This is a genomic window from Paradesulfitobacterium ferrireducens, from assembly GCF_017310645.1.
Classification (GTDB): Bacteria; Bacillota; Desulfitobacteriia; order Desulfitobacteriales; family Desulfitobacteriaceae; genus Paradesulfitobacterium; species Paradesulfitobacterium ferrireducens.
Genome location: NZ_JAFLRH010000030.1, coordinates 1 through 55,872 on the forward strand (window position 1 = coordinate 1; position 55,872 = coordinate 55,872).

Here is a 55,872-nt window from a genome sequence, read left to right on the forward strand (position 1 = left end):
TTTCCAAGTAACATCAATCGCCAAGCTTTAGACATGGTACGGTGGGCAGGCTTTGATCCATCCATTTACCTAAAATCCGCTGGCAGCATCCAGTAGCTGCTGTAAGAGATTACCATGCCTTAAAATAAAATCAGTGAATCTGAACTCGCGGAACAAGGGTTATATACGATCCAAAAAAGTCTTTCATCATGCCAAGTGTTTCTTTAAAACTCAATTTTTCTACACCCCTTCAGTCCATTTTAGCGGTTAGTGCTGCACCTAAAGCTGCTGTCAACTCCGGTTCGGGCGGCACCACTACTTGAGCTGACAATTGTTTTTCCAAAAGGTGAACGAGGGGTTGGTAGTAGGCTCCTCCCCCTGAAAAAATCAGCATTGTTTTTTTGAAGATTGGCTGGTCATTTTCCAGAATAACCAGTTTTGTGTTCACCGATCCCAGGTCTAAACCGGCCACTTTCATTTCAGCATCTCCAAAAAGGCATCAATCCGGGTCTTCAGTTGCCCCTGGTCTTCTTCGGAAAAGTCGCTTTCCAGTTTAAGGTGCGGAATATTTCGTTTATCCAGTTCTTTTGCCACTGTATAACTCTCCGCCCCATACGGCTGGCAGAATTGGAGAGTGAAATCGATCACTCCATCGGCTTTTAGATTATCAACCATGGAAATGATATCCTCAATCCGACCGCTATTTGGCGTAAAGCAGGCACAGTTTACGTTAAGGGGCCGCTTGGCGATATTCTTTAACATTTCCCCTGCTTCTTCAGCGGGTTCAGTCTTATCCTTATAATACCGTTCTCCAATACAAGTTTCTTCGCCAACCACAACTCCGCCCGCTTGTTCGATCAGGGCGTGAATCTTCCAGTATGGAATAGGCTGCGGGGTTCCTGTAATTAAAATACGGGGAGCATCCGCCGGAACTACCCCTTCCTTGCGGGCCACTCTTTCTTCCAGTTCATCACAAAGAAGATTGACCTGCTGAGCAAACCGTACCGGATCATCAAAGAAGGCCAATTGGTTAATCAGTCAAAGCCAGATTTGGCTCCCACACTAAGACATTATAGCAACAGTCAGAATTTAGTGGAAATACATTTTATCGTTATCGAAGATTGATTTCCATCGATAAAATAGATACACTTAGGTAAGGACGATTACGATGGGAAGGCGTGGAGAGCTTGTTGCTGCATCAGCTTGAGGTATTCATTCAACCCCCAAACCCTTGGCCGTTTCTTCCCCGCTGTTCAGGGCATTGTGAGAGAACTTAAAGACATCATCGGGCCTATTATTGTCTTACCGCTGCCGCAATTTCTCGGCTACCCAGTTCATCCAATCTGCTATATCTTCCACCGAGGGCCTTAGCCAGTTCCACCGGCAGTCCCAGCCGGATAAAGCCCTGCTCGCTGTCGATCACCCAGGCCGGAATCCCCGCCAGGCCGATGCGCTCAGCGATGGCTAAGGCTTCCTCTGCCGGGTCGGTTCCGTGCAGGGACACATTCGCCCGACCGTCGGAAACGAGCACGAGCAGAGGAGCCAGATCCGCATCCTGGGCCCTGGCCGCCTGCAAGAACTCATAGCCCAGGGCAAGTCCGTGCGCCAAGGGCGTTTTGCCACCGGTGGGCAGCACTTGCAGCTTCTTGCGCGCCCGTTCCACACTGCGGGTGATGCCAAGGACGATTTCGGCTGAATTCCCGCGAAAAGCGATCACGGCAACCTTATCCCTTTTCTGGTACGCATCCTCCAATAAGGAAAAAATCGCTCCTTTCACGACCTTGATCCGTCTCTCCACTCCCATCGAACCGCTAAGGTGCTGCCTCCTTGGCCGCGGCGGTAAACTGGTGCACAAACATCTCTACTTCCGCCCATTCCAACACTCCCTCTTCGAACGGTCTGCGGCGCATGCGGTGGGGCAGGGCCAGCTTCGCCGCGGTCAAAACATCCTGCACAGTCACACTCGCCCTTCCCTCATAAGCCGCCAAAGTCACCGCCGTCTTGACCAAGCTCAGGTCAGCCCGGTGTCCATCCACCTCCAAATGAATCGCCAGACGGGCCACAAGCTCCAAAATCTGCTCATCCCAGCGGACATAAGGCAGAAATTCTTGGGCTGCCCGAATCCTACGTCTCAACTTTTCCTGCTCCGGAGCGTAACGCGCTTGAAAAGCTTCCGGATCCTGTTCAAACTCCAAGCGTCTGCGCACCACTTCCATCCGCAGAGCCGGATCCCGTTCTCCGACCACATCGACCACGAGGCCAAATCGATCCAAAAGCTGGGGCCGCAGATCCCCTTCCTCCGGATTCATCGTCCCCACGAGCACGAACCGGGCCGGATGGCTGAAAGAAACGCCTTCCCGCTCCACCGTATTGACCCCCATAGCGGCCGCATCCAACAGCAGATCGACCAAATGATCCTCCAGCAGGTTGACTTCATCCACGTACAGAATATTGCGATTGGCCTGCGCCAAAATCCCCGCTTCAAACTTTTTTGTCCCTGTTTTCAGCGCCTGTTCGATATCCAAAGTTCCGACCACCCGGTCTTCGGCGGCGCTTACGGGCAGCTCGACCACCCGCATCTTCCCTGACTCTGTGACTAAAGTCTCTCCCGCAGCCAGCCTTTCCCGGCAGGCTGTACAAAGATGCGCCGTATCCGTGGGATCGCAGGCATAAAGACACCCCTTAACCTGATTTCTTGTTGGTAGTAGATCGGCCAAGGCCCGCACCGCCGTCGACTTAGCCGTGCCCTTTTCTCCCCGGATCAAAACCCCGCCCAGAGCCGGATTGATCCCATTAAGAATGAGTGCCTGCTTCATTCCCTCTTGGCCGACCAGCGCGGTAAAGGGATAAGCTCTCCCTTCCGTTTCCATATTGTTCAATGGTTCATCCTCCCTTGGTTCTTATTTCACCCGATGGCCTCCGCCTTGGTACACGTTCTGACACCGACCACAAACAGAACCACAAAATAAAGCGCCAAGACCACCACGTTCAGCCCCAGCATCCCCAGATGCCCTCCGCTGTTGCGCAAACCTTGGCTGGTATGCGTCAACGGCAGGAGCCCAATGAAGGCTTTGATCAGCCAGGGCATTTTTTCCAGGGGGAAAAACGTACCACATAAAAAAGCCATCGGTGTAATCACAAAGTTAGTGAATTTGGCCATGTCGGCATGGGAATCGATCAACACCCCGGCCGTAAAACCCAAGGCTGCAAACACCAGGCAGTTGAGGATCAGGATCAAGAAAAACAAGGCATTGAGTTTCAGCCCAGTCGGAAAGAAAAGGGCGATCAGCAAGATGAGCACCCCGGAATAGAGCCCCCGCAGGGCACCGGCACTGATCTTGCCGGCCGCATACACCGTCATCTTGACTGGAGCCACCATAAACTCCTCAAAGGTCTTATCATAAATGCGGGAAAGGTTGACGGCATTGCCGACCGTACTGAAGCTAACCATCATGGTCGTCAGGGCTACGATCCCGGGAATGACAAACTGCAGATAGTTATGCCCGCCGACCGTCATTCCTCCCCCCAGACCCCAGCCAAAGGCAATCAAGTAGAGAACCGGAGAAATCATCGCCCCTAACGTAATGCTGCGAAACTTCCGCTTGAATAAGACAAATTCCTGCCAGAGAATCGCCAGATAACTCCTCATTCAGACACCCTCCTGTTCGTGAGCTGGATAAAGACATCCTCCAGATTGGCCGGACGGATGTTGACACTCCCCTCCAGAGAGGCTGCCCGACTTAAGGCCTCCTCCCGCGTGGCAAAAAACTCGCTCGTCGTAACCCCTTGGGTGAAATGCTCCAGCACGATCGTGCCGCTTTTGGCGATCAGGTTTCGCGGCGTGTCCAACTCAATCAGGCGGCCTTCGTGCATCAGTCCCACCCGGTCACAGAGGATTTCGGCCTCTTCGATATAGTGAGTCGTCAACAGAACGGTCAGCCCTTCGGCTTTCAAGGTTTTCAGAAGATCCCACATCTTGCGGCGCACAGCGGGATCCAGCCCCACCGTCGGTTCGTCCAACAGGAGCACCGCAGGCCGGTGCATGAGCGCGCGGGCAATCATGAGTTTGCGCTTCATGCCGCCGGAGAAGGTTCTGACCAGATCATGGGCCCGCTCCTCCAGTTCCGTAAAAATGAGCAATTCCTGAATCCTTCCCCGCCGCTCCTCTTTGCCCAGCCCAAAAAGACGCCCATGCAGTTCCAGGTTCTCCCAGGCCGACATCTCTCCGTCCAGGTTGTTATGCTGGGGAACAACTCCAATGGTGCGTTTTATTTCCGTCAAATTGCGGTCCATCCGCTTCCCGGCAATGCTAACCGAGCCAGAGGTTGGAGGAGTCAGAGTGCTCAGCATGCGCACGGTCGTCGATTTACCCGCCCCGTTCGGTCCCAACAACCCAAAGAACTCTCCTTGAGCGATCGCCAAGTTGAGACCCTTCACGGCTCTCACTTTACCATAGGTTTTTTCCAGATCCTCAATAATCAACATCAATGCTTAAGCCCCTTCCATGTCTCCTTCGCTCTCCAGGTAGATGCTTCGGAGTGCCTGGAGCGCCTCCGGCTCGGCCTCCCACATCCCCCGCTGGGCGGCCTCCAACAAACGTTCGCTGATCTGGTGCAGAGCCCAGGGATTGACCTCCCGGATCCACTCTCTCCGCTCCTCATTGAATAAGTAAAAAGCGGCCATCTGATCATACATCCAGTTTTGGAGCACCTGGGCTGTGGCATCCCAGCCAAAGGCGATATCGACCATGGCTGCGATCTCCTGCGCCCCTTTATACCCATGCTGCTGCAGCCCGGCAAACCACTTGGGATTAAAAATCCGCGCCCGCATAATCCGGGCCGTCTCTTCCCGGATATCCCTCACTTTAGGGCGCTCCGGATCTCTTGCATCCCCCGAATACGAGCGGGGAGCCTTCCCGGAATGCGTCGTAATGCCGGCAATCAAGCCGCCATGGTAAATATAATAGCAATCGTCCTCCAACATATCAATTTCCTGAGAGGACTCGTTCTTGATCGTCGCTTCCGCCTCAGCCAGCCTGCGGGCAAAGACTTCCGTCACCTGACGTCCGTGCAGCTTCCGTCCATAAGCATATCCGCTCCACCGCGTATAGACATTCCCCAAATCCTCCTGACTCTGCCAATTGCGGCTGTTGATCAGCACATCCACACCGCCGCCATACGTTCCCGGCGGACAGCCGAAAACACGCATCCAGAGAGCTTGCATCAGATGAATAAAGCGCTCCCCCTCCGAAACCTGGCCAAACACGTGCAAACCATCCTTGATCAGGGAACTCTTGATCTCCTCCAGCCAGACATGCAAGCGTTTGACAAAGGCCGGAAAATCCCTTTCCGCTCCCTGAAGATCCTCATCTAAATGCTGGCTCTGCACCAACTCCCACAAACGCTCTTCCAGATAGGGAAGCTTGGCTGGATCTTGCTGCTCGGCCTGTTCGTAGTTCTGGATCAGTTCATCAAGTACCGCCAGTTCCTCGTAAACCCAGCTGCGGGTTAGAGACGGGATCAAGTGATCTAGGAGCACGCCGTAAGAACGCCGCTTGACCTGGATTCCCTCGCCTTAATCTCTTCATTCATATAGGGTACCGGCAGAATCCCGACGTCGTTGCCAAAATTGTCAATCCCTGGCCATTCCCCGCAGGATCACCCGCTGAAAAAAGGGTTCTGCCGCCTCGCGCAAGGCCTGCAGGGCAACTTCATCGAAAGCCGGCATCGTTCGATAAACCGGATCCAAATTACCCGACCCGGAACGAAAAGGCTGCAGGACATAGGTTCGTTCGACCGGCTCCGGATGGTGAATAAGCCGTTCCTGGACCGCTTCTGACAAGATGCCGTTATCGATAGCCCGGATCCAGCGACCGATAGCCGCAATCTCCTTTGGCCCGTGCAGACCGGGCACTACCGTAGTCCGCAACTCATGGGGCCGACCTGCGAGCAGTGCCACGCTGTGAGCAATCTTTTCCACATCCGCCCAGATTCCAGCCGTCTTGGCATAAACGGTGGGAGCGTTCTTAATGTCCAGAGCGACATAATCCAGCTCCCCCAGGCAATCCGCCAGAACTTCCGGATGGGAACCGTTGGTATCCAATTTCACTCGATACCCCATAGCCTTGATCTCACGGATCAACCGACCGAGCCGGGAAGGATTAAGGGTCGGCTCGCCACCTGTGATGGTGACGACATCCACCAGACCCCTGCGCCGATGCAACGCAGTCAGAACCTCTTTAAAGGAGATCGCTGCTCCTCGAGGATCCAGCACCAGGGAACCATTATGGCAAAAGGGGCAGCGAAAATTACATCCACCGAGAAAAAGCGTGCTGCATAGCTTACCAGGGTAATCCACCGCCGAGGTCAACTGCACTCCCGCTAAGGTGTCTTCAGATTCAACGGGCAGCATAGACAAATTCCTGCCTCTCCTGGAATTCTGCGCACTTACCCTTGTTCCAGTTCTGAACCGGCCGGAAATACCCCACGATCCGGCTCCACACCTCTGTCATCCCACCGCAGATAGGACAATGATAATGCTCCCCGCTAATATATCCGTGAACCTCACAAACGGAAAAAGTCGGGGTCACCGTAAAATAAGGAACACGATAACGGGCAAAGACTTTCTGCAATAAGTTCCACCACCGGGTTGTCCCAAGCAAAATTCTGGGTAATGTTGTACGTCGGAATGGGAAAAGAAAAGGATCGGCCCGCTGCATCCCCTTCCATCATGACCTCGCAAAAAGCGAGGTTGATCATGTCCATCTCTTTCTGATAATCCTTATACTGCTCTTCTCCGTACTCCCCGGCCACAAGAACGTATTCTTCGGCAATGGGCGATGCGTCAGCCACGACATCCAGCGTAATATTGGTAAAGGGGGTTTGGAATCCCACTCGAGTGGGAACGTTCAAGTTAAAAATGACATGATACTTTGTTCGCCATCGATGACTACGTTTGGCATGCCTGACTCTTTTTCCTGCATCGGTTGCCAGACCGTGATAATCCTGAACTAAGCCCGTTTTTCCCCAGGCGACAGGATAAAAACAACGCCCCGCGTACGCCCCGACTTCATCCTTCCCCGCTGTTTAGGCTTTTGAGGCTTTTGAATTTATTCAATTCTTGCACTACCTTTAACTTTTTCTATGATTCTTATCTTGTCGTGCCCCTCAAGCTCTTCAAGCTCATCATCGATATCCATAAGCTGTACCAACCACTTGACACGATGCTCCCGATCGGTCGCAAGTTGCCCTAAAACTTCTTCCCGCGCCCGGCGCAACGATTTGACGTATGCCACCATTTTTCTTCATCCTTTCTTCTAACTCCAACGACCATACCGATCAACGATCCATACTGATAGCCCATAACAAAAACCCTTCACAGAAATCCTGTAAAGGGTTTTAGCTTGTTCCGGCTAGCCAGATAATATCTTCCAGTTACCAGGCATCGCTACATTCCCCCTATCCTCCGTAGGTTCCTGTGTGGCTTCGAAGCGAGCAGGTCTCCTGGCTTAAGTTCATCGCCGCCTTACGTCTTCCCGGTTGCCCAGTGACATCCTGTAAGGCCGCTCACTATCACAGTGGCGGGACCGCGTCAGATTGGCTGACTTCCCTTTTCAATACTTTCCTAAAAGAAAAGTATACTCGCTCTCGCATATGAAGTTTTCCAAGAATAGGCTAGCAGATAAGAACTAGCCTGTCAAGGTGAATGCTCCGTTTTGTTGCCTTTATAAAGGCATAACCACAGGCCGGTTCTCTATCTGCCCAAGCCTGACCTTCACTCCATACACCTTGGCGATATTCTCCTCGGTCATCACCTCCATTCCGCCCACGGCCAAGACCTTTTTGTCTTTGAGCAGGAGAAAACGGTTGGCAAAGCGCAGCGCCAGATTCAGATCATGCATGACTGCAATCACTGCCAGATCCCGCTCCTGGGCCGTTTCCTTTACCGCCCGCAATACTTCGATTTGGTTTTTCAAATCCAGATTGCTGGTTGGCTCGTCCAAGAGGAGAACATCCGGTTCCTGCGCCAAAGCGCGGGCAATAATCACTTTCTGCAGTTCCCCGCCACTCATTTCATCCAGATAACGCAAGGCAAAAGGTTCAAGTCCCAGCCTTTCCAACACTTCCTGCACCAGGCTCAGATCATGGGCCGAGGCTTCCCATTGAATGTACGGCTTGCGTCCCAGGAGCACCGCATCAAACACGGTTAAACGGCTGCTTTCATAACGTTGGGAAACGTACGCTAAATGGCGGGCGATCTCCGTGCGGCTGAGCTTAAAAAGATCAGCTGTTTCGAGTAGAATTTTCCCTTTCTCAGGCCGTATAATCCGGTTTAAACTCTTGAGCAAGGTTGACTTACCGGCCCCGTTATTCCCCAACACGGCCAGGAATTCCCCTCTGGCTACCGCAAAACTCACATCCTCCAGAACTTTGCTGATGCCATAACGAAACCCCAATTGCTTGACGGATAGTATCATCCCCGTTTGTTCCCCCTTGCCAACAGATAGAGAAAAAGGGGTGCCCCTAAAAAGGAAGTCACGGCCCCGACCGGCAGCACGACCGGAGCGATGATCCGCCGCGCCAGGGTATCAGCGGCCAGAAGCAAAAGCGCACCCATCACGCTCGATGCCGGGATGAGAAAGCGGTGATCCCCACCGAGGACGCGGCGCATCATATGCGGTGCTACCAAGCCGATAAATCCAATCACCCCAAGAAAAGAGACGGTGGTGGCCGTAATTAAAGAGGAAAAGAGCATGCCTAAAAAACGGGTTTTCTCCACCTCTACCCCCAAGCCTTTGGCTGTCTCTTCCCCGCTATCCAGAGCATTATAGTTCCAGCGGTTAAATAGAAAATAACTGAGTGTTAAGAGCACGACGCCCGCCATGATCCCCAATTCCGTCCAGGAAGCCCGGCCTAAATCCCCAAACGTCCAGAACACCACAGAAGCAACCTGCACATCGCTGGCAAAATACTGCAGGATCATGGTGGCTGCGCCAAAAAGTGAGCTTAGCGCGACCCCCGCTAAGACGATTGCCTCCGGGGAAACCCCTTTATACTTGGCCAGCAAAAGGATGACCATGGTTGTCAGCATGGAGGCAACAAAAGCCGATAAGGTGACCAGGTACGGATTGTTGATCAGAACGGCGTCCGCACTCGTACTCTGTATGCTCCCGGCACCCAAAGCAACGATCGCGACAGCGGCCCCAAACGCTGCTCCTTGGGCGATCCCCAAGGTTGAGGGGGAAGCCAGCGGATTCCTCAGGATATTCTGCATCACCGTCCCCGCCACGGCCAAACCCACCCCGGCCACCATTGCAGCCAGCACCCGTGGCAGGCGAATCTGCCAAACAATGATTCCCGCATTTCCTTCCACCCGCCCTAATAAAGCGGCAAGCACCTGGGCGAGGGACAGCTCTGCTGATCCGGCACTCACCGCATACAGTCCGACGATCACTGTCAGAGCAATTAACCCAGCGATAATCCGGAGCTTCCTCCGGGTATAGGAAAAATACCCCTTTGACAGGAGCACTTTCGTTGCCGCCATACCTATCCCCCCGCGTCCAATCATGATTCTGCTAATCATTACTCAGTTAGTCCCAGTTGGGCTCCAGCCTCAAAAACCCCGCTGCCTCCGCTGGCAAAGCTTACGGATGAATCAAATCAAGTTTCTTGAATCCGGGATAATCCTTAACCATTTGTTCATAGAGGGGTTTTCCCAGGAGAAAAGTGTAGATTTCATCACTCTTTTGGATCGGATCAATATCCTGAAATTGCTCCGGGAACATCACTTTCCCGGCATAATAAGCATCCGCCAAAGCCGTATCGATGTTGGTGGTATAAAAATTATAGGGAATCTGACCATATACCTGCCCATTTTTGACCGCACGCAGAGACTGGTAAAAGGCCGGGTTCTTCTGCACATCGGTCAGCACCAAACTGTACCCTCCTTCATCAATAAAGAGGATGTCCGGATCCCAGCTCAAGAGCTTCTCGCGTTCGATCATCAAGCTGCCGCTTTTTCCGGTCTCATCCACGACATTCCGAGCCCCGATGGCCAGAAACGGCGGGTACTTGGCCTGAGTGCTTTCAATCCCGTGGGTTCCTTTCATGCCCAAGGCTCCTACATAAACTTTCGGCTTGGTGGCATCCGGAATTCCTTGTGTACGTGTTGCCAAATCATTCTGTATTTTTTTCAGGTAAGCTACGACTTCTTCGGACCGCTGTTCTACCCCGATCACTTTACCGATCAGTTCCAGAGAACGATAGACATTTTCATCGAATGTTGCCAATTGCCCGTAACTCAAGACCACGACCGGAATCCCAGTCTTGGCCTGCAGTTTATCCGCCTTGGCCTTATCTGCCAAATAGGTTACAAAAATAACATCCGGTTTCACACTCAGCAGCTTTTCTTCATCCGGCACGGAATCCGGTCCGCCCTGCCCAATCGTCGGCAGGGTCTTCAGTTCCGGATGGGCCAGCATGTAAGGCTTTCCTGTTGATGCTTGCTTCTCCATCTCCTCAATGCCCACCACCCGGTCTGTCCCTTTGGCGTAAGCCACCAGCCTTAATGTTCCCGGTCCGATGGCAACAATCCGTTGAGCCGGAGTTTTTACTTGCACCTCGCGTCCGGCCAAATCCGTTACCGCCTTCATTGCGGGATTTGCGGAATTTCCTGCACCGCCTTCTTTGCCACTTGGAGCCGTGCCACAACCGGCCAATGCCAAGCCTATGAGCAGCAGGCTGAGAAGCCAAGCACTCCCCTTCATGAGCTTTCTGTACATTTTCTTTATCACCCTTCCTCTCTCATAATGTATCTTTTTTTCAAGATGCCCGGCTTCCTACTTATTAAGCACCAAAACCCTGGACTCATATTTTTCCGCGCACTCCGGACAGGCGATCTTGCCCTCGCGCACGTGTGCCCTCTGCTCCATCACGCCCTCACCACAGAACGCACACGGCACGGTCGGATTCAGCTTCGGTCCCCCGGGCAACGCGATCTGGACTCTGCGCCAGACGAAGAATTCTGCGGCTTCCCCCTCGACAATACGCCGGGCCAGTTCCCGCTGTCCGGCTTGGAAAGCTGCAACCTCCTCGTCAGAACCAATCCCCGCCATGACCTTTGCCCGCAATTCCTGATGGGATTTGTTTTCCAATACTCCAAATTTCAGAGCTACTCTGACACCTTGTCCGTCAGCGCGGCGCACAAAGGTAAACACTTGCTTGCCGTGATCGCGAAACAGCAGGTTCCCTTTGCCAAATGTACAGCCGGTCAGCACCTGCACCGCATCCACCCCGCAAGCATCATTCTGAACGATCGCCACAATCTCGCCTAGGTCCACCCCTTGTTGCGTACACCACTCTCTCAATTCCCCCATCCCGATCTGTACAGCTTTGTAACCGATTGCCAAACCGGGACAGATATGCCCATGAAACTCCACACAGCGCTGCCAATCATCCTTAATCAGTATGTCTTTCTCCATCATCATTCACCCCGTTAAATTATTTTTTAAACCTTTCAAAAAATCGCCGCCTGCCGCATCCAGCCTCGGTCTGCCGAATCTAATAAACATAAGAAAAGACAATCCATATAAAAAAACCATGGCATCATCCAGCGCCATCGTGCTGCCGCTGAAAGACCTCCATGGTCCCATCCAACTATTTGCATTTACTTGTTAATCTATTGGCTTTATTTGCCACAATGCTATTCAGTCGGGAACGTTATCCTTCATGCTCATGAGCGATGCCCAGAAGATGACTGATCAGATGGCTCCGGTCCTCTCAATCGTCGAACCGGCCGTCATTGGCATCTTCTTTAACCAAAGAATATTGTGGCTCACCGCAAGCCCCGCTCCACAGAAAAAAGGCCATGGAGCTGCCGTACCCGGTCAAGACCTCCATGGCCTTTTTTTTCATCATTTATTTCTTTCTTACTTAATTTTTAATTCTTCATTCGATTCCGTTTTCCTGCTAACACAATAAAAATTTTCTATGTTTTTTTCTTCAGTTTTGGCAGGGCCTTAATTCTTGCCGTGTCAGGGATAAGCCCCGAGTTCCTAGCCCTTCTGAATATGTTACGGAGAATGATCATAGACTCAGGTCTTGGGCCGGTAGTATTCATCTGCAATCCGGATAATTAAGGCGAATTTGGTCAACCTTAAAAGTGAACTACTGTAACGGCGGAGGTCAAGGTGGAACAAGAGCGTACGATTGAAATTCGACATGAGCCGGAAACCCATAGAGGTTTTGAGCCGGAGATTCAGGAACGCCCGCACGGCAATTGCTGTTGTCCTTCTCCCCAAGAACAGGATCAGCTCTACCGCCGGCTCGATGAATATATCGACAGCCTGGCAGGCCAAGAAGGAGTGCTGATTCGGGTGCTTCATCACGCTCAAAACCTGTTCGGCCACTTGGCGCGGGAAGTCCAGATTCATATCGCCCGGCGGCTCAGCCTCTCTCTGGCTGAGGTATACGGTGTTGTCAGCTTTTATCATTATTTTACAACTGAACCCAAAGCCAAATATACGGTGGAAGTCTGTATGGGAACCGCGTGTTATGTCAAAGGAGCGGCAAACATCATTGCGGAAGTGGAAAAAGAACTGGGCATAAAAGTAGGGCAGATGACCAAGGATCAAAAGTTCGGCTTACAGGTCTCGCGCTGTATTGGCGCGTGTGGTCTGGCTCCCGTGATGGTGATCGGGGAAGATATTCACGGAAGGCTCAAACCGGAAATGGTGGCGGACATTCTCAAGCAGTACAACTAGAAATCCTGTACGAGTGTTGAATTTTGCACGGGAAGTCAGGGAGGCACAGCCTATGGATTCGATCAATGAATTGTATGAGATTCGTGAGCGGGTTTTAGCAGCAAAACAGGGCCGGATTCTGATCAGCATGGGGACTTGCGGGGTCGCAGCCGGAGCCAGGAGTACGTTGCGGGCCAGCCAGGAGGAACTTGCCAACCGGCACCTTGATGGTTGGGAGATTCAACAAACAGGCTGTCTGGGCTTATGTGACCGGGAACCGATATTGATCGTCGAGAAGCCGGATGAGCCGAGAGTTGTTTACCATGGAGTTGATGGGGAGAGAGCCAGGCAGATTGTGGCTAATCATATCGTGAACAATTATATTGTCGGGGACTGGGTTCTGCCGGAAGACTCCTCTTCTTTTTCAAATCAATTATCCTAAAACCGCAGAGGTGAGAGAGTTTGCCCCATTACCGTCATCATGTTCTGGTCTGCCAGGGTACGGGTTGTTTATCTTCCGGAAGTACGGGAGTCTTAAAAAGTTTAGAAGCGGAGATTAAGGCCCAAGGTTTAAATGATCAGGTCAGGGTTGTTAAATCCGGCTGTTTTGGCTTTTGCATGCAAGGTCCCGTGATGATTGTCTATCCGGAAGGGGTTTTCTACACCAAAGTTCACCCCGCCGATGTGCCGGAAATCGTCGGGAAGCATTTAAAAGGCGGTCAAACCGTAGAACGGTTGCTTTTCCGCGATCCGGTGACCAAGCAGCCGGTAGAGGAATTTGGTGACATTCAGTTCTTTAAAGGACAAAAGCGTCTCGTCTTACAAAATTGCGGCTCCATTAATCCGGAAAACATTGAAGAATACATTGCCAAGGACGGTTATTTCGCCTTAGCCAAAGTCTTGACTCACATGACTCCGGAACAGGTGATCGATGAAGTGAAAAAATCCGGGTTGCGGGGCCGGGGAGGGGGTGGGTTCCCCACCGGGCGCAAATGGGAGTTTGCCCGAAAAGCATTAGGCGAGCCCAAGTATGTGATCTGCAATGCCGATGAGGGTGATCCGGGGGCCTTTATGGACAGAAGCATCCTGGAGGGGGATCCTCACGCTGTGCTTGAAGCGATGTGCATTGCCGGTTATGCCGTTGGGGCCAAGCAAGGTTATGTCTATGTCAGGGCAGAGTACCCGGTGGCGGTGAAACGCCTGGAAATTGCCATCGAACAAGCACGCACGAAAGGCCTGCTGGGGAAGAAACTTTTTGGGACAGATTTTTATTTTAACATCGAGATTCGTTTAGGGGCGGGCGCTTTTGTCTGCGGAGAGGAAACCTCTCTTATCCGTTCGATTCAGGGCCTGCGCGGGGAACCCCGTCCACGTCCGCCTTTTCCGGCAGCAGAAGGTCTTTGGGGAAAACCTACCCTCATTAACAACGTTGAGACTTTGGCCAATATTCCCCACATTATCCGCAACGGCAGCAAAGCCTTTGCGGCGATAGGGACCGAGCGCAGCAAGGGAACCAAAGTATTTGCGCTGGCGGGCAAGATACATAATACCGGACTGATTGAAGTCCCAATGGGGACAACTTTGAGAGAAGTTATTTTTAACTTAGGCGGAGGGATTCCGGAAGGCAAAAAATTTAAGGCCGCCCAAACCGGCGGCCCTTCCGGAGGCTGCCTGACCGAGGAACATCTGGATATTTCCTTGGAGTATGATACGCTCTTGGAAGTTGGTTCAATGATGGGTTCAGGCGGCTTGATTGTGATGGACGAAGACAGCTGCATGGTCGATGTGGCCCGCTTTTACCTGGAATTCACACGCGACGAATCCTGCGGCAAGTGCACGCCTTGCCGGATCGGCACCAAGCGCATGCTGGAAATCCTCACCCGGATAACGGAAGGCAAAGGCACGGACAAAGACCTGACTGATCTGGAAGAACTGGCCCAAGTGGTTAAAGAAGATTCCCTCTGCGGTCTTGGGGTATCCGCACCGAATCCGGTATTATCCACTCTGAGGTACTTCCGCCATGAATATGAGGCTCACATCTTTGCCAAGCACTGCCCGGCAGGAGTATGCAAGGAACTGCAGGCCTATGCCATCGATCCCGAAATGTGCAAGGCCTGCGGGATTTGCCGGCGGGAATGCCCCTCCCAGGCCATCAAAGGGGCGCCTAAGGAACCCCATGTCATAGAAACGGAGAAGTGCTCCCAATGCGGCCTCTGCCTGTCCAAATGCCCGTTTAAGGCCATTAAGCGCGGCCCGCGTACACGTCCAACGGCTCCTGCCGCGCCGGATGCGCTCATTGCCGGCAGAGCGGGTGGCTCTCCAGAAAGAATCCATCCGGACAGCAACCAGTCCATCGTCCACTGAGAAGGGGGAAAGACCATGGTTTCTTTAACCATCGACAATCAGCCGCTCGAGGTGGAAGAGGGCACGACAGCCTTGGAAGCGGCTCAGGCTTTAGGAATTGATATCCCGACTCTCTGTTATTTAAAAGAAGTCAATGTTATTGCCTCCTGCCGGATTTGTCTGGTTGAGGTTGAGGGGCATAAAAACCTTGTGGCTTCCTGTGCCCTGCCTGTTGCGGAAGGGATGGCCATACGTACCCGTACTCCCCATGTGCTCCATGCCCGCAAGAAAGTGCTGGAACTGCTCCTTTCCGACCATCCCTTTGATTGCCTGACCTGCTTCCGCAACGGAAACTGTGAACTGCAGACGCTGGCCCGGGAAATGAACGTCCATGGCCTGCAATGGGAAGGAGAAAGAGGAGTTTTTGCCGTTGATGATTTGTCCCCTTCCCTGGTCCGGGAACCGAGCAAATGTATTCGCTGCCGGCGCTGCGTCACCGTCTGCCGGGATGTCCTGACTGTCAGCATTTATGACATGCTGCACCGTGGTTTTGATTCGGTTGCAGGTCCTGCTTTTAATGACAGCCTCCTGGATACCCCCTGCATTACCTGCGGTCAGTGCATTTTGGTCTGTCCGACCGCTGCCTTGCACGAGAAGGATGACACGGACAAGGTATGGCGGGCGCTCGAAAACCCGGATCTCCATGTCGTGGTCCAAACCGCGCCCTCCATCCGCGTGAGCCTGGGAGAAGAATTCGGCTTGCCTCAAGGTGAGCTGGTGGTCGGGAAGATGGTCGCAGCCTTGCGCCGTTTGGGATTTAACAAGGTTTTTGACGACTGTTTCGGGGCGGATGTCTGCATCATGGAAGAAGGCCAGGAACTGTTATCCCGCTTAGAAGGCAACGGCGGCCCTTTACCGCAGTTTACTTCGTGTTGCCCGGGCTGGGTGAAATTCTGCGAGAATTTTTACCCGGAGCTCATCCCGCATTTGTCTTCGACCAAAAGCCCCCAGCAGATCTTCGGGGCTTTAACCAAGACTTACTATGCTCAGTTGGCCGGCATTCCACCGGAAAAAATCTTTAGTGTTTCGATCATGCCTTGCGTGGCCAAGAAATTTGAGGCGGGGAGACCGGAGCACCGGGATAGCGGCTACCGGGACGTTGACGCGGTTTTAACAACCCGGGAGCTGGCACGGATGATCCGGATGAGCGGAATCAATTTTGCCGACTTGCCCGACGAGGAATTTGACAGTCCGATGGGAGAGGCCAGCGGAGCGGGGGTGATTTTCGGAGCATCCGGCGGCGTGATGGAAGCCGCTTTGCGCACGGTTTATGAAAAAATCAACGGAACTGAGATCCCGGAAGAAGATCTGGAAAAAATCCGCTCCTTCAATGAAGTGCGGGAAGCGGAGTTTAAACTCGGCGACCGCACGATTCGGGTGGCGGTGGCCAGAAACATCGGGGAGGGCCGCAAGTTATGTGAACGTGTCAAGAATGATAAAGAACACCGGTATGACTTTATTGAAATAATGGCTTGTCCCGGAGCCTGTGTCGGGGGTGGTGGCCAGCCGATTTATTCCAATCTGGATAAATGGAGTCTGCAGATGGACTTCCGCAAGTCCCGGGCCAAGGGGTTATTTAAGTCTGATTCTGAGAAAAAGTACAGGAAGTCTCATGAAAACCCTTATGTGCTTAAACTCTACGAAGATTTCCTGGGAGAACCCAACAGTGAGAAAGCCCACAGCCTGTTGCACACAGGCCATAAAGCGCGCCCGCTCTACACTTGTGAGGGAACGTATGCCGGAGATAAAGTGGAGCACCGTCACTACCGGGAAGAGCAGGGGTATCTTCATTGAAGTTTGGAAAAAATTTTATTATTTTTGGTTGGATCGATATTGGGAAGGAGTAATACCCTCATACTTTTTAAATACCGCCGAAAAGTAACTACTGGAGCTAAAACCGGTTGCTGCCGCAATTTGCTCGATTGTCTCAAGTGGGATTCTCAAGCGTTGTTTCGCCTTTTCCAGCCGCACTTGGGTCAAATATTCCGTAAATACTCTGCCCGTCTTCTTATTGAATAGACGGCTTAAATAAGCAGGACTGAGGTGCACGTGAGCTGCTACTTGATCAAGTGTAATCTTATTCGCATGATTGCTTTTAATGATAATCATGAGAAATGTATCATGTAATAGTTATTGACTGCATAATCGGTTTCTGAAGTTAAACCGGCCCGGCGCTCTTCCCCAATCTTGTTCCAACTTCTCCTGAATTTGGGGGCTCAAATCCCCGTTCCAGAGCTGACAGGTCTCCCCTGAAATCCTGGCAACACTGCTTGACAACAACCTCCCGGTTTGTTTTCAGGCACTCTTTGAATTACTAAAGTGCTGACAACTTCCTTTCGCTCCTGGCCGCAATACTACTAAACAAATCTTCCCTTGTCTTGGGCAAAGGGATCGCTGGAGACAACCATCCTTTTTGCACTAATACACCATGCATTTCCAACAGCCAGGGAAGCACCAGATCAGCCCGTTTAATCAGTTCAGGCTGCAAAAATACTTCGCCGGGCTCCCCGTTGGCGATAATCTCCCCACTGTGCATGACGGCTATCCGATCTGACCAGACATAGGCCAAATCAACATCGTGAGTGGATATGATAATCGTTTTGCCCTTCTGGCTCAACTTTTCCAGAAGCTCCATAAATTCGCGGGCATGGCGGGGATCGAGCCAAGCGGTTGGCTCGTCAAATATTATGACTTCAGGCTCCATTGCTAAGACGCCCGCGATCGAAACCCGTTTTTTCTGTCCGTAACTTAACAAGTGAGTCGGCTTGTCTTTGAGGTCTGTAGTTTCCGTATCCAGCATGGCCTGTTGAACTCTGTCCATTACTACTTCTTCCGCCAGTTCAAGGTTTAAAGGACCAAACGAAATATCCTGCCATACGCTGGCTGAAAACAACTGACTATCCGGGTCTTGAAAAACAATCCCCACTTTTTTGCGTAATTCTATCAGAGCTTTTTTATCGTAGGACACGTCTTGGCCCCGGTATTTTATGCTGCCTGAGTTAGGACGGTAGATTCCGTTGAAATGCAAAAATAGAGTAGATTTGCCTGCTCCGTTTGATCCTAAAATTGCCAGTTTTTCTCCCTTTTTCACCTGTAAATTTACTCTGCGTAAAGCATTTGTCCCATCAGGATAAGAAAACTCAATATCAACCGCTTCAAGTATAACCTCTGACAAATTGTTTACCTCCCAAGTAAATTTAACAAGACTAACGGAATCTCCAGCATGGTTAAAACCAGATAGTTTTTGAGACTGACAGGATATTTCTTGGCCAGCACCTTAATCTCCCCTGTGTAACACCGTGACGTCATGGTATCAAATAGCTCGTTGGATTTGAGAAACACTTTGCCAAAAAGAGCGGAAAAGAGCCAGCTCAGCGAACGGAAAGAACTTTTCTTGGAAATATAACCCAGGCGGGAAGACTGGGCTCTCCGAATGGTGGTGGCTATTTCCATAAAAACAAAGATAAAACGGTAAATCAGCACCATTAATTCAGTAATAATTACAGGCACTCTCATCTTGCCGAGAACTGTAATAATTTCGGTGATGGGAGTGGTCAGTGCTAGAAAATACAGGCAGGAAACAGCCCCCAGTGATTTTATAAAGATATGAACCGCTGTGATCAGATCAGGGAAGCGTATGCCTAGGGTTAATCCACCAACATTGTGAGCAAGCCAAAAGCCGGCTGGGCTGGGCGAAATTGAAAAAGCAATGGTTAACACACTTACGAGAAGAAAAGTGAGGGGAACAAGCATAAGCTTAACAAAGAATCTTCCCGGGATGCCTGCTTTAATGATTATTCCCCCAGCCATTAGAGCTAACACGATGAGCGGCGTGATTACCGTAGGAGATGCAAGACACACGACCAGGGTGATCATGGCAAAACTGAGCTTTTCGGCCGGGTGAACAATCTTTAGTGCATTGCTATAAGCGTAAGCATCGAGGTTAATCACGACTGTTCCTTCTTATTAACGCTGTTTTTCCCTTTGGCATAACCCAGATAATAAAAGACAAATCCGCTTCCGAGAGCCGCCTGTAAGGCAAACAAGAATGATTCAACTTCGCCGCTGGGCGGCTCCCACAATGGTTTAAACCAAGGTTCATAGTTGACGTTAAGCGTGCTGATAGCCTTCTCTGCTTGATCATCCGCCCCTGCGAACTCAGCATTGCGTGCCAGAAAAAGCGGACTAAAGGCCAGCGCTAATACAATTACCAGTAATATTCCATTCTTGGCAAGCGGTTTCATGCTTTCACCCCCTGTTTGCTGCTTGGCAGCTCTTTGCCGCTAAAGATGGATAAAAGGCGCAATTCTTTTTGACTGTAAACACTAAGCACATTAAACACCATTACGGTAAGAATACCTTCACTGATGGCTAAGGGAACCTGGGTAAAGGCAAAAATACTCATAAATTTAGTGGCGGAAGCCATAACTCCGCCTATAGCAGCGGGAAAAGCCAGGCCCAACTGGATGGATGTGGTAACATAGGTCATTAAATCTCCCAAAGCAGCTGCCAGAAAAATTGACAGCCATCGGGGTGCTCCCAGTTTGTTTAAGCCTTTATAGATGCCGAATGAGACCAAAGGACCGACAATAGCCATCGAAAAAGTGTTTGCCCCCAGGGTTGTTAATCCGCCATGGGCCAATAACAGTGCTTGAAAGATTAAAACAATCATACCTAAAACCGTCATGGCCGTTGGTCCGAAGAGGATAGCCCCAAGGCCCACACCGGTGGGATGGGAACAGCTTCCGGTTACGGATGGGATTTTCATAGCAGACAGAACAAACGCAAACGCTCCTGCCATACCCAAGAGCATCTTTAGATTGGGGTAGAGAGTAACCGTTTTTTTAATGGAACGCACACCAAGAATGACGAAGGGAACCATAGCAACCATCCAAAATGCTGCCCAATTGAAAGGCAAGAAACCCTCCATAATGTGCATGGCATAAGCACTATCCGGGAACACAATATATACACCAAGAACATAAGCCAGCAATATACTAATTTTCAAACCTGTCTTTTTAACATTGCGTCGGTTCATGAAATTTACAACTCCTTTTCTCTCCGCTTTTGAGTCATACCGCAAAATGATTTTCTCAAAACAAATAAAAAAGCCAGACCAAATCATACACCTCCTTGTTAAAGCGATGTGATTCAGACAGGCGGTTAAATTGTTTCAGGTTTTGGAAAACTCAAGTTGATTCCTTATTTGAGTTCTCTTTCCGTCACAATCATAATCACTTTGCATAATCCCTCAGGATTACAGCACCTGATCCTCATTTAAGAAAGAAAATAATTTAACCCCCTACACCTAGATGCAGGAGGTTATAAACATGTTGACAACATGAATATTCTTACCTTCCCATCCATCGTGGGTGCGAACGGTGAGTCTCAAACGAGCAGGTCTCCTGGCTTAAGCTCATCACGACCTTACGTCTTCCCGGTTTCCCAGTGACATTTTGTAAGACCGCTCCCTATCACAGTGGCGGGACCGCGTCAGATTAGACTGACTTCCCTTTTAAACACATTCCAATTCTCAAAATGTGTACTCGTTTGTTACTATATGAATTTCAAATTAGTTACCACGAGTTTAGCATAGGTAAATTTTTCTGTCAATGAGTTTCCGGTGAGTTTTCCGGTAAGTTGGCATTGTATAAATCCCATTTATCAGGACATATTAGCAATCAATTAAGGAAAAAAGCAGGAAACCCCACGGCCTGGGTCGAATTCCAAACCTTGGGGGTGCTTGGTTATGTTTGCATCATATTCGGGATGTCGGTTATCGGGCTGCAGGCCCATTTAATTAGGGTGGAAGTGGATGTAGCCAATGGCTTGCCTAGTTTTGAAATTGTCGGACCTTATCCCATATACCTGAAAGTATGATTAAAATTCAATATTAAACACCGCCCCATGAGGCTCAGCATTTTCAGCCCAAATTCTCCCGCCATGGGCTTCTACGATTCGCCGGGCAATGCTGAGACCCAAGCCATGCCCCGGAACATTGCGGGAGCGCGCCTCATCCACGCGGTAGAAGCGGTCAAAAACCGCTTCCACCGCTTCAGACGGAATACCCGGACCATTATCTTCAATGGTTAAGAGCACTTTTTCCCCCGCGTGGCGCAAGGTAATCTTTACTTCTCCGCCATCGGGCACGTATTTTCCAGCATTTTCCATGATAATCCGCAACAGCTGTCGGAGATAAAGGACATCCCCTTCAATTCTTACATCCGCTGCTAAGTCATATTTTATCCGGAGCTTTTGCAGATACGGCAGCCCTATGGTACACTCAATAATCAGTTCTTGCAGAACGACTTGAGTTAAGTTGAGCTTTAATTCTTCCCGGGCAAGCGTCAATAAATTCTCTACGAGTTTTGTCATCATCTCAGTTTCCACACCGATCGAGGCCGCCGAATCGCGAACCAAAGCCGGATTGTCCGCGCCCCACCGTTTTAAAATATCCGCATGCCCTCCGATAACCATCAAAGGAGTTCTGAGTTCATGCGAGGCATTGGCGACAAACTGTTGTTGTTTTTGGAACGAGACTTCCAAACGCCCAAGCATTTGGTTAAAACTTTGAGCCAACCGGTCCAGTTCATCTTCGGTTCCGCGGATGGAAATCCGCCGGTTCAGGTCATACGCGGTTAGATTGGAAATCTCCCGGTTCAAATGTTCCAGCGGCGCCAGCGCCTGGCGCGATAAAAAAAGCCCTCCTACGGCAGCCAAGAGCAAAGCCGACCCTCCAATCCAGGCCATTTGCTCCAGCAGGACTTTCTGTGCGTATTCTATTTCTCCAAGGTCAATTACAGCCTGCAAATACCCGATGATCCTCCCTCCGGATTGTATGGGTCTGGCCATAAAGTAATAATCTTCTCCGCGAAAGACCCGGATTACCGGGCCACTTTGCTGTACAAACGGCAATTCGGATGTATATTGACCGGAGTGTTGCAGGATTTTGCCCGAAGGAGAGCTTAACTGAACAGACACTCCCTTGGGAACATTCCCTGCCAGAACGTCCTGGTCCGTGATACTCATCGCCTGACCTTCGCCGCTTTCATTGAGAGTTGAAAGAATTTGGGTGACCGCATTCTCCAACACTTGCCGCTTATCCTTGTACAAGGCCTGACGGTTGCCCCAGAAAGTTAAGCCCGAAAGCATGAGTACGGTTAGTAAGAGAAGCACCATATACCAAAATGTTATTTTACCCGCTAGGCCCGGACGCCTAGCAGCAATTTGCTTCTTCCATGCCGTCTTAATCTTCGCCGCGAAGGGCATAACCCACACCCCTCACTGTATGCAAATAATGCACCTTAAACTTCTCTTCGATTTTAATCCGCAAAAAGCGCAGATAAACATCGACGACGTTCGTATCCCCGTAATAGTCAAAACCCCAAACGTTTTCTAAGATCTGCTCCCGCGTAAGCACGTGATTCGGATGTTCCATAAAAAGCGCCAGCAGCTCAAATTCTTTTTTCGTTAAATGAATTTCTTGTCCCGAAAAAAAGACTTGATAAGTATCCTGATTAAGCTCCAGCTCGTGAAACTTCAGCCTGCGTTCATCCTTGCGCTGCGGAGCCGCGTTTCTCCGGCGCAGCACCGCACGCATTCGGGCCATCAGCTCTTCCATGGCAAAAGGTTTGGTTAGATAATCATCCGCACCCAAATCAAGACCGAAAACCTTGTCTTGAATCTCGTCCTTTGCAGTTAACAAGAGAATAGGGGTATCTTTTTGCCCCCTTACTTGCTTACATACTTCATAGCCATTTAGATAAGGCAGCATGACATCGAGCAGAATAACATCCCATGCTCCTGCAAGCGCTTTCTTTAAACCCTCCTGTCCGTCAGCAGCTACTTCCATCTCATGTCCTTGATGTTCGAGCTCCAGTTGGATCACTTTAGCAATGGCTCCATCATCTTCAATAAGTAGAATCTTCAACCCCGGGTTAGCCATAGCTTTGCGGCCTCCTCTGTTTCCTAACTCTAGCCGGGGACTTTGTCCCACCGGCTAGTGAGCGCGTGAGAATTTTCTTAACTGAAGTCCGGCCAATAGCAACAGAACCGCGAGCGGTTCAAATACTGAAAGCATAAGCACTTGGTTTTTGTCAACCTGAGTATTGCCTATGATCCGGACTGGAATCGAAGCGCTGGACACGGTTTCCCGGTATTCCTTAGAAACCGCTGTCACATAAAGATCGTATTGACTTGTATACACGAAACGCACCGGCAAATCAAGAATTTTGCTTTTCTTGGCTCCTAAGTTCTGTATTAATACCGGTTTGTCAGCATTAAAATCTTCCAGGTTAACCGTTGAATTTTTGCTTAGATCCGCCATGGTAATATAAACGAGAATGTCCTTTATGGATTGATCGGTCGTATTGGTCACTTGCACACGCACTGTTTCTTCTTTGCCTGCATATCCTTCGACATGCTGAGGAGAAACAATCTTTAAACCCAGTTTAGGTTGGACCGCCGGTTCTTGGGCCCAGGCCAAAGAAACATTCATGATTAACATGCCTAAAGTAAGGAATATCAAAACAAGTTTTTTACCCTTGATCACGATTATTCTCCCCCCTTAAATTCTAATCGGCTCATACCATATTGCAAGAACAAGAGGCCAATTACTCCTCCGGCCACAACAGATAACAGTGAGGATGGGTGGGAGAAGATACCATACCCGTTGATTATCATTCCTTTTAAAAGGTTTAGAGCGCCCGCCACCGGACTCAAGGCATTTATCACAGCGCCTAACCCCGATTGAGTCATTGCGGTTGATAGAAATACCGGAACCGAAGTCACTAAAAAGATAATTAAGGATGTCATGAGCGCTCCTTTTGAGGAACCGATAATAATCGACAAGGCCATGGCCACACCTGAAAAAAGCAGCACCAGAACCGTACCGATGAAAATGAGAAAGGCCAGCATTGATCCGAATGCTTGGGTTCCGCGGCTGAGAACGAAAAGATATGGAAGGGCTAAGATGAGAGTGGCTGCCCAGACTGTAACAACGGCCAGCATTTTACTCCAAACCACTTGACTTTTCTTAATGGGGGTGAGCAAAAGACTTTCCAAAGTGCCTTGTTCTTTTTCATTGGAAAAGCTTACCGAAGCTAAGATGATCGAAATGAGCAGCCCTAAACCCAAAACCAGCTTGCCAAAGGTCACCATCATTTCTGTTTGAGCCAACAGGCTCATCTCTTTGATCCCCACAAAGCTATAAGACATGACGCTGAATAAAAGGGTGATCACAAACAGCCAGATACTGCCTTTGAACGCCAGGATATTTTCGTTGATTTCTTTTGTTATTAAGGCTCGATTCATATCTGATTTCCCCCTTCTCCTGAGACTAATCTGAAAAAGACTTCCTCCATCGTTGGTTCAACTTTACTAAATTCATAGATATCGACGTTTTCCGCCAGCAGCAGTTTAAGAATTTGCCCTTTGACCCGTTGCTTTCCCGGTTCTGATTCATTCATTCGGATGAGTAAGGCTTGCCCGTCCTCTGTTACATCGACCGAAGCGATAAGCTTGATGATCTCGCTCGTTTTAGCAGGATCGGAGGTTTTAAGTCTCATGAGATTCTGCTCCCCGTATTTGGTTTGCAGACTTCTGATTTCACCTTGTTCGATCAGTTTGCCATTTCGAACAATGGCCACTTTATTGCAGAGCACTTCAATGTCTTTCAGCAAATGGGAAGTGATAAAGACCGTGACTTCCAAGCTGCGGTTCAGATCAAGAAGTAATTTCTGAATATCTTTCTGGCCCACCGGATCCAGCCCCAAAGTCGGTTCGTCCAAAAAAATAATTTGCGGATGATGAATGAGGGTCTTGGCAATCCCCAAGCGTTGGCGCATTCCCCGGGAATACTGCCCGATCGGCTTGTTCCGGCTTCCCAGTCCGACCTTTTCCAGCAGATAGGGAATATACGTCCTCATGTCCTTCATATCCTGGCCGTAAAGTTGTGCAAAATACTTAAGATATTCCCGACCTGTCATCCAAGCATAATAACCATGGGATTCCGGCAAAACGCCAATCACCTTTTTAATTTCTGTACTCTGCCGGGCCATATCCAGACCCCCAATAGTGATTTCACCGTGCGATGGCTTCAATAAACCGGTCAGCATCCGTATGGTTGTCGTTTTTCCGGCTCCATTTGGTCCAAGAAAGCCGAAAATATCCCCTTTTTCAATTTTAAGATTTAGATCCTGAACCGCCGTGAAACCATTGGCATAGGTTTTGGATAAATGCCTCGTTTGAATCAAGTAAATCCTCCTCCTTTGAAACATCATGGTCAGAGTTTAGCCGGTGAAAATTAAAAACGATCAAATCAGACATTAAAATATGATTAAAAATTTTCCGTTTTTTCCAATGGGACTAGTTTTTTCAGCATACGCTTGATATTTAATGCAAAATATTTTTTATTTTGTTTTAATCTTGTTTTTATCGGTTTTTAAAATTCCCTTGTTAACCTATACATAGGTTGATGGCAATAATCCTAATCAACCGAATAATAAAGGGAGGCACATCCTAATGAAAAAATCCTTACTCGCAAGTGCAGGCTCACTGGCTTTGATCGGAGCTCTCACAGGTCTTGCCGCTTTCGGAGGAACGGCAGCGGCAGCAACGAACACGCCGGCCCCGACAACCCAATCAGCAGCGATTATCCAACCTGGCAGCACAGACCCTGCAGCGGTTTCCCCTGCACCATCCGTCCCTTCTCCCGCGCAAGATAAAGTGACAGCTGAAGAAGCTCAGAAACCGGAGTCAGACCAAGACAACATAAACTATGAAGAACAAGGAGACCACCAAGGAAATAACGGCGTGGTCGAAAAAAATCAAGCCCCCGACACTGAAAAAGACTCGCCCAACGAAACTGAGAATGCAGGCCCAGACACGGATAATTTAGAAGTTCAGCAATAACTCAAGCACCTAAAGAAAGAACCCCGACAGCTTAGTCGAGGTTCTTTCTTCATTCTTAATAATTTTACTGTTCCCGGCTACGTTCCATGCTATGATTGACATATTGAGTAGACAGCTGCATTTTATTGATACTGCCTTTAATTTCCGTCAAACTTCTCTGAACCTGTTCGGCCAATTTACGGACCTCCTCCGCCACTACAGCAAAACCGCGTCCGTTTTCTCCGGTCCTCGCCGCCTCAATGGCCGCATTAAGTGCCAACAGGTTGGTCTGCTGAGCGATATCGTCAATGATTTGTACAGTCGACGTGATTGCCTTAGACTGGTTCTCAACTTCGTCCGCCATTTTATTCAATTCTTTAACCCTATGTTCGATCTCCTGCATTTGAGTCAGGCCAAGTTTGTCATCCGTCCACGCCCCTTTGTGACCCTTCCGCAAGGGAGATTCTTTGAAGTTAGCCCTAAAAAATATGTAAAGTAATACCTCAGGTGTTGGGTTCATAAATTCCCTCCCAAAAAAGCAGGAAACCCCACGGCTTGGGTCGAATTCCAAACCTTGGGGGTGCTTGGTTATGTTTGCATCAGTATTCGGGATGTCAGTCATCGGGCTGCAGGCCCATTTAATTAGGGTGGAAGTGGACGTGTCGAACGGCTTGCCTGCGTTCGACATCGTCGGACTTCCTGCGACGGCCGTCCGGGAAGCCCGAGACAGGGTGCGCTCCGCTTTGCGCAACTCCGGGTTCACTTTTCCGCTGCAGCGAGTCACGGTTAATCTGGCTCCGGCCGACCTGCGCAAAGAAGGATCAGGGCTTGATCTTCCGATCGCGATCGGGATTTTGGCGGCAACTGAACAATTGCAAGCGGCTGATCTCGATCACTATGTATTTGCGGGGGAATTATCGCTCGAAGGAAGCCTGCGTCCGGTGCCGGGGATTCTTACCATGGCCGTTACTCTGGCGGAGCTTAATAATACTCAAACTAAAAAGCATAATGAAACATATAATCTGGTCGTTCCTCCTGAAAACCTGGCTGAAGCGCGGCTGGTATCGAGGCTCTCCAGTTTTAGCGCCCCAACTTTGAGTACCGCCGTTAAGGCATTAGTTCATGATGAGGAATTTACAAATAACTCCCCTGTACTAACCTCTGCTCCCGAAAAAGAAACGACAGGTATTGATTTTTCTGACATTCAAGGCCAGCTGCACGCCAAAAGAGCTTTGGAGATTGCGGCCGCCGGCGGGCACAACCTAATTATGGTCGGGCCGCCAGGGTCGGGCAAAACCATGCTCGCCCAAGCCTTTGCCGGGATTCTTCCCCCGTTAAATGAAGCGGAGAGCATGGAAGTGACCCAGCTTTACAGCGTAGCGGGGCTCCTAACCAATAAAGGCGCTCTGATCAGCGAGCGCCCGTTTCGTCATCCCCATCATACGGCAAGCATTGCCGGAATTATCGGCGGTGGACGCGACTTGCGCCCGGGAGAATTAAGCCTGGCGAATCATGGGGTCTTGTTTCTGGACGAACTGCCGGAATTTCCGCGGGAGATTCTGGAGTCTTTGCGCCAGCCGTTAGAAGACCGGCGTCTGGTCATTACCCGTCAGAAAGGGAGTATCGAGTATCCGGCCCGTATCTCGGTCATCGCCAGCATGAATCCCTGCCCTTGTGGTTTTCTCGGGGATCAGGGAAGAGTCTGTTCCTGTACACCACTTCAAATTCAGAATTACCGCCGGCGCATTTCCGGCCCGCTCCTCGACCGGTTCGATCTGCAAGTCGAAGTGCCTCGGATTCAGTTTGAGGAATTACGCAGACATAAACCTATAAATGAGTCTTCCTTAAAAGTAAGAGAGCGCGTGACCAAGGCGCGGGAACGCCAATGGGCCCGGCTGGGTGAAACCAGAACCAATGCCGAAATGAGCGCGCAGGAAACGAAAGCGTTCTGTAAACTGACTGCAGAGGGAGAAGTCCTCTTGCAGCGCGTCTTCGATTCCCGGCATTTGAGTGCGAGGGCGCATGACCGGATCCTCAGGGTTGCGCTGACGATCGCTGATTTGGATAAGGCCAATGGAATTCAACCAGCCCACTTAGCGGAAGCTCTGCAATACCGGGCCTTAGACTCCGGGATTTAACTAGTAAGTTTCCTTTATCGACAAGTAGTTATTGTATTTATGAAATTATTTAGATAGAATATGAATAGAATAATGATATATAAAAGGAGGCTCACATTATGCTTATTAAACCATCTACAACAATCAGACAGGACTATAATGGCTTTTCGAAAATCTGTCACGAGCTTGACGAGCCAGTAGTGCTTACGCGCAATGGCGAAGCTGACTTGGTTGTTATGAGTCATGAAGCATTTAGACGCATGGAAGCCCGCATTAAATTGCAATCTAAGTTACTGGTTGCAGAAAAGCAGATTGCTGAAGGTGAAAACTTGCTTGCACATGATGAGATCATAGCAAGAATGCGGAGGAAGATAGATGCCGCAAAAGAATAAGATTAAGTATACCCCGATAGCAATTGATGATATGGATGAAATTTTCTCATATATCTCGAAGGATAATGTGACTTCCGCAGAAATTCTATTGGAAAAAATAACCGCAGGAATATCCAGACTTGACGAGTTTCCAAATATGGGCTCGGTAATGTCTGATGAAGAATATACCTTAGTGGCTAGCGGCTATCGATTTATTGTGATTCAGCCATATCTCGTTTTTTACAGAATAATTGATGATACCATTGTCATCCACCGAATATTACATGGTCGACGGGATTATCTTCGTGAGTTATTTTCTACAAATGAATAAGGCTTGATCTTAAAAACTAAGGCAATTCAATCTTAAAAGTAGTCCCCTGTCCAACTTGGCTTTCCACTTCTATCTTACCGCCATGGGCATCGATAATCTGTCTGACAATGGACAGTCCCAAGCCCATGCCCCCTTCTTTACGGGAGCGTGCCTTATCCACCCGGTAAAAACGGTCAAAAATTTTGGACAAAGATTCGGGCGGTATTCCTTCTCCCTGGTCGCTTATGCTAAAGGATACTGCGCCATGCTCTTTGGCAGCGGCACTGACTTTCATTACTCCTCCCCCTGGCATATGGCGGATCGCATTATCCAAAAGGTTTATAAACACTTGACGCAAGCGGTCACGATCGGCCCTCACGTGAAGTTCCGAGCTGTTTATAAACTCGAGCTTAATCCCGTGAGCGTGCGCCCGCCCCTGAAACAACTGATTAAGCTCCTGAAAGAAATCAGCTACCCCAATGATTTCAGGGCTCAAAGTCTGGGTGCGCTCAAGGCGGTTCAAATCCTGAAGTTCTTGGACTAACCGCGCCAGACGCTTGGCTTCATCCAGAACCAACTGAATATGCCCTGCTTCGTCATCTTTCCCAACTACCCCGTCCTGGATAGCCTCTAAATATCCTTGGATCAAGTGCAGGGGGGTGCGCAGTTCATGCGTAACACTAGCTAAGAAATCGCGCCTTTCTTTTTCCGTCCTAAGGGTAGCGGTTACATCCCGCAGGACTGCGACGTAGCCGCCGGGGCTTCCGGATCCTCGCGGAGCCATTGGCGCCACGGCCGCCTGAAGCACTTGCGTACCCAGGGTCAGGATTCGCCCTTGCCCCAATTCCTCCGTATTTGCCGGGATGGTGCGCAGCATTGAGAGAATTTCCTGTTTGCGCTCATTATCCTCCTCATGCTCTTGTTCCTGCCACAACAACTTGGCCCCTTCATTGGCGTATTGGACGCTCCCGTCCGCTCCCAGCATAATCACAGCATCGCTAATCCCTTCAACGATCCCTTTGAGCAAATTGCGCTCCTCAGATAGCCAGGAGACATGATTGCGCAGGCTTTCCCCCATGGAATTCAAGCCCCTTGCCAAATCACCCAGTTCGTCATGACTGTCCACTCCGGTCACCGGTTCAAACTCACCCTTGGCCATTTTGCTCGCAGCCTTTTGCATTAACGCCAAAGGCCGGGTGACCTGGCGCGCCAGCAAGAAACTGACAAATGCCGCCAGCAAAATCGCCGCCAGCGAAGCATAAACAATCAAGCGGCGAAAGGCAAAGGTACTTGCCTGTACCGGCATGGGCGAGCTTCCTAATAGCACCACCCCCTGAACGGGATTCTGTCCTATCGGAGCCGCGGCAATCAGCATGGCTTCATTCCCGGCTCCGCTAAGTGTGGTTTTGTTGGCAATGGTCTCTCCTGCCAAAACTTGAACCAAGTTCTCGTGGGTAAAAAAATCATTAAGCATGGGGCTGTGCATCCATCCCCCCATAAATCCGCCCATCTGGGAACCGCCCCAGCCTTTGCCCCCTTTCGGTCCGAGTCCTCCCCCCATTGTTCCCCCGGCAGCCAGCACATTCCCCTGCGGATCAATGAGCAGGACTTGGGTTCCGGATGTTAAGCGGACGGACTCAAACCAGACCAGACGCTGATTCCAATCCGGAATCTTCTCCAGCTGCTGGGCTGTTTCTACAGCATCGCTGCGCAGGGAATTCAACCTGTCCTGAAGGTAGAAATCGCTGAAAAGCCAGGTAATCACTGCCCCCAGCCCCCCGAGAACGGTTAAAATGAGCAGGGTCATAGCCAGCCATAGTTTAATAGAAATGCTTATCCGGCGTTTCACAAGCTTAAAACTCCTTTTAATATACGTACTCAGTACTCAGAATTCAGTTAAACCTGGGCGTCCGGATCAAATTTATACCCTACCCCCCAGACAGTGGCAATCATTTTCCGAGCCTGAGGATGGTCCAGTTTTTCGCGCAGCTTCTTAATATGAGTATCGACTGTACGTGCGTCCCCGTAAAAATCATAACCCCAAACCGTTTCCATCAGCTGCTCTCTGGAGAAGACCCTGCCCCGGTTCTTAGCCAGAAAATACAGAAGATCAAACTCCCTCGGGGTACAGGTGATGGCCTCGTCGTTAATGCTGACCCGGTGCCTCTCCTTGTCGATCTTCAAGGGACCGAATGCAAGCTCCGAGTCATTGGCCGCCCGCGCCGGACCCTGGGTCCGGCGCAAGAGAGCCTTGACCCGCGCCACTAACTCCCTGGTGCTAAAAGGCTTTACCAGGTAATCATCCGCTCCCAGCTCAAAACCCAGCACCCGGTCAAACTCTTCCCCGCGCGCGGTCAGAATGATAATCGGGACATCCGAGTTCTCCCGCACCTCGCGGCATACCCGCCAGCCATCAATGTCTGGCATCATCAAATCTACAATAAGCAGGGAATAGCTTCCGGAACGAAACTTTTCCAAGGCCACCCGTCCATTTTCCGCTTCCTCGACGGCGTACCCTTCTTTCTCTAAGTACATGCGGACAAGCCCTCTGATTTTCTCCTCATCGTCAACCACTAGCATTGGCTCCACTTAGACTGCCTCCAATCACACGGAAAGTATGAATAATTAACGTTGGAATCCTTATATATCTACCAAATAGTAAGTTAAGATCGTCAGGCTCTAAGAATATCCTAACATTAAAATTCAATCAAAACTTGAGCAATTTGTGAAATTTTCATGACTACTTTAATTCCTTAAGTCAGTTTCACGGATATACATAACAGACCATTTTTTTCGTGTTCTTTCCTTACTCCTGCCCTGAAAATAGACAAGGGGCAATTACTTAGCGAACCGTAGAGCAGAGGAGCGTCGAGAGCGCAGTTGATTCAGCGTTAAGCAGCGTCACGGTTCACTTCAGGTATTACCCTAAGGTTTGGCGCTGTAGCTGAATCAACAAGCGAACAGCTCCGGCGCGTGGTGAGCGGGTAATGCACCTTGGCTATTTTCATCCATCAGTGGTGCCGCATAGCGGCATGGGAGTCTGACTCCTGACTCCTGTATTCTGACTTCTATATACATACAGGATAATCAGATCCCTTGTATCCAGTTTTCCATAAACCGGCCTTGATCAACCCTGATGGCCATTAGGTCAAACCTTAGGGGCGGCCACTTTTGGTATCCCTGCTCCATCAGGTAATAGGAAGCTATGGCTCGCAGGCGCTGGCGCTTTTTAGCTGTGATGCTTTCTTCCGCCCAGCCCCGGATCCCGGAGCTGCGAGTGCGGACCTCGACAAAAACTAACCCTTGCCCCTGGGCGGCGATTATATCCATCTCCCCTTTGGGGCAGCGGTAATTGCGACCGATAATAGATAAACCGGCCTTCATCAGTACCTTGGCCGCATACTCTTCTCCTGCTTGCCCGAGTAATTGTCTCTTCATGACCTATCCTCTCGATCTGAGGTATCTTCTCGCTCCAACGTATCTACACGATCCTAGCGCCTTACAGATGTTTTCGCCATCATTGAGATGAAATCCTTTACAAAGGGCTAATTATCTTCATCAGTCAACTAATAAAGGGGTTCTCACCCGCATATACGGAGAGAACCCCTTTATAGACACCATAAGCATATTAACTAGACTAAGCGTCTGACTCTTACTTGAACAGCCACATCTTTATTTCACCAAGCTGTTGGCGGCAGCAATCGCCATCTGTGCCAGCGGGGTTGGATAAAGACCGAGAGCCAAGGTTATCAGCATGGTGAAGACCATGGTAAACTTAGATGCGCCTTTGACCGGAACTAGCGGCAGGCCTTCCCCTTCAGTCAGGTACATAACCTTCACCACGGAAAGGTAGTAGTACACGGACACCATGCTCATCACAAAGCCAATATAGGCAATCGCAGTAAATCCTTCACTCATGACCGCTGAGAAGAGGTAGAACTTGCCGACGAAGCCGGCAAGGGGAGGAATTCCGGCGAGCGAGAGCAAGGAAGCGGTCATGACCGCGGCGGCCACCGGCGAACGGCGGGCCAGTCCGGCAAAGTCCTTAATCTCATCACTGCCTTGCGCCTGACCGATATGGGTTGCCACCGCAAACGCTCCCATGTTGCCAAAGACGTAAATCATGGCATAAAAGAGCACACCCTTGACCCCGTCCGGAGAAGCCGGAATAATGCCGACCATAAGATAACCGGCCTGAGCCACACTGGAAAACGCCAGCATGCGCTTAATGTTGGTCTGAGGTATGGCAATCAGGTTGCCGACAATCATGGTTAGTGCTGCCAGGACGAGTAGCAGGTTTTGCCCGGTCCAGTGCCCTCCGATGGAAGGCGGGGAGAAGGTCTGCACCCCAACGGTCAGAACATATACCCGGATCAAAGCCGCAAAGGCAGCCGCCTTGGAGGCCACAGCCAAGAACGCAGTCACCGGGGTGGGAGCGCCTTCATAAATATCGGCAGCCCACATGTGAAACGGTACCAGGGAAATTTTGAAACCGAATCCGGCGAGTAGGAAAACGCTGGCCAGAATGGTCACCGGAGAAATCGGAGTGGCAAACATCGCTTGGCGGATGTCAGTTAGCATCAGAGAACCTGTCATTCCATAGAATAAGCTGATGCCGTACAAAAGCACCGCTGAAGATGCAGCACCCAGAATCAGGTATTTAACCCCGGCTTCCGCTGATTTCTCTTCCGTAAGCCAGTAGGCAACCAGAATATAGAAGGTGATGGTCATGAGCTCTAAGCCGACGTATAACGTTAAGAGGTCTCCGGCCCCTGACATGAGCATCATGCCCAGAGTGGCACCCATGAGGAGCGCGTAAAAATCACCCCTGCTTGTTGGAAAGGACTGGACATAAGCGCCGGAAGACAGCGCCACCAGTATCGCCGCAGACAAAAACAGGATTTTGAAGAAACCTGCAAACTGGTCGTGGATATACATTCCGCCCAGGGTTACCCCTTGCGGGCCGAAAAAGAAATCATACACGCTAAAGGCAAGGACACCGAGCAGGAAGAATACGGTTAAAGGCATCATCCCTTTGCGCGCTCCCTGGGGAATCAAAAGCCCAATAGCCAGGAGAACCAGCGTCAGCACTGCCACGGCGATTTCGGGAGTGAGCATCAGAAAATTAAAGTCGAACATTAGAACAACCCTCCCATCTTCGCCAGGCCCACCGTCTCCATAACCTTACTTAAGTCGGAGTGCGTGACACCGGAGTTAATGACACTGTAGACGATGTTCGGGAACATTCCGGTAACAAAGAGGACGAATACCAACACCACCAGCGGAACCATTTCCGGACCGCGCAGGTCCTTTAAGTGATCCCATTCCGGACGGCGCGGGCCAAAGAGCACATTGGCCAGAGTCCTCAGGATATAAGCGGCAGTGAATATAATCCCGGCAATCCCCAAGATCGCGAGGACGGGATATGCCCGCACCGAACCCATGAAGATCGTAAACTCCGCAATAAAGTTCACGGTTCCCGGGAGTCCAAGAGATGCCATCCCGGCAATCAGGAAACCGACCGCCAGGCGCGGCATCTGCCGGGCCAGCCCGCCCAGTTCGCTGATGTTGCGGGTATGGGATTTCTCGTAGACAAAGCCGATCATGGAGAAGAAAAGCGCTGACATAACGCCGTGCGCGAACATCATTTCCACGGCTCCGTTGATGCTGGTGACATTAAAAGCGGCAATGGCAATCAAGACATAGCCCATATGGCTCACTGAGGAATATCCGACCACATACTTAAGGTCTTTCTGCGCCAAGGCAATAAAGGCGGCATAGAGCACCCCTGCGATGGCCAAGGTTGCAATCACGGGAGCCCAGAACTTGGCTCCAACCGGCAGCACCATCAGTCCCAGGCGGATCAGACCGTAACCCCCGATTTTTTTCAGAACCCCGGCGTGAATCATACTAACTGCCGTCGGAGCCCCGGCGTAGCCGTCAGGCGACCAGGAGTGGAACGGGAACATGGAAATCAAAGAGCCAAAGCCGAAAGCCATTAAACCGAAGACAATCTTTTGGAAGGTGGGATCATACTTAAACTTGGCCAGTTCATCAAACATAAAGGTTCCCTGCCCGCCATTCAGTCCTTTGGCGTTGAGGTAAAGAGCCACCAAACCGACCAGAAGGAATGCCGAACCGATTAAAAGGTAAATGGTCAGTTTCATCCCGGCATATTCCTTGCTGACCCGTTTCGTGCTTCCCCAGATGATGACCATGATATAAATCGGTATCACCACGATCTCATAGAAGAGGAAGAAGATGAAGAGGTCGCGGGCGATAAAGGTTCCCATCACCCCGGTAATCAGGATCAAGAGGAGGACAAAGAACTCTTTCACGCGTTTGTCCAAGTTCCAGGATGAATACACCGCCGTAAAGCCGATCAGGTTCGTTAGGACGAGCATCGGAATACTGATCCCGTCGACTCCAAAGGCCAGGTTTACCCCTAGATCCTTGGTCCAGGGAAGGATCAGATTGAACTGCATCCCGCCTTGAGCCCGGTCATAGGCAAAGAAAACGTACACGGAGAGCGCAAGCGCTGCAAAGGTGCCAAGTGCTGCAACAATTTTAATCATCTTGCCTTCCTCTTTCGGCAGGAAGACAATAATCAAAGCGGCCAGCACCGGGGCTAAGAGCGTGAAGGGCAAAATCATGGAGCCTGCTGTAGCTGCCGACATTATTTCACACCTCCCAGCATCGCTAAGGGATTAAGTGCCGCAAGCTGGCCTTCGCCGATCGCAAATACCAGATAGATTACCACTACGGCAAAGAAGAATACCAAAGCGTAAGTCTGTAATTGGCCCGTCTGCGTCCGGCGCAGGGTACGGGCACTGCCGCGCGTGAACAAAGCCAGGCCGTTGATGATTCCATCGACAATATAAAGGTCAATCCAGTACAGGACTTTGGCCAGGCCGTCCATAATATGGTGAATGAGCCACAGGTAAAACTCATCCACATAATATTTGTTCTTTAAGAGCCTATAGATTCCGGGGAATTTGGCGACGATGCTTTCCGCCGCAATCGCCTTCCTCACATAAATGGTGTAGGCCAGCCCGATGCCAATCAGACCGGCAACTACGGAAATCCCGGCCAAAGCCCAATCCATCGCTTCATGCTCCAACTCTCCGGCGTGGACATAGAAGGCAAAGTTATGCTCCGGCAAGGCGACCAGACCGCCCACCACGCTGAGCACACCTAAAATGATCAGCGGAAGGGTCATAGTCCAAGGCGACTCGTGCGGGTGGTTTTCCGGTTTGGACGGACCGGTAAAGGCGACAAAGAACAAGCGGCTCATATAAAAGGCAGTTAAGAATGCTGTAAACAAGCCGACGGCATAAATGACCGGATGGCCGTTATGAAGGGCGGCGGCCAGAATTTCATCTTTAGACCAGAACCCGGCAAACGGCGGCACTCCGGAAATGGCCAAGACTCCGATAAAGAAGGTCCAACCGGTAATCGGCATCTTCTTCCACAAGCCACCCATATCCCAGATGTTTTGTTTTTCATGCAGAGCATGAATGACAGAACCTGCGCCCAGGAACATCAAGGCCTTGAAGAAGGCGTGGGTCATAAGGTGAAACATGGATGCGGTTAAGGAGCCGACTCCGAGAGCAAACATCATGTAGCCCAATTGGCTTAAGGTTGAGTAGGCCAGGATGCGTTTAATATCATCCTGGGCAATGGCAATCGTGGCCGCAAAAATAGCGGTAAAGGCGCCCAGCCCGGCCACAAACTGCAACGCGGCCGGCGAGGCATGTTCAAAGAGGAAGTAAATGCGCGCGACCAAATAAACACCTGCTACAACCATGGTAGCCGCGTGGATCAAGGCGCTGACAGGTGTCGGGCCTTCCATGGCATCCGGCAGCCAGACATGGAGCGGGAACTGGCCGGATTTACCGATTGGTCCGATAAAGACCAGAATCGCCATGACGGTTAGGTAGCTTAAGCCGCCGATGAGGGCAAAGTCTTGGAAGTTGGTATTCATGGCATTGGATAATGCCGCAAAATCCAAGGTGCCAAACTTGTTGTACAAAAACAAGATTCCCAAAAGCAAGCCAAAGTCTCCGACCCGGGTGGTGATGAAGGCCTTTTTGGCAGCCTCGCGGGCGGACACTTTAAAGTACCAGAAACCGATCAAAAGGTAAGAACAAAGCCCGACCAGTTCCCAGAAAATGAACAGTTGCAATAGGTTGGTTGAAATCACGAGCCCCAGCATGGAAGCTGCAAACAAGGACTGGTAGGCATAATAACGGGACCAGCCGCGGTCTCCGTGCATATACCCCAGAGAATAAATCTGAACCATGGATGCCACTAAGGTCACGACAAAGAGCATCATGGCGCTTAAAGGATCGACGATGGTGCCGAAGTCGATCTTCAGCCCGCCGATATTTAACCAGTTGGCGGCTGCGACCGCTTCCCGCCCGACAAATTCTTCTCCGTTCCAGGACTGAATGACACCTACACCGATAGCAATTGCCAAACCCAAGGCGCTAAGTATGGCAAGGATCGAGACGGCGGCAGACAGTCCTTTGGATCTCCTCGTCACGAGGGCGATCAACAGAAAAGACAGGAAGGGCAGAAACGGTATGAGCCATGCCCATTGAAAGAGATCATGCATTTCCTTGAACACCTACCTTCTCCATTAGACTATCTTACCACTTCAACCAGTTGAAATCGTCCACACTGGTTGATTTGCGCGTCCGATAGATACTGATAACCAAGGCCAAGCCCACGGCCACTTCGGCTGCTGCCAGGACAATGATAAAGACAGCCGTGACAAAACCGTGCAAGACGCTTTCATTTCCGAGGAACCGGTTAAAGGCCACGAAATTAAGATTCACCGCATTAAGCATGAGTTCAATGGACATGAGCACGGCGATGACATTCTTTTTAGCAAAGATGCCGTAGAGACCCAGGCTGAAGAGCATCGCTCCGACTAAAAGATAAGTTGAAAGCCCTACACTAAAACTCATTTGCTCTCTTTCACTCCCTTCGCCAGAATGACCGCTCCGACCAAAGCCAAGGTGAGAAGGATGGCCGCTGCCTCAAACGGAACCATATAGCTCTTCAGCATCAGCTCGGAGATAGCAAGGGCTGACCCTTGTCCGCTCCAGGCTTGTGCCGGAATCCGCCAGTCGGCATTGGTGAGAATGACCAGAGCAATCATAATGAAGACTAAGGCAGCCCCTAAAGCACCTAAACCCCATTTCTTGGTTTCAAGGCTGCTCTCTTTGACATCTCCCCTTAAGGTTAACATGACCGCAAAAATAACCATGATATTGACAGCGCCCATATATACCAGGAGCTGAACGGCAGCCAGGAAATCCGCATTCAAAAGGACATAGAGCACGGCCACCCCGGCGAAGGTAAGGGCCAAGAAGAAGGCGCTGTGCACAATGTTCTTAGAGGTAACCACACCCCAAGCGGCCGCAACAGCCATAATCGCGAAGATAAAGAAAACGATGGTTGTACCCACTCTTACCCCTCCTTCCCTGTTTGCTGGCGGTGCCTTTTAATCATATCCCATTTGAGTCCTTCCGCATCATAGACAGCGTTCTCATACTGCTGCGTGACCGTTAAGGCGTTGGTAGGACAAGCTTCCGTACAAAGCCCGCAGAAAAGGCAGCGGCCTACGTCCATGTGATAGGTTTTAAGCACTTTTTTATTGTTCTCGTCTTTCTCACTGGTCAAAGCAATGACCTTATTCGGGCAAGTGTTGGCACAGATTCCGCATGAAATGCACTTGTCCGGGTCAAGACCCATGGAACTCCGAACCCGAGGGGATAGCGTCGGTTTTTGCTCCGGATAATATTCGGTGACGTTGGGCCCCAGCATGCGTTTGAGCGAGATATGCATACCCTTGAATAGACCTTTACCAAACACTCTGTTACCCTCCAATCCGCAGGACGTATTGGTAAATATAAATACCCAAACCTGTCAACAAAACGTTAAGCAGGGAGAGCGGAAGCAGCACTTTCCAGGCTAAGCCCATGAGATGATCGACCCTCATGCGCGGGAAGGTCCAGCGGATCCACATCATCAGGAAAATGATGATGCCTACCTTGAGGAAGAACCAGACAATACCGGGAAGGAATCCCGGTCCTTGCCAGCCTCCTAAAAACATGGTCGTAATTAAGGCAGCTGTTGCCGTCATATTGCCATATTCTCCGAGGAAGAACAGACCCCAGCGCAGCCCCGTATACTCCGTAAACGGTCCGGCCACAATTTCCTGATCCGCCTCGACTAAGTCAAACGGCGCCCGGTTTACTTCGGCGATTCCGGCAATAAAGTAGATCACAAAAGCCAGGGGTTGAATCACAATAAAAGGAATCGTGCTTTGGGCTTCCACAATTTTAGAGAGGCTGAACGTTTGGGTAATCATTACAACGCCCAGCAGGGAAAAGATGAGCGGAATCTCATAGCTGATCATTTGGGCTACGGCCCGCATTCCTCCAAGCATGGAATAGTTGCTGTTGGAACCCCAGCCTGCCATCAAAAGGGCTAGCGTCGAAATCGCTGAAATCGCGAGATAATAGATAATACCCAAATCCAAGTCAATCGGCACCATTCCCATACCATAAGGAATGACTGCCAAAGTCATCATCGGCAGGGCGAATACAATCATCGGCGCAATCTTAAAGATAAAGCGGTCAGCTTCCGCCGGGGTAACATCTTCTTTACCCAGAAGTTTTAAAGCATCCGCTATCGTTTGAAACCATCCACGCGGACCCAACCGGTTTGGTCCCGGCCTTTGGGATGCCCATCCACCAACCTTGCGTTCCAGCAAAATCAGGATTAAGGCAGCCAAGACAATGAGCACAATAACCAGAATGATCCCGATCACGGTCATGGTTAAATCTGCCCAAATGGAGTGGGGGTCTCCAAATAATCCACGGATGGCAGCCGCAATATTGAGTGGCAATTTGTTCAATGCGTCCATCTTCTTCTCCCCTTATATCCTACTTGTCCACTTCACCCAGCACCGCATCCAAGGTGGCAAAAATCGCGATCACGTCCTGGATCTTCCACCCGATAGAGATGGCCGGGAGCAATTGGAGATTAATGAAGGTAGCAGAACGGATACGACACCGGGCCGGTTTCGTACTGCCATCACTTACCAAATAAAAGCCTAATTCGCCTTTTGGGTTTTCCACCGCATGGTAAACCTCACCGACTGGCGGCTTTAATACTTTCGGCACTTTGGCCATGATCGGGCCTTCCGGGATATCACGCATAGCCTGGCGGATGATCTTGGCGCTTTCCTTGATTTCCAAGAGCCTGATCAAACCCCGGTCATAAGAGTCGCATCCATTCAGAACCGGCACCTCAAAATCAAAGCGGTCGTAAATTCCGTAAGGAGCGTCTTTGCGCAGGTCGTGCTTGACGCCGGACGCACGCAACACCGGGCCGGTCGTTGAGAAATTCTCTGCAAGCTCTTTTGGCAGAATGCCCACACTCTTCATCCGGCCCATGGCAATCTCATTGCCGTAGAATATCCCTTGATACTCCTCCAGCATCTCCGGCAGATCATCCAAAAATGATTTCAAAGCCGGCCAAAATTCATCCGGCACATCCTGACTGAAGCCGCCGATGCGCATGGCATTCACGGTTAAGCGGCTGCCTGCCGTCATTTCAAAGAGATCAAGGATGCGCTCACGATCCCGGAAGCAGTAACCCCAGGCAGTCCAACCGGCCATATCCAAAGCCAGGCTCCCGATGAATACCAGGTGGCTGGCGATCCGGGCGAGTTCGGCAAAGATGACCCGCAAATACTCAGCCCGCTCCGGAACTTGGATTCCCGCCAATTTTTCGACCGCTTGCACATAACCCATATTATTATGCGGGGATGCGAGATAATCTAAACGGTCGGTGTAGGGAATAAATTGCGCGTAAGTACGGCTTTCCGCCAACTTCTCCAAGCCGCGGTGCAGATACCCGATTTTCGGTTCAATCTTCGTAATGATTTCCCCATCAAAATGGGCTATCATACGAAAGACACCGTGCATACTAGGGTGCTGGGGACCCAGGTTTAAGGCTAATTCTTCCGTTCTTTCCAATGTCATGGTTCTTTCCCCCTTACTCCCCTGGTCTCATCTTCAGCATGACTGAGCGTTTTTCAATGCTTTCGGTCTCATAATCCTTGCGCAGAGGATACCCTTCAAACTCTTCCCAAAGGTAGATCCGCTTCAGGTTAGGATGTCCCTTGAATTGAATACCGAACATATCATAAGCTTCGCGCTCCAGGAAATTTGCTCCCTGCCAGATCCGGGTCACGGAATCGATTACCGGGGTATCTCGGGAAATCAGTGCTTTGACTCGAAGAGTTTGTGGACCTTTCAAACTCGAAAGTTGGTATACAACTGCAAACTGCTCTCCCAGATCAAGAGCAGTTAGATCGTGGAGAAAATCACAAGGAACCTCTTCGAAGTTTTTGGCGGCCGTTAAAGTTTCACTAATGTAAGAACCCTTAACCGTCAAAACCAACGTATTAAGGATTTCCTGGACATCCCCGTTTACCTTAGCAGCCAGTTCATCGACGCGTTTTCTTAAAATCTCTTTATTCTCCATGCTTCAACAACCTCACCTTAGCGGGATTGGCGACCTTCTGCTGCAGCTGCATGATTCCGAAGAGCAGTGATTCAGGCCGCGGAGGACAGCCCGGAATATACACATCCACCGGCACGATTTTGTCTACCCCGCCGAACATCGAATAGGAATCAACGAATGGGCCGCCGGAACTGGAGCAGCTTCCCATGGCGATCACCCATTTAGGTTCGGGCATTTGGTCATAAATACGGCGCAGGAGCGGTGCCATTTTGCGCGTACACGTACCGGCCACGATCATCAGATCAGCTTGACGAGGGGACGCCCTAAATACTTCCCAGCCGAAGCGGGCGATATCATAGCGGGGGCCGCCGGTAGCCATCATTTCAATGGCACAGCAGGCCAAGCCGAAAGTTACAGGCCAAAAGGAGTGCCCCCGAGCCCAGTTGAGCACCTTATCTATAGACGTAACGATTACATTTTTTTCGACCATTAGTTCGGCCTCACGGAGCTCCTTCTCCTTTGCTACATCCACTCTAAAGCACCTTCCTTCCAAGCATACCAGAAACCGACTAAGAGGATTGTAATAAAGATAAACATTTCAATGAAAGCAAATGTCCCCAGTTTACGGAATGTCAGTGCCCATGGATACAAGAACACCGTTTCTACATCGAAAGCCGTAAATACAATAGCATACATAAAGTAGTTGCTCTTAAATCCACGCCAAGCCGTCTTGGCTAGCGGTTCATTACCGCATTCATAGGCTGTTAGTTTTTCGGCGTGTGGTTTGTTGGGCGCCAATAGTTTGGGCATTAACATCATGATAACAGGCAAAGCAACCGCAAAAATGAGTAGAACCCCGACCGCAGCAAAATTATCCGACATCTCCTCTTACCCTCCCTTCTATTGAAATTCTTAGTTAAAATTTGTTATAGGCCAAACCCATTGTGCCACATCCTATAGGATGCGTCAATAAATTTGGTATCATGCAGACATCCCAGGCTTTCTTTAATACTCGGCTGCTTCCCGGTCAACCGGAGCAAAACTGCGCCGGTGAATGGGGCTGGGCCCAAGACGCTGCAAGGCTTGCAGGTGTTCATTCGTGCCATACCCTTTGTTCTTGTCAAAGCCATATTCGGGATAGAGGGTATGTAAATCGCGCATCCAGTGGTCACGCGTCACTTTAGCCAGGATGGAAGCCGCTGCAATGCTCGCACTCAGTGCATCCCCCCGGATGATCCCTGTTTGAGGGATGTTCACCTGCGGCAGGGTTACGGCATCAATCAGCAAGTGATGCGGGCGGATTTTCAACCCCTCAACCGCCCGTTTCATCGCCAGTTTGCTGGCCTGAAGAATGTTGTACAGATCAATCTCCGCCGGTTCGGCACTACCGATAGCATAGGCTAAAGCCTGCTTTTGAATCTGTCCAAAGAGCTTTTCCCGTTTGCTTTCCGTAAGCTTCTTAGAATCATTCAAACCAGGCAAATCAAATTGCGCCGGAAGAATACAGGCACTGGCCACCACCGGTCCAGCCAGCGGACCCCGTCCTGCTTCATCCACTCCGGCTACTAGGAGAAACCCTTGCTCCCATAGCTTCTTTTCTTCGTGCAAAAGTTCTTGAATCCGTTTTAGTTCCAACGCTTGTGCTTGTTGGTGCTTGGAATGGCGTTCCAACAAGCGCCTGATTCCTTCCCTCTGGTCACGCGCACACGCCTTAAGGAGGTCTGCGGACGGATCTTTGCTCAAAGCATCCGCGACCTCCTTCACACTCATATCCGAAAGGGATTTTATATGTTTATTCCCATTTCTTTTGTTCGACAAATCTGTCCTACTTCCTTTTTCTAAATGAATTATTTGCATATTTATAAATTATGACAGCATTAATAAGAAGAATATATCTATTAAGTTTTCTTATAAGTACGATAATTAAGCCATTATTTGTATATTCAGGTTTGGCCCGAAAGATTACAAGCTCTTAAAACCTATCCATCGTAACTTTCCCGAGTGTCCCGGCTCTGAACTCTTTGAAGAAAATCTGGGCCGCCTTCAGGGTATCGAACCGTCCCCCCTGCACCAGACATCCCCGGGCTCTCCCGATATCCTCAAGCGTAATTTCCCCCGGTCCGCGCCGGTAGCGCTCAAGGGCTGACGGGTAGTGTTCTTCCAGCCATTTAATTAACCAGAGTGCCAGCTCCTCAGAATCCACCACTTCATCTTTGATGCTTCCCACGGCTGCCAGTTTCCTGCCGGCTTCCGGGTCATCAAACTTAGGCCAAAGCAAACCCGGAGTATCCAGCAATTCAACCCGTGGATTAATCCTGATCCACTGGTTGCCCCGGGTCACGCCCGGTTTATTCCCGGTCTTGGCCCTAGCCCCGCCCGTCAGCTGATTGATCAAGGAAGACTTTCCGATATTCGGAATCCCAACCACCATGGCCCGAATGGGACGGGCCCGCACTCCCCTGGCGGCAAGCTGCTCCTGTTTGCCTCTCATGAGAGATTCCAGGCGCGGGACAATGCGCCCTACCCCGGAACCGGAAGTAGCACTGACAGGAAAGGCCGGGCCTTCTTGGCCCAATCTTTCCAGCCAGCGCTCTGTCCAAGCTTCATCAGCCAAATCGCTTTTATTAAGGACTAAAAGTTTCGGCTTATCCGCGAGCAGCTCTCTCAGCATCGGATTGAGACTGCTTTCGGGCAAGCGGGCGTCTCCCAGCTCAATCACTGCATCCACCCAGCGCAACTGTTCCAATAAAAGCCTTTTGGCTTTGGCCATGTGGCCGGGAAACCATTGAATACTCATAAGCGTACCTCGTTTGGATTATTCTAGAGGGTGCGCATCCGGTTAAATGGGTAATAGATGAGCCAAGACTTACCGATTAAGTAGCTTTTCTCTAAGAGGCCCCATTCCCGCGAATCCCCGCTCCGGTTGCGGTTATCTCCCAGAACAAGAACTTTGCCTTTCGGAATGGTTTGGGGAGCGTAAGGCGGGTAATCTCCGGGTTTTAAGTACGGTTCCTGAAGCGCGCGGCCATCGATGAACACTTGATTGTCTCTCAACTCCACGGTTTCTCCCTCAAGCGCAATGATCCTTTTTACAAACGTTCGTTTAGGATCCAGCGGGAAAGCAAATACTACGATATCTCCCCGGTTGGGCGCCCAGAATTGGTAAGCCAGCCGGTTCACCAGAATCCGGTCGCCCGGCATCAGCGTCGGTTCCATCGAAGGTGTGGGAATAATATAGGGTTGAAGTACGAAGGCCCGCAGCAAGCCGGATAACAACACCAATCCGGCTAAAATAATTAAGGTTTTTCTTCGTGAGCTTGTCCTTTGTGCCATTGCAACACTTCCTCTCCTTGTTACACTAGGCTTAGTATAAACAAGGAATTTTGCAAGCATACCACTTGCAAAATTTGGCTGTTGCTTTTTGGCTATAACCGTTAATCTTTTATAGAGTAAAAAAGAGAGCCAGGCTTTTGGCTCTCTTTGACTTTAGCGGCGACGTTCACGGATACGAGCGGCTTTGCCCGACAACCCGCGCAGGTAGTAAAGCTTCGCCCGACGTACTACACCCCTGCGGGCTACTTCAATTTTATCGATTCGCGGAGAGTGGAGCGGGAACGTTCTCTCGACCCCGACTCCGGAAGTTACACGGCGTACGGTGAAGGTTTCCCTTAACCCGCCGCCTTTCATCTTAATCACAACGCCTTCAAAAACCTGAATACGCTCCCGGCTGCCTTCAATAACCCGGACATGAACCCGAACCGTATCACCGGGACGGAAGTGAGGAAGATCTTTTTTCATCTGTTCTTCTTCAATCATGCGAATATAATCCATTATAATTCCCCCCTTCCTTGCCTAGATGTTCATACACTGGTCACACAGAGCAATGCTCTGCCAGCGAGAGGACCATCCGTCATCAACCCAATCTATTTTAGCATAAGCGTCCGTGGTACGCAAGGGTACGACTTTGTAGTCAGAACTCAGACTCCCATGCCGCTATGCGGCACCACTGATGAATGAAAATAGCCAAGGTGCATTACCCGCATCCTTCGCCGCGAAGAGATTCTGTGGTGTTGTGCGGCTTCGGCGATTATCTCCACCGGAGATAATCGTACCACGCGCCGGATGCTCGAACAGCGTGAAGCTGTTCGCCGAAGGATGAGCTTGTTGATTCAGCTACAGCGCCAAACCTTGGGTAATACCTGAAGTGAACCGTGACGCTGCTTAACGCTGAATCAACTGCGCTCTCGACGCTCCTCTGCTCTACGGTTCGCTAAGTAATTGCCCCTCGTCTATTTTCAGGGCAGGAGTCAGGAGTCAGGAGCCAGAATACGAGGAGGTTGTCAACCGGACATTATCCTACTGACTACTGACTACTGAAATTCTAAATACCTTATTTAGCCCCGCAGCCGGTCCAGGATGATCGCGACAGCTGAGCGTACGGAAAGGTGATTGTATTCTCCCGGCCCGTAAATGGGCTCAAGTATAAAGTCTGCGTTTTCCATCAGCTCGCGCACCAAACCCCAGCCGGTGCCGAAAAGGAGCAAAGCCGGCTTCTCTTCCTGTTCTAACCGCCTGCGCATGTCCGCATAGCTGACGGTATTCGGATACCTTCTGGCGTCTGTGGCCACTAAAGCCGGATACATTCCCTGCTCCGCTTTAATCTCCTCCAGCACTTCCTTAAGCTCTACAGCCAGGCGCACCCGGGCAAAAGCCTCCTGGCGGTTCGGGTTATATTCCGCTCCGAACCCTTCCTGCCAGAAAGCCATGATTCTTTGAGCCAGAGACCGTTGCGCTTCCGCCGGATGCACCACATAGTAGCGTTTGAGATCAAAGGTTGCGGCACAGCGGGCAATGTCGTGAATGTCCAGGTTCGTGATGGAAGTGGCCACCACTTCCATATTTTTATTGTAAACCGGGGCATGAATCAAAGCCAGATACAAATCGCCCATTTAGCTGTCCTCCCTTAAAGAACGTCGCTTCTTTTCCGGAGGGCGCAGGTGCTCCCATTTCCATCTCCACTCACCCAGTTCGGGAAGCTCTGCAACCAGTTCTTCCAATAGTTGATAATCACTTGCGAGAAACTCCAGCTTGCTAAAAAGGTCCGGCCGCCGCTTAAAAGTCCGGCGCAGAGCCTCTTGCCGCCGCCACCTTTCAATCTTGGCATGGTGTCCGGACAAGAGAACCTCCGGAACACGCTTCCCTTCAAACTCGGGCGGGCGCGTGTACTGGGGGTATTCCAAGACTCCCTGGCTGTGCGAATCACCCTGAAAAGACTCGCTCTCGCCCAGGACACCGGGAACCAGCCGGGAAACCGCATCAATCACGACCATGGCCCCTAATTCCCCGCCGGTCAGGACAAAATCCCCGATCGAGAGTTCGTCATCGGCCAGGTCCCGGATACGTTCGTCAAACCCTTCATAATGCCCGCAGATCAAAACGATCTCATCCAGTTGGCTTAATTCCCAAGCCACACTTTGATTAAATAACCGCCCCTGCGGGGTTAGAAGGACAATGTTGCGTCTGCTTTGGGATACCTGTGAATCTTGAGACACGTAAGCCTCATGGGAGGATTGTGCGTGTCCAGATTCTTTGGATCCTATGATGTCCCTGACCGCAGCATATATGGGCTCCGGCTTCAAGACCATGCCCGGACCGCCGCCATAGGGAACATCATCCACATTCTTATGCTTGCTTAAGGCATAATCCCGGAAGTTTACCAGCCGGATCTGGATGAGACCTGCCTCCTGCGCCCGTTTAAGGATGCTTTCCTGGATCGGGGCGAACATTTCCGGAAATAAGGTGAGTACGCTAAATTTAATCATGATTCGTCATCCATCAACCCTGGCGGCAGCTCGACTTCCATCCGCCGCCCCGGGACATCGACTTTTTTAACCACCCTTTTCAGCGCAGGCACACAGATTTCCCCTAAGGGTCCGTTTACCAGGTAGACGTCATTGGCCCCGGTTTCCAGCACTTTGGTTAACGTCCCCAGAAAACGCTCCCTTTCATAAACCTGAAGCCCTTCCAGCTCGAAATAATACCAGCCTTCTTGAAGTGGCGGCACCTCGGAACGGTCAATCCTCACTTCCCAGCCCCGGTATTTTTCCCCTTCATCCATACTTTCGATTCCATCAAGAGCGAGATAAACGAAGCCCGGCTGAACAGAAGCACGCTTAACCGCAAAACGGTATTTTGCAGCCCCATCGGTCAGAACGACCTCGCGCAGCCTTTTAAACCTCATCGGATCATGAGTCTGGGGATAGATTTTTAGTTCCCCCTTCACTCCATGCGGTTTTACAACCACTCCAACCAGAACCTCGTCCATACTCCGCTCCCTTTCGCAGCGACCAACCGCTTAGATTAGTCCTGCTGAATAGCCAAAAAGGGCTTAGCGCCCTTCTTAACGTTATTGGTCAATGTCAACATGAACCCGGCGCCCGTCTTTCACAGCGGCCGCTTTCACAATCGTACGAATGGCGTTAGCGATCTTCCCCTGTTTTCCTATCACTTTGCCCATGTCTTCAGGAGCTACCACCAGCTGCAAATGAACACTTTTCTCCGTCTCTACCTGAGCAACCATCACATCTTCAGGGCGATCCACCAATGCTTTCGCGAGGACTTCCAGAAGTTCCTTCACCGGAACCACCCCCCACACCAATCTCTAGTTCATAGAGTGGAACTTGGCTAAGACCCCGGCTTTGCGCAATAAGGACTTCGCCGTGTCAGAAGGCTGGGCACCGTCAGACAGCCATTTGATGGCCTTCTCTTCATTGATGTTCAGAACCTCCGGACGCTTCGTGGGATCATAATATCCGATTTCTTCGATAAAACGCCCATCCCGGGGAGAATTAGAATCGGCCACAACCAAGCGGTAGAACGGATTTTTCTTAGCTCCCATGCGGCGCAAACGAATTTTTGTTGCCATGTGAATACTTCACCTCCTCACTAGGATTGTCTTAAATAATCTATCTTAAACTTAGATAGAAGCGATTGGAATTAGGAGAAAGGGAACCTCATCCCCAGGCCTTTGCCCTTTTTCCCTTTTTTGCCCTTGCCCAGAAAGCCCATACCGCCCCCGGCAAACTGTTTCATCATTTTCTGCATCTGTTCGAACTGTTTGAGGAGACGTCCGACTTCCTGGATGCTGGTGCCGCTGCCTTTGGCAATCCGCTTCTTGCGCGAGTCCTTGATCATCGCGGGCTTTCTCCGCTCTTCCGGGGTCATGGAGCGAATAATGGCCTCCACATGCCCCATCTCTTTCTCATCCACTTTGACATCCTTAAGCTGCTTGCCGACCCCGGGAATCATCTCCAGAACGGAGGACAGCGGCCCCATCTTTTTTAACTGCTGCATCTGATCGAGAAAATCATCCAGGGTAAACTCCTGCTTGCGCAGTTTTTGCTCCATTTCCTTGGCTTTCTTATCGTCAAATGCTTCCTGGGCTTTCTCAATCAGGGTGAGGACGTCCCCCATGCCCAGAATCCGTGAAGCCATGCGGTCCGGGTAGAAAGGCTCAAGGGCATCGATCTTCTCCCCAATCCCGGCAAACTTAATCGGGCAGCCGGTTACCGCTTTCACGGAAAGAGCGGCCCCACCGCGGGTATCCCCGTCCAGCTTGGTCAGGATCACCCCGTCCAAGCCGAGCTGGTTGTGGAAACTTTCCGCCACGTTCACCGCATCCTGGCCGGTCATGGCATCGACCACCAACAGGATTTCATGAGGCTTGACCGCACCTTTAATGTTGCTTAACTCCTCCATCAATTCTTCATTAATATGGAGGCGTCCGGCCGTATCGATGATGACCACGTCCGCGCCGGTCATCCCCGCTTGGCGCAGGGCATTCCCGGCGATTTCCACCGGGTTCTTCTGTCCTTCCGCAAACACCGGAACCTGGATCTGCTCCCCCAAGACCTGCAGCTGTTTGATCGCCGCCGGGCGGTAAATGTCACAGGCCACCATTAAGGGATGTTTACCCTGTTTTTTAAGCATATGGGCCAATTTGGCCGCATGGGTCGTCTTACCGGCCCCTTGCAAACCGACCAGCATAATCACGGTCGGGGGTTTGGACGCAATCTGGATCTTGCTGCTGACCCCGCCCATGAGTTCAATCATTTCTTCATTCACGATTTTAATGATCTGTTGCCCCGGAGACAGGGATTCCAGGACTTCCTGCCCGACAGCGCGCTCCTTGACTTTGGCCACAAAGTCTTTCACGACTTTATAGTTCACGTCCGCTTCCAGCAGAGCCATCCGCACTTCCCGCATACCCTCGTTGACGTCAGCCTCATTCAGTTTTCCCTTGCCTTTGAGCCGTTTGAATGTCGCCTGCAGTTTTTCGCTTAGGCCCTGAAACATGCCTTCCCCCACTTTCAAAGTTAAAAATTTCTCTGCGCGTTTCATAGTTCCTGTAAAATCTCTTCAAGCTTGGCCCGGATTAACTGATGCCGCTTCAAAGCAGAGTCTTTGGCAAAGTCATCCGTATTTATTTCCGCCAGCAACCCGCTGATCTCCAAAAGCTTTTCCCGCTCACTGATGAACCTCTGCACCAAGCCCAGCTTCTCTTCATATTCCAATAAAATCCTCTCAGTCCGTTTCAGGAGATCATGGACAGCCTGGCGGCTGGTCTTCTCCACCTCAGCGATCTCAGCTAAGGAAAGATCCTGCTCAAAATGCATATCCCAGGCGTTTCTCTGCTTCCCGGTCAAGAGCGGTCCATAAAAATCCGCTAGGAGGGCCATTTGGGCTATCTTTTCCATAGGAAAACCTCCTGTAAAGCATTTTTACTTTACAGGAGGTATTGTAGAGCAAAGCAGGATATTTGTCAAGGTGAGAAAGACTAATATTGTGTTTTTTTTCTAAACTCCTCACATCAGCCACTTTATATCTTGGTGCGTTTTTCGTATATTATTTTGGTGATTTAACTGAACCATCAATGTATTCTTTTTTCGCTTTGTGGATTCCCATTATTTTGTACCTTATCTATAAAAACGCTAAGACCACAAACTCCCCTTCAAGGAAGATATTAATACTCCCAAAAAGGAAGAGCTGAAGGCAAAGCTGAAGTTGCCAAGAATACCTAATCAAACCAAAAAGACCTCCGAAGATCGTCTTCGGGGGTCTTCCTTTTTAGCGTACGCGATAACACAAGTAATCTTTGATGAAAAAGCTCGGGATTCATTTGACTCGCGAAAGTGCTGGTACTGAATTTCGACATCATTGCCAGACCCCACGATCTTAGGGAAAAACTAATTCAACTGCACTCTCTGAATTATATTTCCTGGCTAAGCTTCGGAGACTTCCAGCTCAATCAGCTCGCGGTACAGCTCCTTGCGCCGGTCGGCCAGAAAGAAACTATCCCTCATTGACGAACGCCCGCGCCGCCGCAAAGTGTTCAAGCGGTCGGCGGAAAGGGTGGCTGTCAGTAAGGGAGCGCCACACGCATCCTCACGAACGACCCTACAGTCAGCACCACTGGCATTCCCCCCGGACAGTTCAGTCAGAATTTCTCCTTTCGGCCCCAGGATCAGAGCTCCCCCGCTGAATTCCCTCCCCTGACCGTTAGTCCCGGTGAGGTTGCAGGCCGCCAGATACACTGAGTTGTCGTAAGCGCGAGCCCCCAGATAGCGCAACCAAATCTCCCTGCGATCTCCGGCTATAACAGGAGAGGCATGAGGGGCAAACAGGAGCTCAGCCCCTTTAAGGGAGTAGATGGCAGCCATCTCAGGAAAATGCCAATCCCAGCAAATGCCAACGGCAAACTTCACTCCATGACTGGAAAATACAGGAAATTTGTCTCCGGCCGTAAAATATTCCTTTTCACTCCTGCCCAGGTGCGCCTTGTGATAACTTTCGACTGTGCCATCGGGAAAGGCCAGCACCTGGGCCAAATAGGGCTTGTCTGATCCCCCGCTCAGTTCAGCCATTCCGACCAGCATGGTTATGTTAAGATCACTGGCCGCCTCAGTAAGTCTCCTTACCCGGGAGCTTGACAGCGGCTCCGCCAGTTCACTGGCATACTTGGGCGCATAGCCATGCAAGGCCATTTCCGGGTAACAAAGAAAAGATACCTGCTCCCCGGCGGCCTGCTCCGCCAGTTGCAAAATCTTAGCCAGATTGCGCTCACTCTCCCCTGCTAGTGCTTCCAGCTGGGCGACGCCAATTTTTAGATCCCCTTGCATCATGCTACTCCCTTTAATCCGCTTCTTTAACCTTCGTTCGCAACTATTGGCCCAGACCATGCCGGCATTAGAATTGGATCTATTTCTCCGGTAAATCCATTTGTACCGTTTCCGTCAAACAATAATCCATGCTCAGAACTTTTGTCAGCAGCTCCCGGTCATGAAGCAAATTGATAAAGTAGCGTTCATCTTTGGTCTGGGTAGTCTGGGCATGGGTAAGAATATTCAAAGGACGGTACACCGGAGAATCCTGGATTTTAAGGGCCTTGAACATCCTCTGATCGCACTCCCGACGCACGGTAAGTTTAGAGATAATGGTCATGCCCAATCCTGCCGACACAACCTGTTTAATGGCCTGGGTGCTGCCCAGCTCCATTGTTATATTGAGCTGGCCAGGGTCAAGCCCCCGTTCCTGTAGGGACAGCTCCATAAATTTGCGCGTTCCGGAACCTACCTCGCGCACGATCATCCGCTCCTGCAGAAGTTCGGCTAACGTCACGCTGTTGCGGCTGGACCAAGGATGGAAATACGGAACGACAACCACTAATTCATCTTGCCAAAAGTTCTCCACAACCAGTTCTTTATGCTTGGGAACCGGCCCTTCAATTAGGCCGATATGAATCCTCTTTTCCAGCACATCCTGGGAGATGACTTCCGTATTGGCGATTTTAACCTTGAAATCAACGTCTGGGCGCTCTTGATGAAGGTAGGCCAAAATATGGGGCAGGACATATTCTCCGATGGTCAAAGTGGCTCCAAGGTAAACCAGCCCCCGCTTGTCTTCAGTCAGAGAGCTTATCTGCTCCTGTACGCTTTGCAAAAGCTCCAGCACCTGGCAGACGTGTTCATAAAAAATCTGTCCAGCCCTGGTCAAACTTACTCCTTTGTTGGTTCGATCGAAAAATCGCGTACCAAGTTGGTTCTCCAGGTTCTGTATTTGCAGGCTTATGCTGGGTTGACTCATGTGAAGCTTTTTGGCCGCCAAAGTTATATTTTTGCTGTCCGCTACCGTCTTAAAAACAAGGAATTGCTGCTCACACACTCTTGTCGCCTCCTCGTCCCGATTTCAGCAGTTCAGATAAACGCTGCCAAAGGCACCTGATACTAATACAAAAGAATTTTATTTCTAAAGTTTGCTGCCATGCTCAGTATTTTAATTGCTTATATGCCGAAAAATAAACTGCACAATTTTAGTATGCCGGTTATTTAGATTAAATCATATTATAATAACATGTAGCCTGCGAGTGTATCAAGGCTCATAATTTCCAGCTTCCCGTGCCCAGTAGCCGGTGAGCACGGATCCGTTCTGAGCAAAACAGGGGTAGACACGCCGGTGCGCATCTACACCCTAATTAATGCCAGTTAAAAGTTTGCATTCTTGTTACAACCAGATTTAGTTTCCAATCTATTTCCCGAAAAACATATAGGAGAACCACAGCACCAAACTTGACTGAATCAAGAAAGCAACTAAGCCGGTTATCAAGGCTTTAGCCCCTGCTTTTTTTATGGTCTGTGCCGTGCACCGGCAGCAGATTCCTATAATTGCCATGGTCAATAGCAAACTGGCTAAGGTAAATGGACTGGTTGTCGCCGGGTATGTCGCCAAAGGACCGGAAATGCTTGAGGGGATTTTTATCAAAGTGTTAATTAACACGACAGCAAAGAACGCGATTACAAATCCTGGCATTGCCTTCACAGCAGTCCTTAGTGTCCCCTCCGAGGAATTGCCTGAGGCCTTCTGTTCTTTCACCGTGAACAGGATATTCATTCCCAGTACCACGACCACAATAAAAGCAATACGAATCATTTTTACCATGAGAGCAGCTTCCAAGGCCGCATTTCCCCCACCTTGCTTAGCCGCAGCAATGATCTGGGGAAGGTCATGAATCGCGGCTCCTGCCCATGTTCCGTAGACTGCAGCAGGCATATGCACCGCGGCTGCGATTACCGGGTACACAAACAAGGCCAGAGTTCCCCAGAGCAATACCACACCGATAGCGATGGATGTATTCTCCTCCTTAGCCTTAATGGAAGGCGCGGTTGCCATCAAGGCAGCTATTCCGCAAACTGCCGTACCGTTGCCAATCAGGGCGGAGGTTTTTTCATCCAGTCCGGTCATCTTACCGACAATTAACGAAGCGAAAATCGCAGAAGCTACCGTAATAATTACTATGATTAGATCCTGCCATCCTGTTTTTGCCAGGTAACCGTAGCTGAACTTAAGGCCGTAGATAATAATGCCCAGACGCAAAAACCATTTCTGTGCAAAGGCTGGTCCTGCCGCCAAACGCTGCGGTATCTTTACCAGATTTGCCACTATCAAAGCCAGTACGGCAGCAATAAAAATATCAACAAAAAAAGTCGTTTTGGAACGAATCTCCAAATACCAAAGTAATTCCGCAGCCACTGTAATCGGAAATACAATCGCCAAGAGTCCGGGCAAGGCCTCGGAAATTTCCCAGGCGGCCGGAAAATATTTGCCCGGTTTTTTTACTGGCGGATTTTGTCCTAGTACCGCTTGACTCATGAACACATCTCCTCTCATTATTCCTAGCTTCAGAGTAAATTGTTCAACCCGGAAATAGTTAGTATTACTAAAAGAAAAAAATTTTTTTCACAAATTTTTGTGTCATCCCCCCTCCTAGATTTTACAGACTTAGCATATAACTCCTTTCCCAGTCCACAAGGTAAGGTTATGAATATTTCTAAGGGAAGAGAATCTGCCGCAAAGCCTGTATTTGTATTTGTTTTTATGCTCCAGCGGCCTGCACCATTGTCCCTGCTACTATTGATGCATTCTCCCTGGCCAAATTCACAAAGCTATCTGCCCACGAGAGACAAGCACACACATGAACATGATTGTAAGCCGCGAAAACACGTTTATAAACTATACCATCGTTTTGTCCGTCAATTCCGCAGCCGCGCTCTACCCGAAAACCAAATGTAATCGCTTCGTGGTTAAGGTTCACGATCCGCGAATTATGAAATTCATGCCCTCGTACGGCACGTTCCGAAGCGAACCATAAATTGTTCACGTTGGGCAGCATAAGCGTATATCCATGGCCCTGCGGCTTATTCTCCAAAACTGTATCAAACGGCAAGGCTCCAACCATTTGGTACGACTCGTAACCCACTTTGATCGACCGCCCAAGATACATTAGCCCTCCACATTCTGCATAGATGGGCATATAGCTTTCAGCAGCCTCCAAAACGCCGCGACGCAAGCTCTCATTTTTTTCCAGTTCCTTGGCGAACACTTCCGGAAATCCTCCCCCTATATAGAGGGCATCTATGTTTTCTGGCAGACGAGAATCGCTTAAGCTGTCAATAAAGACAATTTGGGCGCCCTTCTTCTCCAGGGCTTCTATATTTTCCGGATAATAAAAGCTGAAAACCCGATCCCTAAAAATCCCTATCCTCGGACGGTTAGCAATCTCAACCGGCTTGTTTGCAACTGCAGTCTCCTGCTTGGGCAAGGTCTCCAGACAAGGTGCCTCGTTAGCCAGTTTGAGTACTTTGTTCAAATCAATATTTTCACAAATACTCTGGGCTAGTCTCTCCAAGATTCTTTCAGTCTCAGCCATTTCTGCGTTCGTTACCAAGCCTAAATGGCGGTCCGGTATGACAAGCATCCCGTCCTTTGGAAGTACCCCGACCACCGGCAGGCCGCAAAAATGTTCGATTGCCTCCCGCATCAGCTTTTCCTGGCGCGCCCCGGCAACTTTGTTGAGAACAACTCCCGTAATCCGTACTTCGGGATCGAAGTTCTGATAGCCCATGACCATCGCTGCCACGCTCCTGGTCATCCTGGTCGCATCAATCACCAAGAGCACAGGCGTACGGGTAATTTTGGCGATTTCCGCTGTGGAACTGCTACCGGCTAAGTCCAGGCCATCGAACAAACCCATCGCTCCTTCAATCACACTCAGGCGGCTTCCTTGAGAACCCTGCACCAGAGACCAACGGATTTGTTCCTCATCCATGAAATAGGCGTCCAGGTTGCGGCAGGTGCGAGCGGCCGCTGCTGTGTGCCAGCTGGGATCGATATAGTCCGGACCCTTTTTAAAAGGCTGTACAGTAAAGCCTTTCTGTTTTAACGCCCGCAATAGTCCCAAAGTGATCGTAGTCTTGCCTGAACGCCCCTGCGGGGCTCCGATAACCAAACGGGGGACATTCCAACTATTCTGCTCTCTCTTTGCTGTCACATCTAACATGTCGTCCACTCCTTTCCGATTATCGCAAGCCCCCATCCGCCATCCAACGATCTAGCGTTCGAAGTTCCCGCTAAGCAACCCCCTTGCAGTGCTAGAATACAAACGAAGCGCAGGAGAGGAGGCCG

Annotated in this window: 66 protein-coding genes and 2 riboswitches; of the genes, 9 read left to right on the plus strand and 57 right to left on the minus strand. The window is 50.3% G+C overall.

Going from position 1 to position 55,872, the window contains the following annotated elements; translation table 11 throughout:
- Positions 1-229: 229 nt before the first annotated feature.
- The 17 genes from J0X21_RS10675 to J0X21_RS10750 form a co-directional block, all read right to left on the minus strand.
- Entirely contained in the window at positions 230-457 is a 228-nt protein-coding gene (locus J0X21_RS10675; protein WP_206812195.1) for a hypothetical protein, read from the minus strand.
- Positions 454-1,005, minus strand: a complete 552-nt coding sequence (locus J0X21_RS10680) for a 2-hydroxyacyl-CoA dehydratase family protein (RefSeq protein ID WP_236006210.1) — start codon at positions 1,003-1,005, stop codon at positions 454-456. The genes J0X21_RS10675 and J0X21_RS10680 overlap by 4 nt, the downstream gene beginning before the upstream one ends.
- Before the next feature lie 268 nt (positions 1,006-1,273).
- Positions 1,274-1,777 (minus strand): vWA domain-containing protein, encoded by a 504-nt coding sequence (locus J0X21_RS10685; RefSeq protein WP_206812196.1) that lies wholly within the window; start codon positions 1,775-1,777, stop codon positions 1,274-1,276.
- 13 nt (positions 1,778-1,790) lie between these two features.
- Positions 1,791-2,849 (minus strand): ATP-binding protein, encoded by a 1,059-nt coding sequence (locus tag J0X21_RS10690; RefSeq protein WP_206812261.1) that lies wholly within the window; start codon positions 2,847-2,849, stop codon positions 1,791-1,793.
- Positions 2,850-2,884: 35 nt separating this feature from the next.
- Positions 2,885-3,628, minus strand: coding sequence for an ABC transporter permease (locus tag J0X21_RS10695; RefSeq protein ID WP_206812197.1), 744 nt, complete (start codon positions 3,626-3,628; stop codon positions 2,885-2,887).
- Positions 3,625-4,464 carry an ABC transporter ATP-binding protein gene (locus J0X21_RS10700; protein WP_206812198.1) on the minus strand — a complete coding sequence of 280 codons (840 nt, stop codon included), beginning with the start codon at positions 4,462-4,464 and terminating at the stop codon, positions 3,625-3,627. Before J0X21_RS10700 ends, J0X21_RS10695 begins: the two co-directional genes overlap by 4 nt.
- A gap of 6 nt (positions 4,465-4,470) precedes the next feature.
- Positions 4,471-5,544 carry a cobaltochelatase subunit CobN gene (locus J0X21_RS10705; RefSeq protein WP_328812768.1) on the minus strand — a complete coding sequence of 358 codons (1,074 nt, stop codon included), beginning with the start codon at positions 5,542-5,544 and terminating at the stop codon, positions 4,471-4,473.
- Between the two features lie 66 nt (positions 5,545-5,610).
- Positions 5,611-6,390: an anaerobic ribonucleoside-triphosphate reductase activating protein gene (locus J0X21_RS10710; RefSeq protein ID WP_236006215.1), complete on the minus strand. Its 780-nt coding sequence runs from the start codon at positions 6,388-6,390 to the stop codon at positions 5,611-5,613.
- Complete coding sequence (nrdD, locus tag J0X21_RS16195; protein WP_407947646.1) at positions 6,377-6,568, minus strand: anaerobic ribonucleoside-triphosphate reductase; 192 nt, start codon at positions 6,566-6,568, stop codon at positions 6,377-6,379. The genes J0X21_RS10710 and nrdD (J0X21_RS16195) overlap by 14 nt, the downstream gene beginning before the upstream one ends.
- A complete protein-coding gene (gene nrdD / locus J0X21_RS10720; protein WP_328812741.1) occupies positions 6,543-6,872 on the minus strand; it encodes an anaerobic ribonucleoside-triphosphate reductase in 330 nt (109 codons plus the stop codon). Before nrdD (J0X21_RS10720) ends, nrdD (J0X21_RS16195) begins: the two co-directional genes overlap by 26 nt.
- A 215-nt stretch (positions 6,873-7,087) precedes the next feature.
- Positions 7,088-7,276 (minus strand): hypothetical protein, encoded by a 189-nt coding sequence (locus tag J0X21_RS10725; RefSeq protein WP_206812202.1) that lies wholly within the window; start codon positions 7,274-7,276, stop codon positions 7,088-7,090.
- 178 nt (positions 7,277-7,454) lie between these two features.
- Positions 7,455-7,638: riboswitch (cobalamin riboswitch) on the minus strand.
- 64 nt (positions 7,639-7,702) lie between these two features.
- On the minus strand, positions 7,703-8,455 hold the full coding sequence (locus J0X21_RS10730) for an ABC transporter ATP-binding protein (protein WP_206812203.1): 753 nt from the start codon (positions 8,453-8,455) through the stop codon (positions 7,703-7,705).
- A complete protein-coding gene (locus tag J0X21_RS10735; protein ID WP_206812204.1) occupies positions 8,452-9,522 on the minus strand; it encodes a FecCD family ABC transporter permease in 1,071 nt (356 codons plus the stop codon). The genes J0X21_RS10730 and J0X21_RS10735 overlap by 4 nt, the downstream gene beginning before the upstream one ends.
- A 100-nt stretch (positions 9,523-9,622) precedes the next feature.
- A complete protein-coding gene (locus tag J0X21_RS10740; RefSeq protein WP_206812205.1) occupies positions 9,623-10,759 on the minus strand; it encodes an iron ABC transporter substrate-binding protein in 1,137 nt (378 codons plus the stop codon).
- Positions 10,760-10,816: 57 nt separating this feature from the next.
- Entirely contained in the window at positions 10,817-11,458 is a 642-nt protein-coding gene (locus tag J0X21_RS10745; protein WP_206812206.1) for an FmdE family protein, read from the minus strand.
- A 6-nt stretch (positions 11,459-11,464) separates the two neighbouring features.
- Positions 11,465-11,596, minus strand: coding sequence for a hypothetical protein (locus J0X21_RS15930; RefSeq protein WP_268939387.1), 132 nt, complete (start codon positions 11,594-11,596; stop codon positions 11,465-11,467).
- A gap of 160 nt (positions 11,597-11,756) precedes the next feature.
- Positions 11,757-11,894: a hypothetical protein gene (locus J0X21_RS10750; protein WP_206812207.1), complete on the minus strand. Its 138-nt coding sequence runs from the start codon at positions 11,892-11,894 to the stop codon at positions 11,757-11,759.
- Between the two features lie 419 nt (positions 11,895-12,313).
- Between J0X21_RS10750 and J0X21_RS10755 the strand changes: the two genes are divergently transcribed.
- From J0X21_RS10755 to J0X21_RS10770, 4 genes are read left to right on the plus strand one after another with little or no spacing between them, the layout of a single operon-like run.
- Positions 12,314-12,739: an NADH-quinone oxidoreductase subunit NuoE family protein gene (locus J0X21_RS10755; RefSeq protein WP_407947647.1), complete on the plus strand. Its 426-nt coding sequence runs from the start codon at positions 12,314-12,316 to the stop codon at positions 12,737-12,739.
- A 52-nt stretch (positions 12,740-12,791) separates the two neighbouring features.
- Positions 12,792-13,160, plus strand: coding sequence for a (2Fe-2S) ferredoxin domain-containing protein (locus J0X21_RS10760; RefSeq protein ID WP_206812208.1), 369 nt, complete (start codon positions 12,792-12,794; stop codon positions 13,158-13,160).
- 20 nt (positions 13,161-13,180) lie between these two features.
- The gene (locus J0X21_RS10765; RefSeq protein WP_206812209.1) at positions 13,181-15,082 is read left to right on the plus strand and encodes an NADH-quinone oxidoreductase subunit NuoF; all 1,902 of its coding nucleotides are present in this window, start codon (positions 13,181-13,183) and stop codon (positions 15,080-15,082) included.
- Positions 15,083-15,097: 15 nt separating this feature from the next.
- Positions 15,098-16,915 (plus strand): NADH-dependent [FeFe] hydrogenase, group A6, encoded by a 1,818-nt coding sequence (locus J0X21_RS10770; protein ID WP_206812210.1) that lies wholly within the window; start codon positions 15,098-15,100, stop codon positions 16,913-16,915.
- Positions 16,916-16,933: 18 nt separating this feature from the next.
- Here J0X21_RS10770 and J0X21_RS10775 read toward each other — a convergent pair whose 3' ends face one another.
- The 5 genes from J0X21_RS10775 to J0X21_RS10795 all read right to left on the minus strand — a co-directional run bounded on the left by J0X21_RS10775 (position 16,934) and on the right by J0X21_RS10795 (position 20,159).
- Entirely contained in the window at positions 16,934-17,230 is a 297-nt protein-coding gene (locus J0X21_RS10775) for a helix-turn-helix transcriptional regulator (protein ID WP_206812211.1), read from the minus strand.
- 205 nt (positions 17,231-17,435) lie between these two features.
- Positions 17,436-18,296, minus strand: a complete 861-nt coding sequence (locus J0X21_RS10780; protein WP_206812212.1) for an energy-coupling factor ABC transporter ATP-binding protein — start codon at positions 18,294-18,296, stop codon at positions 17,436-17,438.
- 5 nt (positions 18,297-18,301) lie between these two features.
- Entirely contained in the window at positions 18,302-19,072 is a 771-nt protein-coding gene (gene cbiQ, locus J0X21_RS10785) for a cobalt ECF transporter T component CbiQ (RefSeq protein WP_206812213.1), read from the minus strand.
- A complete protein-coding gene (locus J0X21_RS10790; RefSeq protein WP_206812214.1) occupies positions 19,069-19,365 on the minus strand; it encodes an energy-coupling factor ABC transporter substrate-binding protein in 297 nt (98 codons plus the stop codon). The genes cbiQ and J0X21_RS10790 overlap by 4 nt, the downstream gene beginning before the upstream one ends.
- Positions 19,362-20,159: an energy-coupling factor ABC transporter permease gene (locus J0X21_RS10795; protein ID WP_206812215.1), complete on the minus strand. Its 798-nt coding sequence runs from the start codon at positions 20,157-20,159 to the stop codon at positions 19,362-19,364. Before J0X21_RS10795 ends, J0X21_RS10790 begins: the two co-directional genes overlap by 4 nt.
- A 340-nt stretch (positions 20,160-20,499) precedes the next feature.
- A riboswitch (cobalamin riboswitch) is annotated at positions 20,500-20,686 on the minus strand.
- A 75-nt stretch (positions 20,687-20,761) separates the two neighbouring features.
- On the opposite strand from J0X21_RS10795, the gene J0X21_RS10800 reads away from it, so the two are divergent.
- Complete coding sequence (locus tag J0X21_RS10800) at positions 20,762-21,001, plus strand: hypothetical protein (protein WP_206812268.1); 240 nt, start codon at positions 20,762-20,764, stop codon at positions 20,999-21,001.
- Here the strand turns inward: J0X21_RS10800 and J0X21_RS10805 are convergent, their stop codons facing one another.
- From J0X21_RS10805 to J0X21_RS10825, 5 genes are read right to left on the minus strand one after another with little or no spacing between them, the layout of a single operon-like run.
- Complete coding sequence (locus tag J0X21_RS10805) at positions 21,002-22,390, minus strand: HAMP domain-containing sensor histidine kinase (RefSeq protein ID WP_206812216.1); 1,389 nt, start codon at positions 22,388-22,390, stop codon at positions 21,002-21,004.
- Positions 22,368-23,066 (minus strand): response regulator transcription factor, encoded by a 699-nt coding sequence (locus J0X21_RS10810; RefSeq protein ID WP_206812217.1) that lies wholly within the window; start codon positions 23,064-23,066, stop codon positions 22,368-22,370. Before J0X21_RS10810 ends, J0X21_RS10805 begins: the two co-directional genes overlap by 23 nt.
- 54 nt (positions 23,067-23,120) lie before the next feature.
- Complete coding sequence (locus tag J0X21_RS10815) at positions 23,121-23,672, minus strand: hypothetical protein (RefSeq protein ID WP_206812218.1); 552 nt, start codon at positions 23,670-23,672, stop codon at positions 23,121-23,123.
- Positions 23,673-23,674: 2 nt separating this feature from the next.
- Positions 23,675-24,433 (minus strand): ABC transporter permease, encoded by a 759-nt coding sequence (locus tag J0X21_RS10820; RefSeq protein WP_206812219.1) that lies wholly within the window; start codon positions 24,431-24,433, stop codon positions 23,675-23,677.
- The gene (locus J0X21_RS10825) at positions 24,430-25,374 is read right to left on the minus strand and encodes an ABC transporter ATP-binding protein (RefSeq protein WP_206812220.1); all 945 of its coding nucleotides are present in this window, start codon (positions 25,372-25,374) and stop codon (positions 24,430-24,432) included. The genes J0X21_RS10820 and J0X21_RS10825 overlap by 4 nt, the downstream gene beginning before the upstream one ends.
- 268 nt (positions 25,375-25,642) lie before the next feature.
- On the opposite strand from J0X21_RS10825, the gene J0X21_RS10830 reads away from it, so the two are divergent.
- Complete coding sequence (locus J0X21_RS10830) at positions 25,643-26,032, plus strand: hypothetical protein (RefSeq protein WP_206812221.1); 390 nt, start codon at positions 25,643-25,645, stop codon at positions 26,030-26,032.
- A 64-nt stretch (positions 26,033-26,096) separates the two neighbouring features.
- On the opposite strand, the gene J0X21_RS15740 is transcribed toward J0X21_RS10830, so the two are convergent.
- On the minus strand, positions 26,097-26,531 hold the full coding sequence (locus J0X21_RS15740; RefSeq protein WP_328812751.1) for a methyl-accepting chemotaxis protein: 435 nt from the start codon (positions 26,529-26,531) through the stop codon (positions 26,097-26,099).
- A gap of 70 nt (positions 26,532-26,601) precedes the next feature.
- On the opposite strand from J0X21_RS15740, the gene J0X21_RS10840 reads away from it, so the two are divergent.
- The 3 genes from J0X21_RS10840 (at position 26,602) to J0X21_RS10850 (ending at position 28,830) form a co-directional block, all read left to right on the plus strand.
- Positions 26,602-28,149: a YifB family Mg chelatase-like AAA ATPase gene (locus tag J0X21_RS10840; protein WP_206812223.1), complete on the plus strand. Its 1,548-nt coding sequence runs from the start codon at positions 26,602-26,604 to the stop codon at positions 28,147-28,149.
- A gap of 98 nt (positions 28,150-28,247) precedes the next feature.
- Positions 28,248-28,520, plus strand: a complete 273-nt coding sequence (locus tag J0X21_RS10845) for a type II toxin-antitoxin system Phd/YefM family antitoxin (RefSeq protein WP_206812224.1) — start codon at positions 28,248-28,250, stop codon at positions 28,518-28,520.
- The gene (locus tag J0X21_RS10850; RefSeq protein WP_206812225.1) at positions 28,504-28,830 is read left to right on the plus strand and encodes a type II toxin-antitoxin system RelE/ParE family toxin; all 327 of its coding nucleotides are present in this window, start codon (positions 28,504-28,506) and stop codon (positions 28,828-28,830) included. Before J0X21_RS10845 ends, J0X21_RS10850 begins: the two co-directional genes overlap by 17 nt.
- A 16-nt stretch (positions 28,831-28,846) precedes the next feature.
- Here the strand turns inward: J0X21_RS10850 and J0X21_RS10855 are convergent, their stop codons facing one another.
- The 29 genes from J0X21_RS10855 to J0X21_RS10995 form a co-directional block, all read right to left on the minus strand.
- Positions 28,847-30,616: a HAMP domain-containing sensor histidine kinase gene (locus J0X21_RS10855; RefSeq protein ID WP_206812263.1), complete on the minus strand. Its 1,770-nt coding sequence runs from the start codon at positions 30,614-30,616 to the stop codon at positions 28,847-28,849.
- An 89-nt stretch (positions 30,617-30,705) separates the two neighbouring features.
- Positions 30,706-31,398, minus strand: a complete 693-nt coding sequence (locus J0X21_RS10860; protein WP_328812752.1) for a response regulator transcription factor — start codon at positions 31,396-31,398, stop codon at positions 30,706-30,708.
- A 498-nt stretch (positions 31,399-31,896) separates the two neighbouring features.
- Positions 31,897-32,247 carry a YraN family protein gene (locus tag J0X21_RS10865; RefSeq protein WP_206812226.1) on the minus strand — a complete coding sequence of 117 codons (351 nt, stop codon included), beginning with the start codon at positions 32,245-32,247 and terminating at the stop codon, positions 31,897-31,899.
- 234 nt (positions 32,248-32,481) lie between these two features.
- Entirely contained in the window at positions 32,482-33,948 is a 1,467-nt protein-coding gene (locus J0X21_RS10870) for an NADH-quinone oxidoreductase subunit N (protein ID WP_206812227.1), read from the minus strand.
- Positions 33,948-35,486 (minus strand): complex I subunit 4 family protein, encoded by a 1,539-nt coding sequence (locus tag J0X21_RS10875; protein WP_206812228.1) that lies wholly within the window; start codon positions 35,484-35,486, stop codon positions 33,948-33,950. The genes J0X21_RS10870 and J0X21_RS10875 overlap by 1 nt, the downstream gene beginning before the upstream one ends.
- Positions 35,486-37,438, minus strand: a complete 1,953-nt coding sequence (nuoL, locus tag J0X21_RS10880; RefSeq protein ID WP_328812755.1) for an NADH-quinone oxidoreductase subunit L — start codon at positions 37,436-37,438, stop codon at positions 35,486-35,488. The genes J0X21_RS10875 and nuoL overlap by 1 nt, the downstream gene beginning before the upstream one ends.
- A gap of 22 nt (positions 37,439-37,460) precedes the next feature.
- Positions 37,461-37,781: an NADH-quinone oxidoreductase subunit NuoK gene (nuoK, locus tag J0X21_RS10885; protein WP_206812229.1), complete on the minus strand. Its 321-nt coding sequence runs from the start codon at positions 37,779-37,781 to the stop codon at positions 37,461-37,463.
- Complete coding sequence (locus J0X21_RS10890) at positions 37,778-38,248, minus strand: NADH-quinone oxidoreductase subunit J family protein (protein WP_206812266.1); 471 nt, start codon at positions 38,246-38,248, stop codon at positions 37,778-37,780. Before J0X21_RS10890 ends, nuoK begins: the two co-directional genes overlap by 4 nt.
- 38 nt (positions 38,249-38,286) lie before the next feature.
- A complete protein-coding gene (locus J0X21_RS10895) occupies positions 38,287-38,691 on the minus strand; it encodes a NuoI/complex I 23 kDa subunit family protein (protein WP_206812230.1) in 405 nt (134 codons plus the stop codon).
- A 4-nt stretch (positions 38,692-38,695) separates the two neighbouring features.
- Positions 38,696-39,748, minus strand: coding sequence for an NADH-quinone oxidoreductase subunit NuoH (gene nuoH / locus J0X21_RS10900; protein ID WP_206812231.1), 1,053 nt, complete (start codon positions 39,746-39,748; stop codon positions 38,696-38,698).
- Between the two features lie 19 nt (positions 39,749-39,767).
- Positions 39,768-40,871, minus strand: a complete 1,104-nt coding sequence (locus J0X21_RS10905; protein WP_206812232.1) for an NADH-quinone oxidoreductase subunit D — start codon at positions 40,869-40,871, stop codon at positions 39,768-39,770.
- A 13-nt stretch (positions 40,872-40,884) separates the two neighbouring features.
- Positions 40,885-41,376, minus strand: coding sequence for an NADH-quinone oxidoreductase subunit C (locus tag J0X21_RS10910; protein WP_206812233.1), 492 nt, complete (start codon positions 41,374-41,376; stop codon positions 40,885-40,887).
- Positions 41,366-41,887 carry an NADH-quinone oxidoreductase subunit B gene (locus J0X21_RS10915; RefSeq protein WP_206812234.1) on the minus strand — a complete coding sequence of 174 codons (522 nt, stop codon included), beginning with the start codon at positions 41,885-41,887 and terminating at the stop codon, positions 41,366-41,368. The genes J0X21_RS10910 and J0X21_RS10915 overlap by 11 nt, the downstream gene beginning before the upstream one ends.
- Positions 41,878-42,237, minus strand: a complete 360-nt coding sequence (locus J0X21_RS10920) for an NADH-quinone oxidoreductase subunit A (protein ID WP_206812235.1) — start codon at positions 42,235-42,237, stop codon at positions 41,878-41,880. The genes J0X21_RS10915 and J0X21_RS10920 overlap by 10 nt, the downstream gene beginning before the upstream one ends.
- Before the next feature lie 123 nt (positions 42,238-42,360).
- Entirely contained in the window at positions 42,361-43,143 is a 783-nt protein-coding gene (locus tag J0X21_RS10925) for a ribonuclease HII (protein ID WP_206812267.1), read from the minus strand.
- A gap of 184 nt (positions 43,144-43,327) precedes the next feature.
- On the minus strand, positions 43,328-44,152 hold the full coding sequence (gene ylqF / locus J0X21_RS10930) for a ribosome biogenesis GTPase YlqF (protein ID WP_206812236.1): 825 nt from the start codon (positions 44,150-44,152) through the stop codon (positions 43,328-43,330).
- Positions 44,153-44,175: 23 nt separating this feature from the next.
- The gene (lepB, locus tag J0X21_RS10935) at positions 44,176-44,688 is read right to left on the minus strand and encodes a signal peptidase I (protein WP_206812237.1); all 513 of its coding nucleotides are present in this window, start codon (positions 44,686-44,688) and stop codon (positions 44,176-44,178) included.
- Between the two features lie 153 nt (positions 44,689-44,841).
- Positions 44,842-45,186 carry a 50S ribosomal protein L19 gene (rplS, locus tag J0X21_RS10940; protein WP_206812238.1) on the minus strand — a complete coding sequence of 115 codons (345 nt, stop codon included), beginning with the start codon at positions 45,184-45,186 and terminating at the stop codon, positions 44,842-44,844.
- A gap of 563 nt (positions 45,187-45,749) precedes the next feature.
- Positions 45,750-46,304: an RNA methyltransferase gene (locus tag J0X21_RS10945; RefSeq protein WP_206812239.1), complete on the minus strand. Its 555-nt coding sequence runs from the start codon at positions 46,302-46,304 to the stop codon at positions 45,750-45,752.
- The gene (trmD, locus tag J0X21_RS10950; protein WP_206812240.1) at positions 46,305-47,177 is read right to left on the minus strand and encodes a tRNA (guanosine(37)-N1)-methyltransferase TrmD; all 873 of its coding nucleotides are present in this window, start codon (positions 47,175-47,177) and stop codon (positions 46,305-46,307) included. It lies immediately after the preceding gene.
- Entirely contained in the window at positions 47,174-47,680 is a 507-nt protein-coding gene (gene rimM / locus J0X21_RS10955; RefSeq protein WP_206812241.1) for a ribosome maturation factor RimM, read from the minus strand. Before rimM ends, trmD begins: the two co-directional genes overlap by 4 nt.
- 81 nt (positions 47,681-47,761) lie before the next feature.
- Positions 47,762-47,992, minus strand: a complete 231-nt coding sequence (locus tag J0X21_RS10960) for a KH domain-containing protein (RefSeq protein WP_206812242.1) — start codon at positions 47,990-47,992, stop codon at positions 47,762-47,764.
- A gap of 24 nt (positions 47,993-48,016) precedes the next feature.
- The gene (rpsP, locus tag J0X21_RS10965; RefSeq protein ID WP_206812243.1) at positions 48,017-48,280 is read right to left on the minus strand and encodes a 30S ribosomal protein S16; all 264 of its coding nucleotides are present in this window, start codon (positions 48,278-48,280) and stop codon (positions 48,017-48,019) included.
- A 71-nt stretch (positions 48,281-48,351) separates the two neighbouring features.
- On the minus strand, positions 48,352-49,710 hold the full coding sequence (gene ffh, locus J0X21_RS10970) for a signal recognition particle protein (RefSeq protein ID WP_206812244.1): 1,359 nt from the start codon (positions 49,708-49,710) through the stop codon (positions 48,352-48,354).
- Between the two features lie 41 nt (positions 49,711-49,751).
- A complete protein-coding gene (locus J0X21_RS10975) occupies positions 49,752-50,111 on the minus strand; it encodes a putative DNA-binding protein (protein WP_206812245.1) in 360 nt (119 codons plus the stop codon).
- Between the two features lie 525 nt (positions 50,112-50,636).
- Positions 50,637-51,533, minus strand: a complete 897-nt coding sequence (locus tag J0X21_RS10980) for a nitrilase-related carbon-nitrogen hydrolase (protein ID WP_206812246.1) — start codon at positions 51,531-51,533, stop codon at positions 50,637-50,639.
- Positions 51,534-51,612: 79 nt separating this feature from the next.
- Positions 51,613-52,575, minus strand: a complete 963-nt coding sequence (locus J0X21_RS10985) for a LysR family transcriptional regulator (protein ID WP_206812247.1) — start codon at positions 52,573-52,575, stop codon at positions 51,613-51,615.
- 363 nt (positions 52,576-52,938) lie between these two features.
- Positions 52,939-54,060 carry a YeiH family protein gene (locus J0X21_RS10990; protein WP_206812248.1) on the minus strand — a complete coding sequence of 374 codons (1,122 nt, stop codon included), beginning with the start codon at positions 54,058-54,060 and terminating at the stop codon, positions 52,939-52,941.
- Between the two features lie 223 nt (positions 54,061-54,283).
- A complete protein-coding gene (locus J0X21_RS10995) occupies positions 54,284-55,747 on the minus strand; it encodes a cobyrinate a,c-diamide synthase (RefSeq protein ID WP_206812249.1) in 1,464 nt (487 codons plus the stop codon).
- Positions 55,748-55,872 lie beyond the last annotated feature (125 nt).

Bases quoted from the DNA above. Each gene is read 5' to 3' on its own strand.
- J0X21_RS10675 (WP_206812195.1), bottom strand. From the start codon at position 457: ATGAAAGTGGCCGGTTTAGACCTGGGATCGGTGAACACAAAACTGGTT.
- J0X21_RS10690 (WP_206812261.1), bottom strand. From the start codon at position 2,849: ATGGAAACGGAAGGGAGAGCTTATCCCTTTACCGCGCTGGTCGGCCAA.
- J0X21_RS10695 (WP_206812197.1), bottom strand. From the start codon at position 3,628: ATGAGGAGTTATCTGGCGATTCTCTGGCAGGAATTTGTCTTATTCAAG.
- J0X21_RS10700 (WP_206812198.1), bottom strand. From the start codon at position 4,464: ATGTTGATTATTGAGGATCTGGAAAAAACCTATGGTAAAGTGAGAGCC.
- J0X21_RS10710 (WP_236006215.1), bottom strand. From the start codon at position 6,390: ATGCTGCCCGTTGAATCTGAAGACACCTTAGCGGGAGTGCAGTTGACC.
- J0X21_RS10725 (WP_206812202.1), bottom strand. From the start codon at position 7,276: ATGGTGGCATACGTCAAATCGTTGCGCCGGGCGCGGGAAGAAGTTTTA.
- J0X21_RS10730 (WP_206812203.1), bottom strand. From the start codon at position 8,455: ATGATACTATCCGTCAAGCAATTGGGGTTTCGTTATGGCATCAGCAAA.
- J0X21_RS10735 (WP_206812204.1), bottom strand. From the start codon at position 9,522: ATGGCGGCAACGAAAGTGCTCCTGTCAAAGGGGTATTTTTCCTATACC.
- J0X21_RS10740 (WP_206812205.1), bottom strand. From the start codon at position 10,759: ATGTACAGAAAGCTCATGAAGGGGAGTGCTTGGCTTCTCAGCCTGCTG.
- J0X21_RS10745 (WP_206812206.1), bottom strand. From the start codon at position 11,458: ATGGAGAAAGACATACTGATTAAGGATGATTGGCAGCGCTGTGTGGAG.
- J0X21_RS15930 (WP_268939387.1), bottom strand. From the start codon at position 11,596: ATGGCGCTGGATGATGCCATGGTTTTTTTATATGGATTGTCTTTTCTT.
- J0X21_RS10750 (WP_206812207.1), bottom strand. From the start codon at position 11,894: ATGATGAAAAAAAAGGCCATGGAGGTCTTGACCGGGTACGGCAGCTCC.
- J0X21_RS10760 (WP_206812208.1), top strand. From the start codon at position 12,792: ATGGATTCGATCAATGAATTGTATGAGATTCGTGAGCGGGTTTTAGCA.
- J0X21_RS10770 (WP_206812210.1), top strand. From the start codon at position 15,098: ATGGTTTCTTTAACCATCGACAATCAGCCGCTCGAGGTGGAAGAGGGC.
- J0X21_RS10775 (WP_206812211.1), bottom strand. From the start codon at position 17,230: ATGATTATCATTAAAAGCAATCATGCGAATAAGATTACACTTGATCAA.
- J0X21_RS10790 (WP_206812214.1), bottom strand. From the start codon at position 19,365: ATGAAACCGCTTGCCAAGAATGGAATATTACTGGTAATTGTATTAGCG.
- J0X21_RS10795 (WP_206812215.1), bottom strand. From the start codon at position 20,159: ATGAACCGACGCAATGTTAAAAAGACAGGTTTGAAAATTAGTATATTG.
- J0X21_RS10805 (WP_206812216.1), bottom strand. From the start codon at position 22,390: ATGCCCTTCGCGGCGAAGATTAAGACGGCATGGAAGAAGCAAATTGCT.
- J0X21_RS10810 (WP_206812217.1), bottom strand. From the start codon at position 23,066: ATGGCTAACCCGGGGTTGAAGATTCTACTTATTGAAGATGATGGAGCC.
- J0X21_RS10820 (WP_206812219.1), bottom strand. From the start codon at position 24,433: ATGAATCGAGCCTTAATAACAAAAGAAATCAACGAAAATATCCTGGCG.
- J0X21_RS10830 (WP_206812221.1), top strand. From the start codon at position 25,643: ATGAAAAAATCCTTACTCGCAAGTGCAGGCTCACTGGCTTTGATCGGA.
- J0X21_RS15740 (WP_328812751.1), bottom strand. From the start codon at position 26,531: ATGAACCCAACACCTGAGGTATTACTTTACATATTTTTTAGGGCTAAC.
- J0X21_RS10840 (WP_206812223.1), top strand. From the start codon at position 26,602: ATGTTTGCATCAGTATTCGGGATGTCAGTCATCGGGCTGCAGGCCCAT.
- J0X21_RS10845 (WP_206812224.1), top strand. From the start codon at position 28,248: ATGCTTATTAAACCATCTACAACAATCAGACAGGACTATAATGGCTTT.
- J0X21_RS10850 (WP_206812225.1), top strand. From the start codon at position 28,504: ATGCCGCAAAAGAATAAGATTAAGTATACCCCGATAGCAATTGATGAT.
- J0X21_RS10855 (WP_206812263.1), bottom strand. From the start codon at position 30,616: ATGACCCTGCTCATTTTAACCGTTCTCGGGGGGCTGGGGGCAGTGATT.
- J0X21_RS10865 (WP_206812226.1), bottom strand. From the start codon at position 32,247: ATGAAGAGACAATTACTCGGGCAAGCAGGAGAAGAGTATGCGGCCAAG.
- J0X21_RS10870 (WP_206812227.1), bottom strand. From the start codon at position 33,948: ATGTTCGACTTTAATTTTCTGATGCTCACTCCCGAAATCGCCGTGGCA.
- J0X21_RS10875 (WP_206812228.1), bottom strand. From the start codon at position 35,486: ATGTCGGCAGCTACAGCAGGCTCCATGATTTTGCCCTTCACGCTCTTA.
- nuoK (WP_206812229.1), bottom strand. From the start codon at position 37,781: ATGAGTTTTAGTGTAGGGCTTTCAACTTATCTTTTAGTCGGAGCGATG.
- J0X21_RS10890 (WP_206812266.1), bottom strand. From the start codon at position 38,248: ATGGCTGTTGCGGCCGCTTGGGGTGTGGTTACCTCTAAGAACATTGTG.
- nuoH (WP_206812231.1), bottom strand. From the start codon at position 39,748: ATGGACGCATTGAACAAATTGCCACTCAATATTGCGGCTGCCATCCGT.
- J0X21_RS10905 (WP_206812232.1), bottom strand. From the start codon at position 40,871: ATGACATTGGAAAGAACGGAAGAATTAGCCTTAAACCTGGGTCCCCAG.
- J0X21_RS10910 (WP_206812233.1), bottom strand. From the start codon at position 41,376: ATGGAGAATAAAGAGATTTTAAGAAAACGCGTCGATGAACTGGCTGCT.
- J0X21_RS10920 (WP_206812235.1), bottom strand. From the start codon at position 42,237: ATGTCGGATAATTTTGCTGCGGTCGGGGTTCTACTCATTTTTGCGGTT.
- ylqF (WP_206812236.1), bottom strand. From the start codon at position 44,152: ATGAGTATTCAATGGTTTCCCGGCCACATGGCCAAAGCCAAAAGGCTT.
- lepB (WP_206812237.1), bottom strand. From the start codon at position 44,688: ATGGCACAAAGGACAAGCTCACGAAGAAAAACCTTAATTATTTTAGCC.
- rplS (WP_206812238.1), bottom strand. From the start codon at position 45,186: ATGGATTATATTCGCATGATTGAAGAAGAACAGATGAAAAAAGATCTT.
- J0X21_RS10945 (WP_206812239.1), bottom strand. From the start codon at position 46,304: ATGGGCGATTTGTATCTGGCTTTGATTCATGCCCCGGTTTACAATAAA.
- trmD (WP_206812240.1), bottom strand. From the start codon at position 47,177: ATGATTAAATTTAGCGTACTCACCTTATTTCCGGAAATGTTCGCCCCG.
- rimM (WP_206812241.1), bottom strand. From the start codon at position 47,680: ATGGACGAGGTTCTGGTTGGAGTGGTTGTAAAACCGCATGGAGTGAAG.
- rpsP (WP_206812243.1), bottom strand. From the start codon at position 48,280: ATGGCAACAAAAATTCGTTTGCGCCGCATGGGAGCTAAGAAAAATCCG.
- ffh (WP_206812244.1), bottom strand. From the start codon at position 49,710: ATGTTTCAGGGCCTAAGCGAAAAACTGCAGGCGACATTCAAACGGCTC.
- J0X21_RS10975 (WP_206812245.1), bottom strand. From the start codon at position 50,111: ATGGAAAAGATAGCCCAAATGGCCCTCCTAGCGGATTTTTATGGACCG.
- J0X21_RS10980 (WP_206812246.1), bottom strand. From the start codon at position 51,533: ATGCAAGGGGATCTAAAAATTGGCGTCGCCCAGCTGGAAGCACTAGCA.
- J0X21_RS10990 (WP_206812248.1), bottom strand. From the start codon at position 54,060: ATGAGTCAAGCGGTACTAGGACAAAATCCGCCAGTAAAAAAACCGGGC.
- J0X21_RS10995 (WP_206812249.1), bottom strand. From the start codon at position 55,747: ATGTTAGATGTGACAGCAAAGAGAGAGCAGAATAGTTGGAATGTCCCC.